Source organism: Modicisalibacter tunisiensis, from assembly GCF_020148005.1.
In the GTDB taxonomy this organism is placed as follows: Bacteria; Pseudomonadota; Gammaproteobacteria; order Pseudomonadales; family Halomonadaceae; genus Modicisalibacter; species Modicisalibacter tunisiensis.
On sequence record NZ_JAGXFD010000001.1, the window covers coordinates 555,012 to 612,682 of the forward strand.

Annotated in this window: 50 protein-coding genes, 1 tRNA gene, 1 pseudogene and 1 other annotated feature (2 of these 53 cut by a window edge); of the genes and pseudogenes, 21 read left to right on the plus strand and 31 right to left on the minus strand. The window is 65.4% G+C overall.

Annotation, left to right across the window (positions count from 1 at the left end):
• Positions 1–128 (minus strand) — a sequence feature (23S ribosomal RNA rRNA prediction is too short); it reaches 160 nt to the left of the window's first position.
• A 113-nt stretch (positions 129–241) separates the two neighbouring features.
• The gene (gene pssA, locus KGQ91_RS02585) at positions 242–1,105 is read right to left on the minus strand and encodes a CDP-diacylglycerol--serine O-phosphatidyltransferase (protein ID WP_163650607.1); all 864 of its coding nucleotides are present in this window, start codon (positions 1,103–1,105) and stop codon (positions 242–244) included.
• Between the two features lie 156 nt (positions 1,106–1,261).
• On the minus strand, positions 1,262–2,278 hold the full coding sequence (ilvC, locus tag KGQ91_RS02590; protein WP_163650606.1) for a ketol-acid reductoisomerase: 1,017 nt from the start codon (positions 2,276–2,278) through the stop codon (positions 1,262–1,264).
• Positions 2,279–2,470: 192 nt separating this feature from the next.
• Between ilvC and ilvY the strand changes: the two genes are divergently transcribed.
• Positions 2,471–3,421 carry an HTH-type transcriptional activator IlvY gene (gene ilvY, locus KGQ91_RS02595; RefSeq protein WP_224416403.1) on the plus strand — a complete coding sequence of 317 codons (951 nt, stop codon included), beginning with the start codon at positions 2,471–2,473 and terminating at the stop codon, positions 3,419–3,421.
• Here ilvY and ilvN read toward each other — a convergent pair.
• From ilvN to rluD, 5 genes are all read right to left on the minus strand, one after another.
• A complete protein-coding gene (gene ilvN / locus KGQ91_RS02600) occupies positions 3,411–3,902 on the minus strand; it encodes an acetolactate synthase small subunit (RefSeq protein ID WP_163650604.1) in 492 nt (163 codons plus the stop codon). The genes ilvY and ilvN overlap by 11 nt on opposite strands.
• On the minus strand, positions 3,902–5,626 hold the full coding sequence (locus tag KGQ91_RS02605; RefSeq protein ID WP_163650603.1) for an acetolactate synthase 3 large subunit: 1,725 nt from the start codon (positions 5,624–5,626) through the stop codon (positions 3,902–3,904). The genes ilvN and KGQ91_RS02605 overlap by 1 nt, the downstream gene beginning before the upstream one ends.
• 439 nt (positions 5,627–6,065) lie before the next feature.
• Positions 6,066–8,651, minus strand: coding sequence for an ATP-dependent chaperone ClpB (gene clpB, locus KGQ91_RS02610; protein ID WP_163650602.1), 2,586 nt, complete (start codon positions 8,649–8,651; stop codon positions 6,066–6,068).
• Positions 8,652–8,804: 153 nt separating this feature from the next.
• Complete coding sequence (pgeF, locus tag KGQ91_RS02615; RefSeq protein WP_224416400.1) at positions 8,805–9,560, minus strand: peptidoglycan editing factor PgeF; 756 nt, start codon at positions 9,558–9,560, stop codon at positions 8,805–8,807.
• Positions 9,557–10,516 (minus strand): 23S rRNA pseudouridine(1911/1915/1917) synthase RluD, encoded by a 960-nt coding sequence (gene rluD / locus KGQ91_RS02620; protein WP_224420179.1) that lies wholly within the window; start codon positions 10,514–10,516, stop codon positions 9,557–9,559. Before rluD ends, pgeF begins: the two co-directional genes overlap by 4 nt.
• Before the next feature lie 158 nt (positions 10,517–10,674).
• Here rluD and KGQ91_RS02625 point away from each other — a divergent pair, with 158 nt between their 5' ends.
• Entirely contained in the window at positions 10,675–11,466 is a 792-nt protein-coding gene (locus KGQ91_RS02625) for an outer membrane protein assembly factor BamD (RefSeq protein WP_224420180.1), read from the plus strand.
• 135 nt (positions 11,467–11,601) lie between these two features.
• On the opposite strand, the gene KGQ91_RS02630 is transcribed toward KGQ91_RS02625, so the two are convergent.
• Positions 11,602–13,233: an NAD+ synthase gene (locus KGQ91_RS02630; RefSeq protein WP_224420181.1), complete on the minus strand. Its 1,632-nt coding sequence runs from the start codon at positions 13,231–13,233 to the stop codon at positions 11,602–11,604.
• A 156-nt stretch (positions 13,234–13,389) separates the two neighbouring features.
• On the opposite strand from KGQ91_RS02630, the gene KGQ91_RS02635 reads away from it, so the two are divergent.
• Positions 13,390–13,650: a PP0621 family protein gene (locus KGQ91_RS02635; protein WP_163650597.1), complete on the plus strand. Its 261-nt coding sequence runs from the start codon at positions 13,390–13,392 to the stop codon at positions 13,648–13,650.
• 12 nt (positions 13,651–13,662) lie between these two features.
• Here KGQ91_RS02635 and thiO read toward each other — a convergent pair whose 3' ends face one another.
• The 5 genes from thiO to pilV (KGQ91_RS02660) form a co-directional block, all read right to left on the minus strand.
• Positions 13,663–14,745 carry a glycine oxidase ThiO gene (thiO, locus tag KGQ91_RS02640; protein WP_224420182.1) on the minus strand — a complete coding sequence of 361 codons (1,083 nt, stop codon included), beginning with the start codon at positions 14,743–14,745 and terminating at the stop codon, positions 13,663–13,665.
• 68 nt (positions 14,746–14,813) lie between these two features.
• Positions 14,814–15,191, minus strand: coding sequence for a type IV pilin protein (locus KGQ91_RS02645; protein ID WP_224420183.1), 378 nt, complete (start codon positions 15,189–15,191; stop codon positions 14,814–14,816).
• A gap of 29 nt (positions 15,192–15,220) precedes the next feature.
• Complete coding sequence (locus tag KGQ91_RS02650; protein ID WP_224420184.1) at positions 15,221–15,793, minus strand: pilus assembly PilX family protein; 573 nt, start codon at positions 15,791–15,793, stop codon at positions 15,221–15,223.
• Positions 15,790–16,545: a PilW family protein gene (locus tag KGQ91_RS02655; protein ID WP_224420185.1), complete on the minus strand. Its 756-nt coding sequence runs from the start codon at positions 16,543–16,545 to the stop codon at positions 15,790–15,792. The genes KGQ91_RS02650 and KGQ91_RS02655 overlap by 4 nt, the downstream gene beginning before the upstream one ends.
• Positions 16,490–16,954 (minus strand): type IV pilus modification protein PilV, encoded by a 465-nt coding sequence (pilV, locus tag KGQ91_RS02660; protein ID WP_224420186.1) that lies wholly within the window; start codon positions 16,952–16,954, stop codon positions 16,490–16,492. Before pilV (KGQ91_RS02660) ends, KGQ91_RS02655 begins: the two co-directional genes overlap by 56 nt.
• Before the next feature lie 74 nt (positions 16,955–17,028).
• Here pilV (KGQ91_RS02660) and KGQ91_RS02665 point away from each other — a divergent pair, with 74 nt between their 5' ends.
• Positions 17,029–17,571: a GspH/FimT family pseudopilin gene (locus KGQ91_RS02665; RefSeq protein WP_224420187.1), complete on the plus strand. Its 543-nt coding sequence runs from the start codon at positions 17,029–17,031 to the stop codon at positions 17,569–17,571.
• 49 nt (positions 17,572–17,620) lie between these two features.
• Here the strand turns inward: KGQ91_RS02665 and KGQ91_RS02670 are convergent, their stop codons facing one another.
• The 16 genes from KGQ91_RS02670 to rplU form a co-directional block, all read right to left on the minus strand.
• Positions 17,621–18,628 (minus strand): pilus assembly PilX family protein, encoded by a 1,008-nt coding sequence (locus KGQ91_RS02670; protein ID WP_224420188.1) that lies wholly within the window; start codon positions 18,626–18,628, stop codon positions 17,621–17,623.
• Positions 18,625–19,203, minus strand: coding sequence for a PilW family protein (locus KGQ91_RS02675; RefSeq protein ID WP_224420189.1), 579 nt, complete (start codon positions 19,201–19,203; stop codon positions 18,625–18,627). The genes KGQ91_RS02670 and KGQ91_RS02675 overlap by 4 nt, the downstream gene beginning before the upstream one ends.
• Positions 19,200–19,664, minus strand: a complete 465-nt coding sequence (gene pilV, locus KGQ91_RS02680; RefSeq protein ID WP_224420190.1) for a type IV pilus modification protein PilV — start codon at positions 19,662–19,664, stop codon at positions 19,200–19,202. The genes KGQ91_RS02675 and pilV (KGQ91_RS02680) overlap by 4 nt, the downstream gene beginning before the upstream one ends.
• Positions 19,661–20,131 carry a GspH/FimT family pseudopilin gene (locus KGQ91_RS02685; RefSeq protein WP_224420191.1) on the minus strand — a complete coding sequence of 157 codons (471 nt, stop codon included), beginning with the start codon at positions 20,129–20,131 and terminating at the stop codon, positions 19,661–19,663. The genes pilV (KGQ91_RS02680) and KGQ91_RS02685 overlap by 4 nt, the downstream gene beginning before the upstream one ends.
• Positions 20,118–20,543 (minus strand): type IV pilin protein, encoded by a 426-nt coding sequence (locus tag KGQ91_RS02690; RefSeq protein WP_318010233.1) that lies wholly within the window; start codon positions 20,541–20,543, stop codon positions 20,118–20,120. The genes KGQ91_RS02685 and KGQ91_RS02690 overlap by 14 nt, the downstream gene beginning before the upstream one ends.
• A gap of 106 nt (positions 20,544–20,649) precedes the next feature.
• Positions 20,650–21,603, minus strand: coding sequence for a 4-hydroxy-3-methylbut-2-enyl diphosphate reductase (ispH, locus tag KGQ91_RS02700; protein WP_224420192.1), 954 nt, complete (start codon positions 21,601–21,603; stop codon positions 20,650–20,652).
• A gap of 55 nt (positions 21,604–21,658) precedes the next feature.
• The gene (gene fkpB / locus KGQ91_RS02705) at positions 21,659–22,108 is read right to left on the minus strand and encodes an FKBP-type peptidyl-prolyl cis-trans isomerase (RefSeq protein WP_163650593.1); all 450 of its coding nucleotides are present in this window, start codon (positions 22,106–22,108) and stop codon (positions 21,659–21,661) included.
• A gap of 25 nt (positions 22,109–22,133) precedes the next feature.
• Positions 22,134–22,643, minus strand: a complete 510-nt coding sequence (lspA, locus tag KGQ91_RS02710) for a signal peptidase II (protein WP_163650592.1) — start codon at positions 22,641–22,643, stop codon at positions 22,134–22,136.
• A gap of 51 nt (positions 22,644–22,694) precedes the next feature.
• Entirely contained in the window at positions 22,695–25,529 is a 2,835-nt protein-coding gene (gene ileS, locus KGQ91_RS02715) for an isoleucine--tRNA ligase (protein ID WP_224420193.1), read from the minus strand.
• Between the two features lie 9 nt (positions 25,530–25,538).
• Positions 25,539–26,588 (minus strand): bifunctional riboflavin kinase/FAD synthetase, encoded by a 1,050-nt coding sequence (gene ribF / locus KGQ91_RS02720; protein ID WP_163650590.1) that lies wholly within the window; start codon positions 26,586–26,588, stop codon positions 25,539–25,541.
• Positions 26,589–26,651: 63 nt separating this feature from the next.
• On the minus strand, positions 26,652–28,304 hold the full coding sequence (gene murJ / locus KGQ91_RS02725) for a murein biosynthesis integral membrane protein MurJ (protein ID WP_163650589.1): 1,653 nt from the start codon (positions 28,302–28,304) through the stop codon (positions 26,652–26,654).
• Between the two features lie 136 nt (positions 28,305–28,440).
• Positions 28,441–28,707 (minus strand): 30S ribosomal protein S20, encoded by a 267-nt coding sequence (rpsT, locus tag KGQ91_RS02730; protein ID WP_163650588.1) that lies wholly within the window; start codon positions 28,705–28,707, stop codon positions 28,441–28,443.
• A 396-nt stretch (positions 28,708–29,103) separates the two neighbouring features.
• Positions 29,104–30,246 (minus strand): glutamate 5-kinase, encoded by a 1,143-nt coding sequence (proB, locus tag KGQ91_RS02735; RefSeq protein WP_163650587.1) that lies wholly within the window; start codon positions 30,244–30,246, stop codon positions 29,104–29,106.
• 57 nt (positions 30,247–30,303) lie between these two features.
• Positions 30,304–31,500 carry an Obg family GTPase CgtA gene (gene cgtA / locus KGQ91_RS02740; RefSeq protein WP_163650586.1) on the minus strand — a complete coding sequence of 399 codons (1,197 nt, stop codon included), beginning with the start codon at positions 31,498–31,500 and terminating at the stop codon, positions 30,304–30,306.
• 98 nt (positions 31,501–31,598) lie between these two features.
• Positions 31,599–31,856: a 50S ribosomal protein L27 gene (gene rpmA / locus KGQ91_RS02745; RefSeq protein WP_163650585.1), complete on the minus strand. Its 258-nt coding sequence runs from the start codon at positions 31,854–31,856 to the stop codon at positions 31,599–31,601.
• Between the two features lie 36 nt (positions 31,857–31,892).
• Positions 31,893–32,204, minus strand: coding sequence for a 50S ribosomal protein L21 (rplU, locus tag KGQ91_RS02750; RefSeq protein WP_163650584.1), 312 nt, complete (start codon positions 32,202–32,204; stop codon positions 31,893–31,895).
• 341 nt (positions 32,205–32,545) lie between these two features.
• Between rplU and ispB the strand changes: the two genes are divergently transcribed.
• The 17 genes from ispB (at position 32,546) to brxL (ending at position 55,669) form a co-directional block, all read left to right on the plus strand.
• Positions 32,546–33,520: an octaprenyl diphosphate synthase gene (ispB, locus tag KGQ91_RS02755; RefSeq protein ID WP_163650583.1), complete on the plus strand. Its 975-nt coding sequence runs from the start codon at positions 32,546–32,548 to the stop codon at positions 33,518–33,520.
• A 68-nt stretch (positions 33,521–33,588) separates the two neighbouring features.
• A tRNA-Pro gene (locus tag KGQ91_RS02760) sits at positions 33,589–33,665 on the plus strand.
• Between the two features lie 693 nt (positions 33,666–34,358).
• Entirely contained in the window at positions 34,359–35,183 is an 825-nt protein-coding gene (locus KGQ91_RS02765; protein ID WP_224416379.1) for a hypothetical protein, read from the plus strand.
• The gene (locus tag KGQ91_RS02770) at positions 35,170–35,721 is read left to right on the plus strand and encodes a BREX protein BrxB domain-containing protein (RefSeq protein ID WP_224416378.1); all 552 of its coding nucleotides are present in this window, start codon (positions 35,170–35,172) and stop codon (positions 35,719–35,721) included. The genes KGQ91_RS02765 and KGQ91_RS02770 overlap by 14 nt, the downstream gene beginning before the upstream one ends.
• A 50-nt stretch (positions 35,722–35,771) precedes the next feature.
• The gene (gene brxC / locus KGQ91_RS02775; protein WP_224416377.1) at positions 35,772–39,206 is read left to right on the plus strand and encodes a BREX system P-loop protein BrxC; all 3,435 of its coding nucleotides are present in this window, start codon (positions 35,772–35,774) and stop codon (positions 39,204–39,206) included.
• Between the two features lie 14 nt (positions 39,207–39,220).
• Entirely contained in the window at positions 39,221–40,534 is a 1,314-nt protein-coding gene (locus KGQ91_RS02780) for an AAA family ATPase (protein ID WP_163650580.1), read from the plus strand.
• Entirely contained in the window at positions 40,531–40,989 is a 459-nt protein-coding gene (locus KGQ91_RS02785) for a hypothetical protein (RefSeq protein WP_163650579.1), read from the plus strand. The genes KGQ91_RS02780 and KGQ91_RS02785 overlap by 4 nt, the downstream gene beginning before the upstream one ends.
• A gap of 96 nt (positions 40,990–41,085) precedes the next feature.
• The gene (locus KGQ91_RS02790) at positions 41,086–42,306 is read left to right on the plus strand and encodes a BREX-1 system adenine-specific DNA-methyltransferase PglX (RefSeq protein WP_224420194.1); all 1,221 of its coding nucleotides are present in this window, start codon (positions 41,086–41,088) and stop codon (positions 42,304–42,306) included.
• Between the two features lie 84 nt (positions 42,307–42,390).
• Positions 42,391–43,383: an IS30 family transposase gene (locus tag KGQ91_RS02795; protein WP_224414865.1), complete on the plus strand. Its 993-nt coding sequence runs from the start codon at positions 42,391–42,393 to the stop codon at positions 43,381–43,383.
• Positions 43,364–44,638: a BREX-1 system adenine-specific DNA-methyltransferase PglX gene (locus tag KGQ91_RS02800; RefSeq protein WP_224420195.1), complete on the plus strand. Its 1,275-nt coding sequence runs from the start codon at positions 43,364–43,366 to the stop codon at positions 44,636–44,638. The genes KGQ91_RS02795 and KGQ91_RS02800 overlap by 20 nt, the downstream gene beginning before the upstream one ends.
• A gap of 18 nt (positions 44,639–44,656) precedes the next feature.
• Positions 44,657–45,807, plus strand: a protein-coding gene (locus tag KGQ91_RS02805) for an IS3 family transposase (RefSeq protein ID WP_224416375.1) whose coding sequence is annotated in 2 segments (ribosomal slippage) — positions 44,657–44,894 and positions 44,894–45,807 — 1,152 coding nt in all. Because the reading frame shifts where the segments join, the coding sequence is not laid out codon by codon here.
• 203 nt (positions 45,808–46,010) lie between these two features.
• Positions 46,011–46,877 carry a hypothetical protein gene (locus KGQ91_RS02810; protein WP_205596301.1) on the plus strand — a complete coding sequence of 289 codons (867 nt, stop codon included), beginning with the start codon at positions 46,011–46,013 and terminating at the stop codon, positions 46,875–46,877.
• 31 nt (positions 46,878–46,908) lie between these two features.
• A complete protein-coding gene (locus KGQ91_RS02815; protein ID WP_163650706.1) occupies positions 46,909–48,015 on the plus strand; it encodes a hypothetical protein in 1,107 nt (368 codons plus the stop codon).
• The gene (locus KGQ91_RS02820; protein WP_163650707.1) at positions 48,008–49,315 is read left to right on the plus strand and encodes a hypothetical protein; all 1,308 of its coding nucleotides are present in this window, start codon (positions 48,008–48,010) and stop codon (positions 49,313–49,315) included. Before KGQ91_RS02815 ends, KGQ91_RS02820 begins: the two co-directional genes overlap by 8 nt.
• A 1-nt stretch (position 49,316) precedes the next feature.
• Entirely contained in the window at positions 49,317–51,191 is a 1,875-nt protein-coding gene (locus KGQ91_RS02825) for an Hsp70 family protein (protein WP_163650708.1), read from the plus strand.
• A 55-nt stretch (positions 51,192–51,246) separates the two neighbouring features.
• On the plus strand, positions 51,247–53,580 hold the full coding sequence (pglZ, locus tag KGQ91_RS02830) for a BREX-1 system phosphatase PglZ type B (protein ID WP_163650709.1): 2,334 nt from the start codon (positions 51,247–51,249) through the stop codon (positions 53,578–53,580).
• 28 nt (positions 53,581–53,608) lie between these two features.
• A complete protein-coding gene (brxL, locus tag KGQ91_RS02835) occupies positions 53,609–55,669 on the plus strand; it encodes a BREX system Lon protease-like protein BrxL (protein WP_163650710.1) in 2,061 nt (686 codons plus the stop codon).
• A 652-nt stretch (positions 55,670–56,321) separates the two neighbouring features.
• Here brxL and KGQ91_RS02840 read toward each other — a convergent pair.
• Positions 56,322–56,510 (minus strand): annotated as a pseudogene (locus KGQ91_RS02840) (transposase); the annotation flags it as partial.
• Between the two features lie 40 nt (positions 56,511–56,550).
• Positions 56,551–57,671: the 3' portion of an IS1380-like element ISPsp9 family transposase gene (locus tag KGQ91_RS02845; RefSeq protein ID WP_263478934.1), read on the minus strand. It continues 253 nt past the right edge of the window; the window shows 1,121 of its 1,374 coding nt (coding positions 254–1,374); the start codon falls outside the window, past its right edge — the gene reads right to left on this strand; it ends in the stop codon at positions 56,551–56,553.

The window sequence follows — 57,671 nt, forward strand, 5'->3', positions numbered from 1 at the left end:
CCACTTGCTTCTCCTCTCCACCGCCGGTGACGTGTCCCGTCGTCGGCAGCGGATGCGTACTTTACGCCCCACCTTCGGCCCTGACAAGCCCTCGGCCGAAAAAATTTTCGAGATCCTCCCAAACGCCCCGTTTCACCTGGCCACTCTCGCTCTCGCGAGACGCCGACAAACCGGGTGTGGATAAACCAGAACGCCCGCCAGAAGGCGGGCGTCGGGGGACATTTCCGGCGAAGAGCCGCACTCAATGCTCGACGTCGGTATTTACCCTGTCGGGAGCCGGCTGCCCCTTGAGCTTGCGCTTGGCGGCCATCAGCGGCCCTGAAGCCACGTAGCAGCCGAACAATGCCAGCAGCATCACCGACGGCTCCAGCGAGATCACCACGAAGATCAGCACGATCGCCAGCAGCGCCACGAAGGGCACCGGGCCCTTGAGGTCAATTTCCTTGAAGCTGTAGTAGCGGATATTGCTGACCATCAGCACGCCGGCGGCCACCACGATGAAGGTCATCAGCAACTTGAAGGCGTAGGCCTCGATCTCGAAGCTGTGGAAGACCCACACGCAACCGGCCACCAGGGCCGCCGCCGACGGGCTCGGCAGGCCGATGAACCACTTCTTGTCGGTGGAACCGAGCTGGACGTTGAAGCGCGCCAGCCGCAGGGCCGCACCGGCCACGTACACGAAGGCGGCGATCCAGCCGATCTTGCCGACATCCTGCAGAATCCACGAGAAGGCCACCACCGCCGGCGCCACGCCGAAGGAGAGCATGTCGGCCAGGCTGTCGTATTCCGCCCCGAAGGCGCTCTGGGTGTTGGTGAGCCGTGCCACACGGCCATCCAGACCGTCGAGCACCATCGACACGAAGATGGCGATGGCCGCCGCGGCGAAGTCGCCGTTGATGGCCGCCACCACGGCGAAGAATCCCGAGAACAGCGCCGAGGTCGTGAACAGGTTGGGCAGCAGGTAGATCCCGCGGCGCCTGACCTTCTTGCCATTCTCGACGGTTTCCTCGACGACATCGGTCTCCCGGGCGAACTCGGAAAACTCGGACTCGGCCGAGGTCGGGGGCGTTGAAGCGTGCGTATCCTGTTGAGGCTCTTGGGTCATAAAGTCTCGTTCCGTTGCCAGCATCCGGCATGAGCGCGCATTCTACACCCTGCCGCCCCTAACGATAGGCTCACTCGCCCGCCCATCGCCACCCGGGAAACGCCAGAGGCGCGGAAATCCGCGCCTCTGGAGATGCTGCCTGTCGTTCGGAAACGCTCAGTTCTTGCTCTTGTCGACCAGCTGGTTGGCGGCGATCCACGGCATCATCGCACGCAGCTTCTCGCCGACCTGCTCGATCGGATGCTCGGCGTTGAGGCGACGGCGGGCATGCATCGACGGGTAGTTGGTGTTGCCTTCCTGGATGAACATCTTGGCGTACTCGCCGCTCTGGATGCGCTTGAGCGCATTGCGCATCGCCGCACGCGACTCGTCGTTGATGACCTCCGGGCCGGTGACGTACTCGCCGTACTCGGCGTTGTTGGAGATCGAGTAATTCATGTTGGCGATGCCGCCCTCGTACATCAGGTCGACGATCAGCTTGAGCTCGTGCAGGCACTCGAAGTAGGCCATTTCCGGGGCATAGCCGGCTTCGGTCAGGGTCTCGAACCCGGCCTTGACCAGCTCGACGGCGCCGCCGCAGAGCACGGTCTGCTCACCGAACAGGTCGGTCTCGGTCTCGTCGCGGAAGGTGGTCTCGATGATGCCGGTACGACCACCGCCGATCGCCGCGGCGTAGGACAGGGCGATTTCCTTGGCCTGGCCGGAGGCGTTCTGCTCGACGGCGATCAGGTCGGGGATGCCGCCGCCACGGGTGAACTCGGAGCGCACGGTGTGACCCGGCGCCTTGGGCGCGATCATGATCACGTCCAGGTCGCTGCGCGGCACGATCTGGTTGTAATGGATGTTGAAGCCGTGGGCGAAGGCCAGCGTCGCGCCCTGCTTGAGGTTGGGCTCGATCTCGTTCTCGTAGATGGCCTTCTGGTTCTCGTCCGGCGCCAGCACCATGACGATGTCGGCCTCGCGGCTGGCGTCGGCCACGCTGGCCACCTTGAGGCCGGCACCCTCGGCCTTGGCCGCGGAGGAGGAGCCCTTGCGCAGGGCGACGGTCACGTCGACGCCGGACTCCTTCAGGTTGTTGGCGTGGGCATGGCCCTGGGAGCCGTAACCGACGATGGCCACCTTCTTGGCCTGAACGAGCGACAGGTCGCAATCTTTGTCGTAGTAAACGCGCATGGGGAAACTCCGTGATATCGAGCGAGTAAAGGATTGCGTCAGCGTTGATGGCCCGCCGTCTAGCGCGGCGTGGTGGACCGGTCGACCGCAGTGCGGGCGCCGCTCCTTGTGTCTGGAGACACGATACGGCAGGCACTGCGTTGCGTAAAACGCTATATTTGCAACATTTCAATTCACCAGGTGCAATACGCCATGGACCTGCGCCCCCTCAGGCACTTCCTCGCCCTGGCCGAGACCCTGCACTTCGGCCGCGCCAGCGACGCCTGCCACGTCAGCCCCTCGACGCTCAGCCGCACCATCGCCCAGCTCGAGGCCAGCCTCGGCGTGTCGCTGTTCGAGCGCGACAACCGTCGCGTGGCACTGACCCGCGAGGGCCGCCTCTTCCAGCAGTACGCCCGTGACACCCTGGAACAGTGGGCCCTGCTGCGCCAGACACTGATGGAGCAGAGCGGCGAACTGACCGGCGAGATCAGCATCTACTGCTCGGTCACCGCCAGCTACAGCTTCCTCTACGAGCTGCTCAGCGAGTTCCGCCTGCGCCACCCGCGCATCGAGCTCAAGCTGCACACTGGCGACCCGGCCGACGCCATCGGCCGGGTCATCGGCGGCGACGAGGACATGGCGATCACCGCCCGTCCCGAGGCGCTGCCCGGGTCGCTGGCCTTCAAGCCCATCGCCACCTCGCCCCTGGTGTTCATCGCCCCCAGCGAGCCCGCCGACTGGGTGCCCTCGCCGGACAGCCCGCCGGCGCAGTGGGCGACGACGCCGATGATCCTCTCCGAGTCGGGGCTGGCCCGGGATCGCACCGATGCCTGGTTTCGCCGCTTCGGCATCAAGCCGCGCATCTACGCCCAGGTCGCCGGCAACGAGGCGATCGTCAGCATGGTCGGGCTGGGCTTCGGCGTCGGCGTGGTGCCGCGGATCGTGCTCGACAACAGCCCACTGGCCGATCGCGTGCGGATCCTCGAGGTCACGCCGCGCCTGGCGCCCTACGACGTCGGCCTGTGCGTGCTCGAGCGCAAGCTGCGCCACCCGCTGATTCACGCGCTCTGGCAGCAGATTCCCGACACCCCGGCAACAAAAAGCCGCCCCCGGAGGGACGGCTCGACGGACCACGGCGCAGGCGATGCACCTAGAGGCTGAGCACCTTGTCGCCCCGGGAGATTCCCGAGACGCCGGTGCGCGCCACTTCCAGCACACCGATCGGGCTCATGGCCTGCAGGAAGGCGTCCAGCTTGGCGGCATCGCCGGTGATCTGCACGGTGTAGACGCTCGGCGTGACGTCGACGATCTGCGCACGGAAGATGTCCACGGTACGCTTGACCTCGTCACGCTGCGCGCCCAGCGCCTTGACCTTGACCAGCATCAGCTCGCGCTCGACGTGATTGCCCTCGGTCAGGTCGACCAGCTTGACCACGTCGATCAGCTTGTTGAGGTGCTTGGTGATCTGCTCGATCACCCGATCGTCGCCCACGGTGGTCACCGTCAGGCGCGACAGGGTGGCATCGTCGGTCGGCGCCACGTTCAGCGACTCGATGTTGAAGTTGCGCTGGGAGAACAGCCCCACCACGCGGGACAGGGCGCCGGGTTCGTTTTCCATCAGGATCGAGATGATATGGCGCATCAGGTCCGCTCCGTCTTCGAAAGCAGCATGTCACGCATGGAGCCCAGGGGCACCTGCATCGGGTAGACGTGCTCGCGCGGGTCGACATAGACATCGAGGAACACCAGCTCGTCCTTGTCGGCGAACGCCCGCTCCAGCGCCGGCAGGAGATCCTCCTCGCGTTCCACGCGAATCGCGGTGAAGCCATAGGCCTCGATCAGCTTGCCGAAGTCGGGCAGCGACTCCATGTAGGAGTGCGCATGGCGCGACTTGTAGTTCAGATCCTGCCACTGGCGGACCATGCCCAGCGACTGGTTGTTGAGGTTGACGATCTTGACGCCGACCCCGTACTGCTTACAGGTCGACAGCTCCTGCATCATCATCTGGAAGCTGCCCTCGCCGGTGATGCAGACCACGTCATCGTCCGGGTAGTTCTGCTTGATGCCCATCGCCGCGGGGAAGCCGAAGCCCATGGTGCCCAGCCCGCCCGAGGTGATGAAACGGTTGGGCTTGTCGAACTTGTAGTACTGCGCGGCGAACATCTGGTGCTGGCCGACATCGGTGGTGACGAACGCCTCGCCGCGGGTGACCTCGCAGATCGCCTCGATCACCTGCTGCGGCTTGAGCGGCTCGCCCGGTGCGGCCGGCTCGTAGAGCTTGCCACGGCGCTCGTCGCGCCAGCCGTCGATGCGTTCCCACCACTCGGTCAGCGCCTCGGGATTGGCCGGCTCGCGCCCCTGGACCAGGCTGATCATCTCGCTGATGACGCTCCCCGCCGGGCCGACGATCGGCACGTCGGCGCGCACGGTCTTGGAGATCGAGCTGGGATCGATGTCGACGTGGACGATCTTGGCCGTGGGGCAGAACTTGGAGGTATTGTTGGTCACCCGGTCATCGAAGCGCGCGCCGATGGCGACGATCAGGTCGGCATGGTGCATGGCCATGTTGGCTTCGTAGGAGCCGTGCATGCCCAGCCAGCCCAGCGACTGGCGGTCGCGCTGCGGATAGGCGCCGATGCCCATCAGGGTGGTGGTGATCGGATAGCCCAGCCGCTGCACCAGATCGGTCAGCGCCTCGCTGGCGTCGCCGGTGACCACGCCGCCGCCGGTGTAGAACACCGGACGCCGAGCCTTGAGCATCAGCTCCACGGCCTTCTTGATCTGGCCGGTGTGCCCGCGGGTGACCGGGTTGTAGGAGCGCAGCTTGACCTTCTTCGGATAGACGTACTCGTAGCGCTCGGTGGGCGCGGTCATGTCCTTGGGAATGTCCACCACCACCGGGCCCGGCCGCCCGGAGGCCGCCAGGTAGTAGGCCTTCTTGAGGACCGTCGGGATCTCGGTCGGGTGCTTGATGATGAAGCTGTGCTTCACGATCGGCCGGGTCACGCCGACGATGTCGGTTTCCTGGAAGGCATCCTCGCCGATCAGATGGCTGGCGACCTGCCCGCACAGCACCACCATGGGAATCGAGTCCATGTAGGCGGTGGCGATGCCGGTGACGGTGTTGGTCGCGCCGGGGCCGGAGGTCACCAGCACGGTGCCGGGCTTGCCGGACGCCCGCGCATAGCCGTCGGCGGCGTGGGTCGCGGCCTGTTCGTGGCGCACAAGGATGTGCTTGACGGCATCCTGACGGAACAGCGCATCGTAGATGTGCAGCGCTGCCCCTCCCGGATAGCCATAGATGTATTCAACGCCCTCATCCTTAAGGAAGCGGGCGATCATGTCGGCGCCGGAAAGCAATTCCACAGTGTATCTCCCCTGGAGGTCTCGAGTGCCTTGTCGCCACCCCGGCAAGGGTCGCGAAAGTCGAGTGCGGCGGTATGCCGCTGCCGGCCCGCGGCCGGCACCTGATGCCAAACCCTGGCGTTCTTCGGCCCGGATGGGGCCTGCACTCTGCACCGCGACGGATCGCCGCGTCGGGGGTTGGGCCAGGCAAGGCGGTTAACCCGTGCCCGGAAGTCCTTACAGGGCGAGTAGAGGCCGAAACGCCTACCCGTCACGCGGCGTTGGGGGATCGCCCGCTGAAGCCACGTCCCTTGCTCAGGAACCGTCAAGATTCCAATAGCCGGATAACCATGTCAACCACGGCGGCCTTTGCGGTGGCGGATTGCCCGGCCCGGAACATGCAAAGGCCCCGCCTTCCCTGGGGAAGACGGGGCCTCGGTGCGACGCGCCGAATGAATGCTTACTTGGCGAAGGCCAGGTGACCATCCTCGGTGGTGACACGAACGGTATCGCCCGGGACGAAATGCCCGGCCAGCAGCTCCTGGGCCAGCGGGTTCTCCAGCCGGCTCTGGATCGCCCGCTTGAGCGGCCGCGCCCCGAACACCGGGTCGAAGCCGACCACCGCCAGCTGGGCCATGGCGTCGTCGGAGACTTCCAGCCCGATGTCGCGTTCGGCGAGCCGGTCACGCAGCCGCTGCAGCTGGATCGCCGCGATCTGCTGGATCTGCTCCTGCCCCAGCGGGTGGAACACCACCACCTCGTCGATGCGGTTGATCAGCTCGGGCCGGAACTGCTGCCCGACCACCTCCATCACGGCGTCCTTCATCCGCGTGTAGGCGTCCTCGCCCTCGCCGGCCAGGCGCTGGATCAGGTCGGAGCCCATGTTGGAGGTCATCACGATCACCGTGTTGCGGAAGTCCACGGTACGCCCCTGGCCATCGGTCAGCCGGCCATCCTCGAGCACCTGCAGGAGGATGTTGAAGACATCCGGGTGGGCCTTCTCGACCTCGTCGAGCAGCAGCACCGAATAGGGCTTGCGGCGCACCGCCTCGGTCAGGTAGCCACCCTCCTCGTAGCCGACATAGCCGGGAGGGGCACCGATCAGCCGCGCCACGGAGTGCTTCTCCATGAACTCGGACATGTCGATGCGCACCATCGCCTCCTCGGTGTCGAAGAGGAAGCTGGCCAGCGACTTGCACAGCTCGGTCTTGCCCACCCCGGTGGGGCCGAGGAACAGGAAGGAACCGTTGGGCCGGTGCGGGTCGGCGAGCCCGGCGCGCGAGCGGCGCACGGCGTCGGCGACCGCCTTGACCGCCTCGTCCTGGCCGATCACCCGCTCGTGCAGCGCGTCCTCCATGCGCAGCAGCTTGTCGCGCTCGCCCTCGAGCATCTTGGCCACCGGGATGCCGGTCCAGCGCGACACCACCTCGGCGATCTCCTCCTCGGTGACGTTGGAGCGCAGCAGCTGGTGGCTCGAGGTATCGCCCTCGGCCTCGCTGGACTCGGCGATCTTCTTCTCCAGCGACGGAATCACCCCGTACTGCAGCTCGGACATGCGGCCCAGGTCACCCTGGCGGCGCGCCGCCTCGAGATCGATGCGCGCCTGCTCCAACTCGGCCTTGAACTGCGCCGCGCCCTGGATGCTGGCCTTCTCGGCCTTCCACACCTCGTCGAGGTCGGCGTACTCGCGCTCCAGCTCGTCGATCTGGGCCTCGAGGTTCTCGAGCCGCTTGCGGGAGGCCTCGTCAGTCTCCTTCTTGAGCGCCTCGCGCTCCATCTTGAGCTGGATCAGCCGGCGGTCGAGACGGTCCATCTCCTCGGGCTTGGAGTCGAGCTCCATGCGGATGCGCGAGGCCGCCTCGTCGATCAGGTCGATCGCCTTGTCGGGCAGCTGACGGTCGGTGATGTAGCGCTGCGAGAGCTTGGCCGCGGCGATGATCGCGCCGTCGGTGATGTCCACCCCGTGGTGGACCTCGTAGCGCTCCTTGAGGCCGCGCAGGATGGCGACGGTGTCCTCCTCGCTGGGCTCGTCGACCAGCACCTTCTGGAAGCGGCGCTCCAGCGCGGCGTCCTTCTCGATGTACTGGCGATACTCGTCGAGGGTGGTGGCGCCCACGCAATGCAGCTCGCCGCGCGCCAGGGCGGGCTTGAGCATGTTGCCGGCGTCCATCGAACCCTCGGCCTTGCCGGCGCCGACCATGGTGTGCAGCTCGTCGATGAACAGGATCACCCGCCCTTCTTCCTTGGCCAGCTCGCTGAGCACCGCCTTGAGGCGCTCCTCGAAATCGCCGCGGAACTTGGCGCCGGCGAGCAGCGCGCCCATGTCCAGCGACAGCACGCGCTTGTCCTTGAGCCCCTCGGGCACCTCGCCATTGACGATGCGCTGGGCCAGGCCTTCGACGATCGCCGTCTTGCCCACCCCGGGCTCGCCGATCAGCACCGGGTTGTTCTTGGTGCGCCGCTGCAGCACCTGGATGGTGCGACGGATCTCATCGTCGCGGCCGATCACCGGGTCGAGCTTGCCCTCGCCGGCGCGTGCGGTGAGATCGAGCGTGTACTTGTCGAGCGCCTCGCGGTTTTCCTCGGCACCGGCGTCGTCCACCGCCTGGCCGCCGCGCAGGCTGTCGATGGCCGCCACCAGTGCCTTCTTGTTCAGCCCGGCCTGGGTCAGCACCTTGGTGATGCGCTGATTCATCTCCAGCGCCGCGAGCAGCACCAGTTCGCTGGCGATGTACTGATCGCCGCGCGCCTGGGCCTCGCGGTCGGCGAGGTTGAACAGCCGCGCCAGATCCTGGCTCATGGTCACGTTGCCGTCGAACTGGCCGACGCTGGGCAGGTTGTCGAGGTATTCGGCCAGGCCGTCGCGCAGCTTGGCGACATCGCCACCGGCCTTCTGCACCAGGCCCTTGATGCCGCTGTCGCCGGCGTCGAGCAGCGCGGCCAGCACATGCCCGGGGTCGAGCTGGTTGTGGCTGCGTCCCACCGCCAGGGACTGGGCCTCGGCCAGGGCGTTCTGCAGCTTGCTGGTCATGCGGTCGATTCGCATCGAAAATCCTCCATTGGGGGCAATGGCGCGGTCGGACGCGCCACGCGGCCCTTGTCCGTGTTGACACTATCAATGGAGGTATGCTGGGCGAGTTTCAAGTCACCGGCATGGCGATGCACGGCGGGCTTGATGCGGATCAAGCCCGGACGGGATTCAGCGCAGCCAGATCACGCTGGCCATGCGACCGGTGACGCCGTCATCGCGGCGGTGGGAGTAGAAGCGCGATTCGCAGGCGGTGCAGAAGTGGCCACCGCTGACCTGCGCGAGCCCCAGGCGCTCGAGGCGCAGCCGGGCGAGCTTGTAGAGGTCCGCCATGTAGTGGCCGAGCCGATAGGGGCTGGGCTCGAAGGCCTCCTCGGCCTCGGCCTGGAACGCCACGAAGGCGTCCCGGACCTCGTGGCCCACCTCGAACTGGGCATTGGAGATGGCCGGCCCCAGCCAGGCCATCAGCTCCGTGGGCGCAATGCCCAGCGCGGCCACGCTGGCTTCCAGCACGCCGCCGGCCAGCCCGCGCCACCCGGCGTGCGCCACGCCGACGCGGGTACCGCGCCGATCGCAGAAGAACACCGGCAGGCAGTCGGCGGTCAGCACCACGCAGGCATGGCCCGCGTCACCGGCGACCGCCGCATCGGCACGCGGTGCTCGCTCGGCATACGCGGGCCGATAATCCTGGACGACATTGGCGCCATGCACCTGGTCGAGCCACAGCAGCGCCCGCGCGTCGCCGATCTCCTCGGCCAGCAGCTCGCGGCAGCGCTGCACGTCCCGCGGGTCGTCGCCGACGTGCAGGGCCGGATTGAAGGCCGCGAACGGCCCGCGGCTGGGCCCGGTCTCGCGGGTGGTGACGAAGGCGCCGACGGTGGCCGGGGCCGGCCAGTCCGGCAACAGCAGGGTCGGACGCTCGCTCATGAACTCTCCTCCTGGTCGGCCCGCAGGCCATCCAGCAACAGCCACAGGTCATCCGGCAGCTCGGCGCGCAGGGTCAGCGTCTCGCCGCTGTCGGGATGCATGAAGGCCAGCTTGCGGGCATGCAGGGCCTGGCGCGGGAAATGGCGCAGCAGCTCCTTGAGCGAATCACTGGCCCCCGCGGGCAGCTTGAGCCGCCCACCATAAAGCGCGTCCCCCACCAGCGGAAAGCGCTGATGGGCCAGGTGCACGCGAATCTGGTGGGTACGTCCGGTTTCCAGCTTGCAGCGCACATGGGTATGCCCGCGGAAGCGCTCCACCACCCGGTAGTGCGTCACCGCCGGCTTGCCGGAGACATGCACCGCCTGGCGCTTGCGGTCCCGCGGGTGGCGGCCGATGGGCGCATCGACCGTGCCCCCGGCGGTCATCACGCCGATCACCACCGCGTCGTATTCCCGCGAGACCGTGCGCGCCTGGAGCTGCTCGACCAGCGCAGTCTGGGCGGCCAGGGTCTTGGCCACCACCATCAGCCCGGTGGTGTCCTTGTCCAGGCGGTGCACGATGCCCGCCCGAGGGATGGCGGCCAACGCCGGCCGATGGTGCAGCAGGGCGTTGAGCAGCGTGCCGTCGGGATTGCCGGCGGCCGGATGCACCACCAGCCCGGCGGGCTTGTTGACCACCAGCACCGAGTCATCCTCGTGGACGATGTCCAGCGCGATGGCCTGGGGCGTCCAGCGCACCTCGTCCTCGAGCACCGTGTCCAGTACCAACCGCTCGCCGCCGACCACCTTGTCCTTCGGCCGGGCCCGGGCGCCATCGACGGTCAGTTCGCCGCGCTTGATCCAGCTCTTGAGCCGCTCGCGGGAGAAGTCGGGCAGCAGCTCGGCGGCGGCCTGGTCCAGGCGCAGGCCGACCATCGTCTCGGGGATACGCGCGTCGCGGTGCAGAGTCTCTGACATAGCTTGCCGAATGCCTGTAGCGGGAGTGGACGTGGGGTTTTCCCGGCAAGGCCTGTCCCCGCCGGTGGCGTGTGCTTTATAGTGTGGTGCTTTGACTGGTGACCGAATTCGACCGATTCTACCACGGCCCCAGACGATTGCCCGAGACGAGGATGACGATGCGTGTTGCTTCCCTGGCCGCCCTGGCCCTGACCGCCACCCTGCTGGCCGGCTGCGCCAGCACCGAGGTTTCCCCCAAGCTGCAGGAACAGGAGCTCTATCAGAAGGCGCAGTCATCGCTCGACACCCATCATTACAACGATGCCGTCAAGCAGCTCGAGGCGCTGGACACCCGCTACCCGTTCGGCCGCTACGCCGAGCAGGCCCAGCTCGAGTTGATCTACGCCTACTACAAGGTCGACAACTGGGAAGCCGCCCGGGCCGCCGCCAGCCGTTTCATCCGTCTGCATCCGGACCATCCGCAGGTCGACTACGCCTACTACCTGCGCGGCCTGGCCGCCTACGAAGCCGGCCGCTTCAGCCTCGAGGGGCTGGAGATGATCGACATCTCCAAGCGTGACCTGGGCGCCTCGCGGGATGCCTACGTCGATTTCAGCGAACTGGCGCGTCGCTTCCCCGACAGCCCCTACGCCGCCGACGCCCGCCAGCGGGTGATCTACCTGCGCAACGTCCTCGCCCGCCACGAACTGCAGATCGCCGACTTCTACCTGCGCAAGGGCGCCTACGTCGCCGCCGTGGAGCGCGGCAAGTGGGTGCTGGAGCACTACCCGCGCACCCCGGCCACCCGCGACGCCCTGGCCACCATGGTGGAGGGCTATCTGGGGCTCGACATGCGCGACCGCGCCCGCGAGGTCCTCAAGACGCTGATCGACAACGACCCGAACAACGACCGGCTCGACGGCACCACCTTCGAACCGAAGTACGTCGACGCCAAGCCGCTGACGCTGTAAGGGCTTCGGGCTTCGGGCTTCGGGCTGCAAGACTAAGCTCCAAAACCCAGAACACCTCCCTGGACCATGCCAGTGGAGGTGTTCTGCGTTTCGTCGCCCGCGGCCCGAGGCCGGACTCTCTATTCGCCGGTCTGCTTATTCGCCGGGCTGCCAGCGATTGACGATCGGGTAGCGCCGGTCGCGGCCGAACCCGCGTGACGTCACCCGCACACCGACCGGCGCCTGACGGCGCTTGTACTCGTTGCGATCGACCAGCTTGACTACCTTGTAGACGGCCTCGCGGTCGAAGCCGGCGTCGATGATCGCCTCGGCACTCATGTCGCCCTCGATGTAGCGCTCGAGAATCGCATCCAGCACGTCGTAGCCGGGCAGCGAGTCGCTGTCCTGCTGATCTGGCGCCAGCTCGGCGGAGGGCGGGCGGGTGATGACCCGCTCGGGGATCACCGGCTCCTGCGCGTTGCGCCACGTCGCGAGGCGATAGACCCAGGTCTTGTAGACATCCTTGAGCGCGTTGTAGCCGCCGACCATGTCGCCGTAGAGCGTGGCGTAGCCCACCGCCATCTCGCTCTTGTTGCCGGTGGTCAGCACCATCAGGCCCTTCTTGTTGGAGATCGCCATCAGCAGCACGCCGCGACAGCGTGACTGCAGATTCTCCTCGGTGGTGTCCTGCGGGGCGCCGGCGAAGCTCTGCGCGAGCGTCTCGTCGGCCGCCTCGACCATCGACACGATCGGCAGCACCTCGTAGTGCACGCCCAGCCGCCGGGCCTGCTCGGCGGCGTCCTCGCGGGAGATGTCGGCGGTGTAGTGATAGGGCATCATCACCGCCTGGACCCGGTCCGGGCCCAGCGCATCCACCGCGATGGCCAGCGACAGCGCCGAGTCGATGCCGCCCGACAGGCCCAGTACCACACCCTTGAAGCCGCTCTTGTTGACGTAGTCGCGCACCCCGGTGACCAGCGCGCAGTAGAGGCTCTCCTCGGCATCGAGCAGCGGCTCGATCTCGCCCGCCTCCGGCCGCCAGCCCTGTGCCTCGCCGAGAAAGCGCACCGGCATCAGGCCGGCCTGCCAGTGCGGGGCACGCACCTGCAGCTCGCCGGCGGCATCGACCACCAGCGAGCCGCCATCGAAGACCAGCTCGTCCTGACCGCCGACCTGGTTGGCGTACACCACCGGGCGCTGCACCTCGCGGGCCCGGTCGGCGAACAGCGACAGCCGCTCGGCCGGCTTGTCGCGGTGATAGGGCGAGGCGTTCAGGGTCACCAGGATGTCGGCGCCGGCATCCCGGGCACGCCGGACCGGCGCGCCGTCCCACAGGTCCTCGCAGATCAGGATCCCCAGGCGAGCCCCGCCATGCTCGATCACCAGCGGCGCATCGCCGGGCGTGAAGTAGCGGTGCTCGTCGAACACCAGGTAGTTGGGCAGCGACTGCTTGGCGTACTCGCCCAGCCACTCGCCGTTGTAGAGCACGCCGGCCAGATTGAAGTAGCCATCCTCGCGTCGGCCGGGATAGCCGATGATCACCATCACGTCGCGGGCGACCTTCTCGGCCATGCGCTCCCGGGCCGCCGCCAGCCGCGTCTCCATCGAGGGACGCAGCAGCAGGTCCTCGGGCGGGTAGCCGGTCAGGAACAGCTCGGGAAAGACCACCACATCCGCCTTGTGCTCGAGGCGGGCCTCGCGCACCGCCTCGATGGCCCGATCGGCGTTACCGGGTATATCGCCCACCAACGGGTCCAGCTGGGCCATTACCAGGGTCAAGTCTTGCATGGCTGGGTCATTCCTCGAATCACGGTCATGGACGGACGGGGCAGGCTGCCCGATAGGCAGGCGCAGTCGCTTCCCTTACACTACCCCATTGACGCCATTGTCCCGCATGGATCGCCGCCTGCAAAGCACCGGCCCATCCGGCGGGGGAGCCACGGGATGAACCTCTTGATCATACGCCTGATCATCTTCGCGGTCCTGTTCTGGGCCGGCCTCAAGCTCTATCGCCTGTACCGCCAGTGGCGGCTCGACCAGGACGACGCCAGCCGGCCGCGCACCATCGACGACGGCCGCATGGTGCGCTGCGCCTACTGCCGGGTGCACCTGCCCGAGTCCGACGCCATCCGCCGCGATGCCCTGTGGTTCTGCAACGAGTCCCACCACGCGCGCTTCCTCGAGGAGCAGCAGCCCAAGGGCTGAGCGACAAGCGGCTCAACCCAGCCGGTAAGGAGCGGGGTCGACGATCGGCTCCCGTCCCAGCAGCTCGTCCACCAGCAGGTGGGTCGACGCCGGCGCCAGCACCAGACCGTTGCGGAAATGGCCGGCGTTGACGTAGAGGTTGGCGAGCCCCGGCACCGCACCGATCATCGGCACCCCGTCCGGCGAGCCGGGACGCAGCCCCGCCCAGTGGTGCTCGACCTCGCAGTCGGCCAGCGCCGGAATGATGCGGATCGCGCTGTCCCGCAGCGAGGCGCGCGCCGACTCGCTGGTCGAGGTATCGAAACCGGCTTCCTCGAGGGTCGAGCCGGCCAGCACCCGCCCGTCGCCCCGCGGGATCACGTAGCGCCCGTCGAGCAGCACCACCCGCTCCACCAACCCCGGCGGCGCCCTGAACAGGATCATCTGCCCCTTCACCGGACGCACCGGCAGCTCGACGCCCGCGCTCGCCAGCAGGCCGGCGCTCCACGCCCCGCCGCAGACGATGACCCGCTCGGCCGACCAGCGCCCCTGCTCGCTGTCCACCCCCGTGACCCGCCCGTCGGCGACGCGCAGCCCGGTGACGGTCACGTCCTCCTCGAGCGTTACCCGCGGCATGGCCGCCAGCCGCGCCCGCAGCGCCTGGCCCAGCCGCGGGTTGCGGATGCTGCCGAGGGTCGGCATCCACAGCGCATCGCCAAAGCCCGGCGCCGCCTGCGGTTCCTTGCGATACAGGAAGTCGGCGTCGACCCGCTCCAGCGGCTTGCCGACCTCGCGCGCCCAGTCCATCGCCCGCGCCTCGTCCTCGACGCCCAGGTACAGCAGCCCCTTCTGGCGATACTCGGGATCGATGCCGGTCTCCTCCAGCAGCCGCAGCGCCAGCTCCGGGTAGAAGCCTTCCGACCAGCGCGACAGCGCCGAGATCGGCCGGGTGTAGCGCCAGGGATAGAGCGGCGAGACGATGCCGCCGCCCGCCCAGGAGGCCTCGCGACCACACCGGCCGCGCTCGAGCAGGGTTACCCCATGGCCGGCATCGGCCAGCTGCAGCGCCGTCATCATGCCGATGACACCGCCGCCGACGATCAGGAATTCATTCACGATGGGACTCTTCGTTTCGTTGGCCAGACCCACAATCTACCATGCGTACCCGTCGCCGGCAGCGCGGCTCACCAGCACGCCGCCCCGCCCTCGGCGTCGCGACGCCCGGCGCTGTCCAGGGTCAGCTCGCCGCAGGCATCCTTGCGCTGCGCTCCCTGCGGCCGTGCCGCCAGCACGAAGCGGCGGTCATCCGCCTGGCGCAGCGAGAAGGCATAGTCGTCGCTCTCGGTCAGTGCCGACGGCAGTGCCTCGACGGCATAGCTGTCCTCGCGGGCGTAGTGGCGTTCCATCCAGTAGGCGAGCCGCATCAGCGTCGTCCGGGCGTCGTCGCGTCGCGCCTCGCGCAGATGCTGCGTGTAGGCCGGCACGGCAATCGCGGCGAGGATGCCGGCGATCGCCACCACGATGACCAGCTCGACCAGGGTGAAGCCTCGGGCTCGACGCATGATGGCGCTCCTTCTCGGGGTAACAGGGATCAGCGACGGGCCGGCCGCCAGGCCTCGCGAACGAGTGGGGAGGAGGCGTCGGTCGAGGCCCCTGCCGTCGCCGCCAGCGGCATGACGACACGGCGCTGAAGCGTGCTTCGCGTGGTCTCGCGCCGTCCCCAGGCATGCGCGACGATCACGAAGGTGGCCCGGCAGGCGGCGTCCGGGTCGGGGCACTCGCTGCGTCGGTAGTCGATGATCAGCCGCGGCGGCTCGGCCAGGTCGGGGAGTGCCGGAGCCCCGCTGGTACCGTAGGCGATGCCGTTCTTCCGCCACCGGGCATCGCGCCAGCTTGCCGGCGACGCCGGCGGCTCATGACAGCGCCCCGCCGGGCAGGCCGGTGCATAACGACCGGGATCGAAAGCCTCATTCTGCAGCAGCCATTCGGCCTCGATCAGCGCCGCCGAGGCGGCCTGGAAGGCCGCCTGGCGATCCAGCTCGCTGTGGGCCATCCGTGCCTGCAGCGACGCACCCTGCAAGGCGCTGACGCCCAGCAGCGACATCGCCATCAGCAGGATCAGGGCGATGAGCAGAGTCATGCCCTGCTGGCCCCGGCCGTTCATGTGCCCGTCTCCGGGGGTACATTGCGCAGGCGCACGGTGGTGGCATAGACGCGCCGCAGGCGCCGATCCGTCGCCGTCACGGCCTTGCCATCGAAGCTGTAGGTCTGCGGCGCATCGAGCAGCCCGGCCTGTCGCGAGACCAGCAGCAGCTCGACGTGCACGCCGGTCACCGCGGCCCAGTCGCCCACCCCGGCGGCGCGGCGCCAGCGCCCTGCCGCGAAGTAGCGCACGGCCATCGCCGCCACATGGTGTTCCAGCGGCTGCGGCGAGTGATCGCCCACCGCACAACGCAGTCCCGGCTCGTCGCCCACCGTGAACCGCGTGACACCCGATGCATCGCGATCGACCCAGCCGCCCAGGCAGTTCTGCAGGGGCGCCCGAGTACTGCCGCGATAGCGCACGCGCAGCCTGTGGTCGTCGCCGGCGACACTGGCCGACGCCGCGAAGCCGTTTCCCGCCGGGAAGGCGTCCGGCGCGGTTCGCGGCGCATACCCGGCCTTGCGCAGCTCGCGATCGATCACGTCCAGCGCGAAGCGGCCGTCCTCCTGCATCCGCGACAGGGACGCCTGCAGCCGGTATATCCCCTGATACTCGATGAACAACCGGGTCATCCCGGCCATCACCAGCAGCCCGATGGCCAGCGCCACCATCAGCTCGACCAGGCTGACGCCCCGCTGCCGACCGCCAATGCCCGTTTCACAGCCGGGTCGACAGACTGACGTGTCGCGACTGCCGTGATTCGTTTCCCGCATCGCCACGCTCCCGCCACTGTACTTCCACCCGGGCGGTGGCCAGCACCGTATCGCCGCTCACCGTCACGCAGCCCTTGCCATCCGGCAGGGTATCCGCCACCGCACGCCGCCAGGCCCGCAACCCCGACGCCCCACCGCCTCCACCCTCGCAGGTGCTGTCGAAGGCCCCCGCCAGGGCGTCCCGGCGGTCGAGACGCAGGCGTTCGAGCATGTTGGCGGCGTGGCGCACGGCCAGCGCTTCCGCCTCGGCGCGCCGCTGGGCATGCAGGGCATGGATCTGCGTGGTCGCCAGCCCCAGCAGGCCGAACGCCAGAATGAAGAGCGTGACCAGCACCTCGATCAGGCTGAAGCCGAGGCTGAGCCTCGCTGGCCCCGACCGCCCTCGGGCCGCATTGCGGATCGCGTTCATCGGCAGACCCTGTTGCGGTTATTGAAATAACTACTTATAAAGAAAAGTACAATATAATGAAAAGTGCAAATTCAATGTGCCGTTCGACACGCCGTCACATGCAGGGCATCACCCTGATCGAGCTGCTGGTGGTGCTGGCGATTCTGGTGGTCTGGGCCGGCATCGGCGGGCCGGCCATGGGACGGCTGCTGCAGACACAGCGGCTGCAGGCGGCCAGCCAGACGCTCTACCAGGCCCTGCATTACGCACGCAGCGAAGCCGTGCGCCGAGGCACGCCGGTGCTGGTGGAAAGTCGTGAGCCACGGGACTGGAATACCGGCTGGCGGATCTACGTGGACCGCAATGGCGATGGCGAGCGCTCGTCCGACGAGCCTATCCTGCGCGTGGAACCTTCACCGCCCGGCGATGTGGATGTTATCGCCAACCGGCCGGTGGCCCGGCAGGTACGCTATGCACCCAACGGCTACTCGATGCGGGCGAGCGGGGCCTTCCAGATCGGCAGCTTCTACCTCTGCCCGCCGGGGCGAAAAGGCGATGCAAGGCGGCTGGTGCTGAGCCGGGGAGGACGATTGCGCATCGAGCGGATCGCTGCCGATGAGGGGAAGTGTGGCGGTTGAAGCGGTAACCGCTCGAGCGTTGTCGCTGCGGCGACAGCAGGCAGCGAAACTAGAATTCCTGCCAGGTTATGCCATTGTCTCCCGTCAGCATGTCGGTCTGATCCGCCCCTGTCAGATCCAAGCCGCCGTTGAAAGTAGCGGAACCACCTACCACGACACTGCCGTTCATGGCAAAGTTTCCGGTACCATTCATCATCAGAGCCCCACCCACCCAGACCAGGCCACCGAGCCGGGTCTTGCTCGCGCCATTGAATACCATGCTTCCCGATGAGACAAAAGAGGCACGAATATCTTGTTTGGTTTTCAGCTTAATTGTTGCCGCGCCGTCCACAACAAAGGTCTTCTCTGAGTCAGAATCAGTAACCGTCAAGTCTCCATCAAATCCTTTTTGGGAATCACAGAATACGTACGAACCTCGGGCAGCACACCCCTGTAAATAGTCGGCACCATTCCCCATATAACGTCTAACAGCATCGATATATTCAAGCTCAGGAACCGGCGTATTGCTTACGCCATAATCACTTCTTTTCTCCCCTTCCACGTTATCCTGTCCATGAATCACCAGGGCCCCACCCGTGAGAATACTGAAATCGGAGAGTTCACTGGGCGGATCGAAGTCGGGCCCGCCGCCCGTGCCGGCCACGATGACCCGATGCCTCGCCAGAACCCCGCCCTCTGCATCGACAGCCTCACCGGCAATGGCGTAACCGGGCTCTCCCTCGAGCCTGCAGGCCGTGTAATAAGCCCGTTGATGGTTTTCTTCACTGCCCCCGGAAAGGGTCGCCTGCGTCCATGCTGAAAGCCTAGGGTCATCGTCCATGATCTCCCGGCAGGCCTGTTCGCCGGCGGATTCATCCAGGCGAGTGATCCGGGACGAAGCCACGGTTTCCGCCGCCATCTTCGCCAGCGCATCCGCACGATAGTTACCGGCCAGTTTTTCGTTGGTCACCCCACCCTGAAGCCCAGTGGTCGCCAGCATCGCGGCCATGACCATCAGGATCAGCACCACGATCAATGCAGCTCCATCCTGCCGATGGGAATAACACCTTGGTTTCATTTGCACTCCTTGGGCTTCCCCCCTTTTCCCCACGGCGGTCCCTGACATATTGACCCATTGCCTCCCGATGACCCGGGAGACCCACCCTGGCTATTGCCATTTTCCTGAGCGGCCTTGATCGCGGCAGCGCGGTTGGTTACCAGAAAAGTGAAGGTCGAGTGATCGGCATCGCCGGCGCCTCCGGGGTCGAGATTCAGAGTCACCTGGTAGGTCGAATCTCCGGCAGACGTCACGCCGAAAGCCCCTGCCTCATCGGCCAAGCCATCGAACATGACCTCCCCGTTGCGCAGCAGCTGCTCGGTATCCGCGTCCACCCGATAGTCAACCGACTCGCCATCGATGCTCAGCGTCAGGGGATCGGTACCCGACACGTCGACACTGTCGGCGCGGCGAATATCCCCCAGCACCCGATTGGCAAAGAAACTCAGGTTCGCCTGACGTTGACTCAACTGACTGATGCGCTCGAACTGCCCCCGCACCAGCTGGAACACCTCGCCGGCACCCAGCAGAATCAGCGAACCGATCAGCAGGGCCACCATCAGCTCCACCAGCCCCAGCCCCGCCTGGCGTATCATGCACCCTCCCCGAGGTTCGGCAGGCGTACCGTGTAATCAAAAGCCTGACGGTTGGATTCGTCGGGGGTAGCACGCCCTTCATCCCAGCTTACAGAGATGTCATAAACGCAATTACCGCCTCCCAGGCTTACAGGGTTTTCACCAATTCCCGGAAGCCACTGTCCCCACTCAGGCGCCCACTTGTCCTTCATTTGCGCTTTCCAGTCCGTGGAGCTTGGATCTGGACACGCGGAATCATCGGCCAAACCTCGCCAGAGCCTTTCCTGCAGGTCCTGAGCAGCCAGCGTGGCAATGGTCCGTTGATAACCCATATGCGTGCTCTGCAGGGCCTTGAGCTGCATGCCCGCCACGCCCAGCAGGCCGATGGCGAGGATCAGCAGCGCCACCAGGGCCTCGATCAGCGAGAAGCCTCTGACATGCCGGCCGGCTTTCTGTGCTATGGCCCCCTGAAAGCCCGTCATTGCGCGCTTATGCCCCCCGACTTCGAAATGGAAAACCCGGCACTGTCCTGTGTCGCTTTATTCGTGACCACGAACTCGCAGGCCCCCGACGGGTCGCCGCAATTGGTGCGTTCGCCCAGCTTGCCGAACGTCACGCTCCCGCCGGACATGGAAAGGCCATTCAGAGAACCAATACGCGTCAACAGAGGATTTTCATCTCCGGCATCCTTTTCCCTGACGAATAGTTGCCAGCTCTGCGAGTCGGTCATCTCGAGCACCATGGAAACCTCCGTATGCCGCGTGATGGCCGCACTGCGCGCATAGCGCACGCCGGCGAGTATCTCGTTGTAGGTGCCCGCCAGGCGGTTGTCGCCCAGCAGCCGATCGAATCCCGGCACCGCGATGACGGCCAGAATGGCGGCGATGGCCAGCACCACGATCAGCTCGAGCAGCGTGAAGCCGCGCTCAATCCCCCTACTGCCAGTCACAGGAGGCACCGTCCGCCATGTCGCTTGTATTCTCCAGGTCGCGCTGGCCGGTCTGGTTCAGCGTCAGGGTGCCGCAACGATCACCGGCCTGCGCCGACCCTGCCTTTGGTGATGCCTCGAGTCGGTACTTGGAAGCCGAGGGCGTGATGATGGTCAGCGTGTAATAGTCGCCCGCCGAAGTGCTGCCGCTTGGGCAACCATCCGCCTGGTAGCTGTAGTGTTCGGTAAAGCACCGCTCCAGCTGATTCGCCGTATCCAGCAGTGCGGTCTTGGCCTCGTTGCGCCGGGCGTCCTGAACGTGGCGGATGTAACTGGGATAGGCCACCGCCGCCAGGATGGCGACGATCACCATGGCGATCATCACTTCCAGCAGAGTGAACCCTCTGGCATTTCGCCGCATGACGTCACTCATCCGTTATCTAGCGTTTCATTATGTATCAATACTGCCAGACTGCCACCCGGCATCCATAAAAAAGTCGGGCCTCGGCCCGACTTTCGACAGCTGGTAATGGTCGCGTTCAGCCGCTGGCGATGACCCGTTCGCGCAGCTCCCGGGGCATCGAGAAGGTGATCGTCTCCTCCTGGCCGACCAGCTCCTCGGGCGCCTCTGCCCCCAGCTCGCGCAGCCGGGCGACGACGCCTTCCACCAGCACCTCGGGGGCACTGGCACCGGCGGTGATGCCCACGGTCTCGACGCCCTCGAGCCAGGTCGGATCAATCTGCCTGGCGTCGTCGATCAGGCGCGCCGTGCTGCCCATGCGCTCGGCCAGCTCGCGCAGGCGGTTGGAGTTGGAGCTGTTGACGCTGCCCACCACCAGCACCAGCTCGGCCGCCTCGGCCAGCTCGCGCACCGCGTCCTGGCGATTCTGGGTGGCGTAACAGATGTCGTCCTTGCGAGGCCCGTCGATGGCGGGAAACTTGTCGCGCAGGGCATCGATCACCCGGGCAGTGTCGTCCATGGACAGCGTGGTCTGGGTGACGAAGGCCAGCTTTTCGGGGTCGCGCACCTCGAGGGCCGCCACGTCCGCCTCGTCCTCGACCAGGTAGATCGCGCCGCCGTACGAGGTGTCGTAGCGGCCCATGGTGCCCTCCACCTCGGGATGGCCGGCATGGCCGATCAGGATGCACTCCTGGCCGCGCCGCGCGTAGCGCAGCACTTCCATGTGCACCTTGGTGACCAGCGGGCAGGTGGCGTCGAAGACCTTGAGCCCGCGGCGCTCGGCCTCCTGCTGCACGGCGCGCGAGACACCGTGGGCGGAGAAGATCACGGTGACGTCGTCGGGCACCTCGTCGAGCTCGTCGACGAAGATGGCGCCCCGCTCGCGCAGGCTTTCCACCACGTAGCGGTTGTGCACCACCTCGTGGCGCACGTAGATGGGCGGGCCGAGCACGTCGAGCGCCCGGTCGACGATGTCGATGGCGCGATCGACGCCGGCACAGAAGCCGCGGGGGTTGGCCAGCTTGATCTGCATGAAGGGCCTCGCTTGATACGCCGCGTATCGTGAAGAAATGGGACAGCGGGGATGGTCAATGAGTCGTGGCGGGACGCACGTCGATCACCTCCACCGCGAAGGTCAGGGTACGCCCCGCCAGCGGATGGTTGAAGTCGACCTCGACGCGCTTCTCGCCGATCTCGGCGATCACCCCCGGCAGCTCGCCGCCGGCCGGGTCGGCGAAGGACATCACCAGCCCTTCCTCCAGCTCGTCGGTGTCCTCGAAGCTGTCGCGAGGGATCGACTGCACGTTCTGCGGGTTGTGCTGGCCGAAACCGTGCTCGGGGGTGATGGTGAAGCGCCCCGACTCGCCGGCGGCCATCCCCTGGATGGGCTGCTCGAAGCCCGGCGGCAGGTTGCCGTCGCCCACCTGGAAGGTGGCCGGCTGCTTGTCTCGGGTGGAATCAACCACCGTGCCGTCCTCGAGTTCGAGGGTGAAGTGCAGGGTGACTTCCATGCCGTCACCGATCCGATAGTCGCTCATGCTCGCAGACTCGCTATGCAGAATGTCACGCCCGGGCGCGCCGGGCGTCACGCAGGGATTCGACGATCAGCCCCAGCGCCCCCAGGGTGATCGCGGTATCGGCCAGGTTGAAGGCGGGGAAGTAGTGGCTTCCCCAGTGGAAGGACAGGAAGTCCACCACGTAGCCGTGCACCAGCCGGTCGTAGAGATTGCCCAGGGCGCCGCCGATGATCAGCGCCAGCGCGGCGGCCAGCCAGGTCTCGCCGCGCTTCAGGCGGGTCAGCCACACGGTCAGGCCCGCGCTGGCCCCGACCGCGATCAGCGCGAACAGCCAGCGCTGCCAGCCGTCGTGGCCGGCCAGGAAGCTGAACGCCGCGCCGGGATTGTGCAGCAGGGTCAGGTTGAACACCGGCAGCACCTCGACCGGCCGGGCGTAGGTCAGCAGCGCACTGGCCAGCAGCTTGCTGCCCAGGTCGAGGATGATCACCAGCGCCGACAGCAGCAGCCAGCGCAACGGTTGCCGCATGGGCACGGCCTCGCCTTCGCGACGCGTCATCGCCTGCTCCTTCACGAGGAAATCCCCCTGGACTCGATTGCCGCGCCCGCCTCAGGCATAGCGGCGAACCTCGCCGGGGCCGTCCGGCAGGTTGCTGATGCAGCGCCCGCACAGGTCCGGATGCTCGGCATGCGTGCCGACGTCCGGGCGATGGTGCCAGCAGCGCTCGCACTTGGCATGCGCGCTGGCCGCCACCGCCACGGCCAGCCCCTCCAGCTCGGTGGCCTCGGCGGCGTCGCCGGCGGCGTCCCGCGAGGCCAGATGCACCTCGCTGGTCAGCAGCACGAAGCGCAGCTCGTCGCCCAGCCGGCCCAGCGTCTCGCGCAGGTCGTCGGCGGCGTAGAGGGTGACCTCGGCGGACAGCCCGCTCTTGATGCGCTTGGCGTTGCGGGCGTCCTCCAGGCACTTGTTGACCGCCTGCTTGACCTGCAGCACCCGCTCCCAGAACTCGCGACCGAACGCGGCGCCGTCGTCGAGGGTCGCCAGGCCGGCGTAGAAGGTCTCGAGCAGCACGCTCTCGCGACGCTCGCCGGGGATGTGCTCGTAGATCTCCTCGCCGGTGAAGCTCAGGATCGGCGCCACCCAGCGCGCGAGCGCCTCGACCACGTGATACAGCGCGGTCTGGCAGCTGCGCCGTGCCAGCGAGTCGGCCTGGGTGGTGTACTGGCGATCCTTGATCACGTCCAGGTAGAAGCCGCCCAGCTCCCGCGAGCAGAAGGTATGCACCTGCTGGTAGACCTCGAGGAAGCGGTACTCGGCGTAGGCCGTCTCGATGCGTGACTGCAGCTGCGCGGCACGGTCGATCACCCACTGGTCCAGCGCCAGCAGATCGTCGAAGGCCACGGCGTCACGCGCCGGGTCGAAGCCGTTGAGGTTGGCGAGCAGGAAGCGCGCGGTGTTGCGGATGCGCCGGTAGGCATCGGCGGTGCGCTTGAGGATCTCGTCGGAGACCGCCATCTCGCCCGAGTAGTCGGTGGAGGCCACCCACAGGCGCAGGATGTCGGCGCCCAGCTTGTCCATCACCTCCTGCGGGGCGATCACGTTGCCCACCGACTTGGACATCTTGCGGCCGTGGGCGTCGACGGTGAAGCCGTGGGTCAGCAGCCCCTTGTAGGGCGGATGGCCGTCGATCGCGCAGCCGGTGAGCAGCGAGGAGTGGAACCAGCCGCGATGCTGGTCGGAACCTTCCAGGTACAGGTCGGCCCGCGGCCCCCGGGCATGGCCGAGGGCGTGGGAGCCGCGCAGCACGTGCCAGTGGGTGGTGCCGGAGTCGAACCACACGTCGAGGGTGTCGGTGGTCTTCTCGTAGTCGGCGGCCTCGTCGCCGAGCAGCTCGGCGGCGTCGAGCCGGAACCAGGCGTCGATGCCCTCGGCCTCGATACGCTGTGCCACGGCCTCCATCAGTTCCAGCGTGCGCGGGTGCAGCTCGCCGGTGGCCTTGTGCAGGAAGAACGGGATCGGCACGCCCCAGTTGCGCTGGCGCGAGATGCACCAGTCGGGCCGGTTGGCGATCATGCTGTGCAGCCGTGCCTTGCCCCAGGCCGGAATGAACTGGGTGGCCTCGATGCCTTCCAGGGCTCGCTCGCGCAGGGTCTTGCCGTCCTCGCCGCGAATGTCCATGCCCACGAACCACTGCGCGGTGGCGCGGTAGATCACCGGCGTCTTGTGGCGCCAGCAGTGCATGTAGCTGTGGGTGATCTTCTCGTGGGCGAGCAGCGCCCCGACTTCCTCCAGCTTGGCGACGATCTGCGGGTTGGCCTTCCAGATCAACTGGCCGCCGAAGAACGGCAGATCGTCGGCGTAGACGCCGTCACTCTGCACCGGGTTGCGGATCTCGTCGAACTCCATGCCGTAGGCACGGCAGGTGACGAAGTCGTCCTCGCCGTAGGCCGGCGCCGAGTGGACGATGCCGGTCCCCGCGTCGGTGGCCACGTAGTCGCCCAGGTACACCGGCGACAGGCGATCGTAGAACGGATGACGGAAACGCAGGTTCTCGAGGCGCGCCCCGGTGGTGGTGGCCAGCGTCTCGCCGCTCAGCCCGAAGCGCTCGAGGCTGCTGTCGACCAGGTCCTCGGCGAGCACCAGCAGCCGCTCGCCGGTATCGACCAGCGCGTAGTCCACCTCGGGGTGCACGTTGAGCGCCTGGTTGGCGGGGATGGTCCAGGGCGTGGTGGTCCAGATCACCACCGCCGCCGGCTTGCTCAGGGCGTCGAGACCGAAGGCCTCGGCCAGCGCCGCGGGGTCATCGGCGGCGAAGGCCACGTCGATGGCGTCGGACTTCTTGTCGGCGTACTCGACCTCGGCCTCGGCCAGCGCCGAGCCGCAGTCGAAACACCAGTTGACCGGTTTCAGGCCCTTGAACACGTAGCCGTGGCGGACCATCTCGGCCAGCGCGCGTACCTCGCCCGCCTCGTTGGCGAAATCCATGGTGCGGTACGGATGCGCCCAGTCGCCCACCACGCCCAGGCGCACGAAGTCCTTGCGCTGGCCGTCGATCTGCTCGGCGGCGTACTCGCGGCACAGCGCGCGCGCCTCGTCCGGCGGCAGGTGCTTGCCGTGCAGCGTCTCGATCTTGTGCTCGATGGGCAGCCCGTGGCAGTCCCAGCCCGGCACGTAGGGCGCGTCGAAACCGGCCAGCCCCTTGGCCTTGATGATGATGTCCTTGAGGATCTTGTTGACGGCATGCCCGATGTGAATGCTGCCGTTGGCATACGGAGGGCCATCGTGCAGCACGAAGGACTGGCGATCCCGCCCCGCCTCGCGCAGGCGCTGGTAGAGATCGAGCTCCTGCCAGCGCTGGAGGCGCGCCGGTTCCCGCTTGGGCAGATTGCCGCGCATCGGGAAGTCGGTTTCTGGCAGGTTGAGAGTGTGCTTGTAGTCGCTCATAGCCTTGGGTCAGCCGTCATCGTTGTCGGCGGACGCATCCGCCGGGAAATCGGAAGTCGTGGAACCCGGCGCCAGCGGCGCCGAGGCCAGCTCGGAGAGACACGCCCCGCCGTCATGCCCCGAGGCGACGGCGTGTTGACGAAAGTAGGCCCGCGCGCGCGCCTGGTCGAGGGTGATCTGGTGCTTGAGCGCCTCGAGGCCGTCGAAGGTCAGCTCGCCGCGCAGCCGGGCGCAGGGCAGCACCTCGATCACCTGGCCGTAGAGGTCCTCGTCGACATCGAACAGATGCACCTCCAGCACCGGGCGCGAGGCCCCGACCGTGGGCCGCCAGCCGACGTTCGCCACCCCCGGCAGGCAGCGCCCGTCGGCGAGCCGGGTCAGCACCGCATAGACCCCGCGCAGGGCCAGCGGCCCGGGCAGCAGCGGCACGTTGGCGGTGGGCACGCCGATGGTGCGCCCCAGCTGGCGATCGGCGACGACCCGGCCGATGAAGCGATAGGGCCGCCCCAGCAGCCGTGCGGCCTGGTAGAAGTTGCCGCTGGCCAGCAGCGTGCGGATGCGGGTGCTGGAGACCCGCTCGTCGTCGAGCAGGAAGGTCCGGGTGTGCTCGACCCCGAAGCCTTCCTGCTCGCCGATCTCGCGCAGCAGGGCGAAGTCCCCGCGCCGATCGCAGCCGAAGCGGAAGTCGTCGCCCACCACCAGATGGCGCACGCCCAGCCCCTCGAGCAGCACGCGATCGACAAAGGCCCGGGCGGTCAGGCTGCGCAGCGCCTCGTTGAAGGGCAGGCAGACGATGCGCTCGGCGCCGTGCTCGGCGAGCAGGCGCACCTTGTCGCGCAGCCGGGTCAGCCGCGGCGGCGCCTGGTCGCCGGCGAAGTACTCGCGTGGCTGCGGCTCGAAGATCACCACGGTCACCGGCAGCGCCAGCGCCCGCGCCCGGTCGCGCAGCTGGTCGAGGATCGCCTGATGACCGCGATGCACGCCATCGAAGTTGCCGATGGTCGCCACGCATCCCCGGTGATGCGCTTTCAGATTGTGCAGACCGCGGATCAGTTGCATACGTCGCTCGGGCATCATCAAATCGTCGATTATAACGAAGGGGATGGGGCTTGACAGCCGCCATCACCCCTGCAGGCGAAAGTCACGCAGGCGCACCCCGGTCGCCCACAGCCAGGCAAAGTAGGTCGCGGCCCCGCCGACCACCAGGGCCGCGAGCCAGGCCGCGCGGCGCCAGACACTCCAGTCGAGCCACACATGCCAGTCCGGCGACAGCCACCACAGCCCGCCCACCATCAGGGCGCAACCGCCCGTCAGCTGCAAGGCATAGCGCCCCCAGCCGGGCTGGAAGACCAGCACGCCGCGCCGGCGCAACCCCCGGGCCAGCAACCCGGCATTGACGAAGGCCGACGCCGAGGTGGCCAGCGCCAGCCCGGCATGCGCCAGCGGCAGGATCAGCGCCAGGTTGAAGGCCATGTTGGCGACCATGGCGACGATGCCGATCTTCACCGGCGTGGCAGTGTCCTGGCGGGCGAAGTAGCCCGGCGCCAGGACCTTGATCAGCATGAAGGCCACCAGCCCCAGCGCATAGGCGCGCAGGCTCCTCGACGCCATGACGATGTCGTGGTCGGTCATCGCCCCGTAGTGGAACAGGCTGACCAGCAGCGGCTCGGCGAGCACCACCAGCGCCAGCGCCGCCGGCAGGCCCAGCAGCAGCACGGCGCGCAGCGACCAGTCGAGCATCTTCGCGAAATGCTCGCGGGACTGCTCGGCATGGCGCTTGGACAGCGCCGGCAGGATCACCGTGCCGATCGCCACACCGAACACCCCCAGCGGCAGCTCCACCAGGCGATCCGAATAGTAGAGCCACGACACGCTCCCCGAGGCGAGCAGCGAGGCCAGCACGGTATCCAGCAGCAGATTGACCTGCGACACCGAGACCCCGAACAGGGCCGGCGCCATCAGCCACAGGACGCGCCGCACGCCGGGATGGCGAAAGCGCGGCCAGGGCCGCGGCAGCAGCCCCTGACGCGCCAGGAACGGCACCTGAAAGGCCAGCTGGGCCGCCCCGGCGATCAGCACCCCCCAGGCCAGGGCCATCGACGGCACCGCCATCCACGGGGTCAGCCACACCGCGGCGCCGATCAGCACCAGGTTGAGCAGCACCGGGGTGAAGGCCGGTACGGCGAAGCGATTCCAGGTATTGAGCACGCTGCCGGAAAACGCCGTCAGCGAGATCAGCAGCAGGTAGGGAAACGTCAGCCGCAGCATGTCGGCGGTCAGCGCCAGCTTCTCGGGATCGCGGCCGAAGCCCGGCGCGAACAGCCAGGCCAGCCAGGGCGCGGCCAGCATCGCCAGGGCGGTGAGCAGGGCCAGGACCAGCGTCAGGCTCCCCGAGACCGCATCGAGCAGTTCGCGCACCTCCTCGCGGGTACGCTGCGTGGCGTACTCGGAGAGCACCGGCACGAAGGCCTGGTTGAAGGCCCCCTCGGCGAACAGCCGGCGCATGAAGTTGGGGATCTTGAACGCCACGAAGAAGGCATCGGCGCCGCTGCCGGCCCCGAACAGCGCGGCGATGGTCACGTCGCGCACCAGCCCCATCACCCGCGAGATCATGGTCATCACGCTGACCACCAGCCCCGAGCGCAGCAGCCCCCCGCGACGCGATGCCGCCCTGCCCGGGGCCGACTCGGGGCCGCCGTCACCCGCGGCGGGCGAGACGCCGGTGACGTCATCGGCGGTCACGCGGCGACCGGACTGGGCTTGCTGCTCGGCCATCACGCCTCCTTGCTGACCCTCACGCCACCGGCGGCACGCACGCGGGTGGCACGCACAAAAAAACCGGCCGTAGCCGGTTTTTCGAGAACCCGTGACCGTCGGGCGCGCCGACGGTCATCGGCTCAGCGACACCGGCTCAGGCCGCCAGCGCCTTGATCCGCTTGTTGAGACGGCTCTTGATGCGGGCCGCCTTCTTCTTGGACAGCGCGTCCTTGTCGGCGATGCGGTCGATGACCGGCTGCGCCGCCTTGAACGCGTCCATGGCCTGGGCGTGATCGCCGGTCTGGATCGCCTTGATCACACGCTTGACGTAGGTCCGCACCATGCTGCGCTGGCTGGCGTTGTGCTTGCGACGCTGTTCCGCCTGGCGCGCGCGCTTCTGGGCTTGCTTGGTATTCGCCACCGTAATCTCCTTGGAGAATCGCTAAATTCGGTAGATAAGTCTTTGACCGGCTTCGACTCTTCGGATCCGCCGAAGCGGTTTGGCCGCTCAACAACCACGGGCCATGTCTGAGAGGATGCGGCATTCTAGCACGGCGCCCCGGGGCTTGCCACAGCCCGCGCGGTGCCTGAGTCGAGTCCCGCGGCACACTTCCGGCCGGCGGGGCTATCCGAAAAGTCGGCGGGCGAGGGCCAGCCAGGCCGTGGGAGCGACTTCAGTCGCGATGAAGCCGCCACCGGGCCGCCGTTGTCGGGGATGAATCCCCTCCCACAGACTACTCCGGCAGGCCGGCCAGCCTGGCTTGCTCCGACTGGCCGGAGGGAGCGCCCGTGAACACCTGATGGGGGGGGTATACCGCTACAGCACCACCAGGTTGTCGCGATGGATCAGCTCCGGGGCTTCCATGTAGCCGAGGATCGCCTCGATCTGGTGGCTCGGCTGGCCGAGCAGGCGCGCCGCCGCATCGCTGCCGTAGTTGACCAGCCCCTTGGCCACCCGCTCGCCCTGCTCGTCGACACAGACCACCATGTCGCCGCGCACGAAATGCCCCTCGACGGCCCGCACGCCCACCGGCAGCAGGCTCGAGCCGCGATCGCGCAGCACGCTCACCGCGCCGGCATCCAGGGTCAGGGTGCCGCGCACCTTCAACTGCCCGGCGAGCCAGCGCTTGCGCGCGGCCAGCGGCGCGTGCTCGGGCCGCAGCAGCGTGCCCAGCCGCTCGCCGTCGATCAGCCGGGTCAGCACGTCCGCCTGGCGGCCGCCGGCGATCGCCGTCACCGCCCCGGAGCGCGCCGCCAGCCGGGCCGCGCGGATCTTGGTGGTCATGCCGCCACGCCCCAGCACGCCGCCGCCGCCGGCCATCGCCGCCAGCCGCGGGTCGTCGGCGCGCCCCTCGGGAATCAGCGCGGCCTGCGGGTTGTGGCGCGGGTCGGCGTCGTAGAGCCCTTCCTGGTCGGTGAGGATGACCAGGGCATCGGCCTCGAGCAGGTTGGCCACCAGTGCGCCCAGGGTGTCGTTGTCGCCGAAGCGGATCTCGTCGGTGACCACGGTGTCGTTCTCGTTGACCACCGGGATCACCCGCAGGTCGACCAGGGTGCGCAGCGCGGAGCGCGCGTTGAGGTAGCGCTTGCGGTTGGACAGGTCGTCGTGGGTCAGCAGCACCTGGGCGCTGCGCAGCTCGTGACGGGCGAAGTGGCCCTGATAGCACTGCGCCAGGCCGGTCTGGCCCACCGCCGCGGCGGCCTGCAGCTCGTGGACCGCCGAGGGACGCACGCTCCAGCCGAGCTGCGCCATGCCCGCCGCCACCGCGCCGGAGGAGACCAGCACCACCTCGATGCCGCGTGCATGCAGCGCGGCGATCTGGTCGACCCAGCCGCCGATGGCCGGCTCGTCGAGGCCGCGACCGTCATCGGTCAGCAGCGCGCTGCCGATCTTCACCACCACGCGCCGCGCGCCGGTCAGCGCCTCGCGTCCCGGCGCCCGCTCGTCGTTGCTCTGCATCCTCTCCTCGACTCCACTGCTGTCCCGGCCCGGGGCGCCCGACAGGCACCCGTCGCCTCAGGGGGCGTACTCGACCTCGACATCGTAATCGTCGTCGTCGAAGTCGTCATCGTCGTCCACGTCCTCGCGGGCCGGCTTGCGCTTGCGGCTCAACCGCGACTCGGCGCGCGCCACCGCCTCGGCCTCCATGCGTGCGCGCATCTCGCGCTCGCGCTCAGCGACCACCTCGTCCTCGGTCTCGAGGATGCGCTGGTCGGTCAGCCAGCGGTGCACCGCCTCCACCAGCGGCCGCGTCCCCTCGGCGGCGATCGCCGAGATGCGGAACACCGGTCCTTCCCAGGCCAGCGCCGCGACGATCGCCTCGGCGCGTGCCTCGCGCTCGTCCTCGGGCAGCAGGTCGAGCTTGTTGAGCACCAGCCAGCGCGGCCGCTCGGCCAGGGCCGGCGAGAACTGCTCGAGCTCGCGGGCGATGGCCCGGGCCGACTCGACCGGGTCGGACTCGTCGAACGGCGCCACATCGACCACGTGCAGCAGCAGCCGCGTGCGGGTCAGGTGCTTGAGAAAGCGCAGCCCCAGCCCGGCGCCGTCGGAGGCGCCCTCGATCAGCCCCGGCACGTCGGCCATCACGAAGTGCTCATGGGTGCCCAGCTTGACCACCCCGAGGTTGGGCACCAGCGTGGTGAACGGGTAGTTGGCGACCTTGGGCTTGGCGGCCGACACGGCGCGGATCAGCGTCGACTTGCCGGCATTGGGCATGCCCAGCAGGCCGACATCGGCCATCACCTTCATTTCCAGACGCAGGTTGCGCCGCTCGCCCGGCGTGCCCGGCGTGGTCTTGCGCGGCGCGCGATTGGTCGAGGACTTGAAGTGGATATTGCCCAGCCCGCGACGCCCGCCCTGGGCGACCAGCACAACCTGACCGGACTCGGTGACATCGGCGATCACCTCGAGGGTATCCTCGTCGATCACCGTGGTGCCCACCGGCACCTTGACGTGCAGGTCGTCGCCGGCCTTGCCGCTCATCTGGCGGCCCTGCCCCGGCTGACCGTTGGGGGCCTTGTAGAAGCGCTGATACTTGAAATCGATCAGGGTGTTCAGCGCGTCGTCGCCGATCAGGTAGACACTGCCGCCGTGGCCGCCGTCGCCGCCGTCCGGCCCGCCCTTGGGCACGAACTTCTCGCGGCGGAAGCTCAGGCAGCCCTTGCCGCCGTTGCCGGCCTCCACGATGATCGATGCTTCGTCGACGAATTGCATTGGACACTCTCCCGACGGCACAGGCCGTCATGATACAAGAAGGCCCCGCCATGGCGGGGCCGGATGGCGAGGCCTTCCTGCGTCGATTCGCGACGGTCTCAGGCGGAGACGACGCTCACGAACTTGCGGTTCTTCGGACCCTTGGTCTCGAACTTGACCACGCCTTCGTCCAGGGCGAACAAGGTGTGGTCCTTGCCGATGCCGACGCCGGTACCGGCGTGGAACCGGGTGCCGCGCTGACGCACGATGATGTTGCCCGGCGCGACGGCCTGGCCACCGAACAGCTTGACACCCAGACGCTTGGATTCGGAGTCGCGGCCGTTGCGCGTACTACCGGCTGCCTTCTTGTGAGCCATTGCAAATACCTCGCTCGTTCGGGGGAGTACTGCCGCTTACGCGGAGATCCCGGTGATCTTGACTTCCGTGAACCACTGACGGTGGCCCTGACGACGCATGGAGTGCTTGCGACGACGGAACTTGAGGATGTTGACCTTCTCGCCACGACCGTGGGACACGACTTCGGCGGTCACCTTGGCACCGTCGACCAGCGGCGCGCCGACCTTGACGTCGTCGCCGTCGGCGACCAGCAGCACCTGGTCGAAATCGAGGCTGTCGCCGGTGGCCACTTCAAGCTTCTCGAGCTTCAGGGTCTGGCCTTCCTGGACGCGGTACTGCTTACCGCCACTCTTGATAACAGCGTACATGTTGCTCTCCAGACACTCATCGGGGGATGGGCTCTTCATCGACCTGCGGCGAGTGGCGCCCCTTCCGGCAGCCATCTGACAGGGAGCATGATGAGTAGGGTCGCGGATTATAACCGTCGCCGACCACGGCGGCAAGAGGCTCGATCGGGCGCCACGCCGCACGGCGCCTCGCCTTGACGCCCCCCACCCCCCCCTCATAGCATAGCGACAAGCCTAGGCCGGCCCCGGGTTCGACTGCCGCACGCTTGCCGGGCGCTCAGAGCCTCGTCCGTTTCACGACGACGCCCTCGGCCAGCGCCCGGCGCTTGCCGGGCCCCAACTCCAGGACCACAGCCCACGACATGCAACCCAACGCATCGCCCATTCATGCCGCGGTGGCCGAGGATTTCGCCGCCGTCGATCGCACGGTCCTCGACCAGCTGCACTCGCGGGTACCGCTCGTCGAGACCATCGGCCAGTACATCATCGACAGCGGCGGCAAGCGCCTGCGCCCGCTGCTGGTACTCCTGTCCGCACGCGCGCTGGACTACGCCGGCGACGCCCACATCCGCCTGGCCACGCTGATCGAGTTCATGCACACCTCGACGCTGCTCCACGACGACGTGGTCGACGAGTCGAGCCTGCGACGCGGCCGCACCACCGCCAACGAGAACTGGGGCAACGCCCCCTCGGTGCTGGTCGGCGACTTCCTCTACTCGCGCTCGTTCCAGATGATGGTCGAGATCGGCTCGATGCGGGTCATGCAGATCCTCTCCGCGGCCACCTGTACCATCGCCGAAGGCGAAGTCCTGCAGCTGACCAACGTCGGCAATCCCGACGTCGACGAGGCCGCCTACTTCGAGACCATCACCGGCAAGACGGCGATGCTCTTCGAGGCCGCCTCCCACAGCGGCGCCGTGCTCGCCGGCGCCACGCCGGAGCAGGAGGAGGCCCTGCGCCTCTACGGCCGCCATCTGGGCCTGGCCTTCCAGCTCATCGACGACCTGCTCGACTACCAGGGCGACGCCGGCACCATGGGCAAGAACGTCGGCGACGATCTCGCCGAGGGCAAGCCGACCCTGCCGCTGATCCACGCCATGCGCGAGGGCAACGCCGAACAGGCCGCGCTGATCCGCAAGGCGATCCGCAAGGGCGGGCTCGATTCGCTCGACGAGGTGCTGGCGATCATCGACGAGACCGGCGCGCTGGACTACACCCGCCAGCGCGCCGAGGACATGGCCGCCAGGGCGCTGGCCCAGCTCGAGGCACTGCCCGCCAGCCGCTATCGCGACACCCTCGCGACCCTGGCGCACCTGGCCGTCGAACGCAAAGCCTGAATCAGGGGGTTGCCAAGTGCGCCGCGATGCGTATAATGCAGCCCCGTTGAGGCACACGCCCAGCGACACGGAGTATAGCTCAGCTTGGTAGAGCGCTGCCTTCGGGAGGCAGAGGTCGTAGGTTCGAATCCTGCTACTCCGACCAAGAATACGAGCAAAAACGGCCACTTAGCTCATCGGAGCGGTGGCCGTTTTTCGTTGCCGAGCATTCAGGTAGCAAATAGGTAGCAAGCGGCGAAGCCTGTCTTCTGACCAGATCACCCTATACGGCACGATTCTGTAGCCTCACGACAGTGCTCAAGCAGCAGGCACTGCACCTGGGCACCGTCCGCCCTCCGCTCGAATGACGCACCCTCTTTCCTTGGCGGCGTGATGGACCCACCGTTCACCATCGTCCCAGCCTACACGCCAAGGAGCGCTATGGCGGTTAAGGGCACGCTTCCACTTGGGGTGCTCCAGCTGCATGCCCGCAGGCACAGCAGGTTGGCCACGCCCTTTGGCCGCCGCTCGCTCATCTAAGCCCCTGATAAACTGGGCACCTTGTAGCCGGGCGGCAGCCTGATCGTCTTCTCCCGAAGATCACGGAGAAATCCTTTCCCCTTGTTGCTGGGGCAGTTTTTCGTGAGACTTCAGGCTCTGCCAGCACATCTACAGACAGCTTTATTCCGTTACAATCGCACGAGCAAGGTTCCAATTACCCTCACCTGACTCATCGGAGCACTGCATATGAAGGAGAAGTGGCTTCATGCCCACGAAGTCGGTACCTCCTTCGGCAGAAATAGCCGCGAGGTGAGCCCCAGGGCCCGCAACGGCAATACCAGCGAGGGCAGCAAGTCCGATGCGTGATCAAGCGACACTCAAGCGCCTGGGATTCATGACCCAGCAGGGCAGCACTCACACGGCTCGCACCCTCATGCTCAGCGAGCTCAGCACCCTGTTCGACCATGTCGCCGAAGAGGCCGGCAAGGAGGAGTACCTGGACGCCATCCGCGATGCCAACTGCCTCTCCAAGCGCTCCGGCCGCACCCGTCAGCTGACGGCCAGCCATCTGGCCTACCTCTATGGCCTCGACTCTGCCAACCCGATTCACGCCGGCCTGCGCTACTTCTGGTCACGGGATGAGGCCGCACGCCCTCAGCTCGCTCTGCTGGCGGCAGCAGCCCGTGACTCCCTGCTCAGAGACCTCGCCCCCGCCATTCTCGCCAATCCGCTGGGTACATCGATAACCCGCGAATCGGTCGAGGAAGCCATCGAGCAGCGTTGGCCGGGCCGCTTCAGTCCGGCGACACGGAAATCCGTCGCCCAGAACATCAACAGCAGCCTGGTGCAGGTCGGCTACCTGCTTGGCCGTATAAAGAAGGTACGCGCCCGCCTGGAGCCTACGACAGGCACTGTCGCCTACGCCCTTTATCTTGCATGGTTGCAGGGCGGCCGAGGCGAACTGCTGCTGCAGAGCCCCTGGTGCAAGCTGCTCGACGCCAGCCAAGACCGCCTGCTGGAGTTGGCGGCACAGGCTTCGGCCAAGGGCTGGATAGTGATGCGCCGGGTCGACAACGTGATCGATATCGACTTCCCTGCCCTGGTTCCGGTGGTCACCCAGGCCCTGACGCCCACCGAACCCACGGCTGCCTCTCAGCAGGAGAACCTCCATGAGCAAGGTTAAGCGCCTGATCGACTCCTACGGCCGCTTTATCGCCCTGCCCTGGCGCGACGACGCCGCGGCGGCCCAACGTGTCGTCTTCTGCGTCTACCCGGAAACCGAGGAACTTCGCCTGCGTGCCAACCTGGGGGAATTCGAGCTGGTGACACGCCAGAACGACCATGAGTGGTTGGCGTTCGACCTGACCGATACCTTCGCCCTGTGGATGGCTGAGCAGAAATATGCCAAAGGGTACTTCAGGTCTCCGGCCAAGCTGGCTACGGTGATCCATCGCTATCTGGACTGGCTGGAGGCCCGCTTCACCGCGGAGCTATCCGCCCAGGGTGTTGGCGACAACCACGTCGTCACCTTGTATGGCGTCGGCAGCCTGTTTGGCCTGCTGAAGGTCAAGGAGGTGGTGGACCGCCTGGCCCCCCGCGTCAGCGGTCGCTTGGCCGTGCTGTTCCCGGGCAGCTTCGAGAACAACAACTACCGGCTGCTGGACGGCTATGACGGCTGGAACTACCTGGCCACGCCCATCACCGCCGATGGGGCCCGCTGAACCAGCACCACGCAAGAATTCATACTTCGCTACCGCAGGGGAAAGGACGCATGCGCAACCGCGATATCTACGCCAAGGACCCATCCCAGCAGCGCCTGGTCAACGAGGGCGTCGCCTACGTCAACGACGACAGAAGCGACCGGGCCCAGAAGGTACTGCGCTACGAGCTGGAGACCTTCGTCTGCGACGGCCAGTACGCCAGAGGCATGCAGGATATTCTGGATACCTACCTGCGCAATCTGAGCGGCGGTGCCTCCCAGCAGCCCGGCGTGTGGATCAGCGGCTTCTTCGGTTCGGGCAAATCCCACATGGCTAAGATGCTGCGCAACCTGTGGGAAGACGTCACCCTCGACGATGGTGCCACCGCCCGCGGCCTCGTCCACCTGCCCCAGGAGATCCAGGACCTGTTCAAGGAACTCTCCACCCAGGGCAAACGCCATGGTGGCCTGTTCGCCGCCTCCGGCACTTTGGGAGCGAGTTCACGCGACAAGAGCGTGCGCCTGGCATTGCTCTCGGTGATCTTCCGCGCGGCCGGCTTGCCGCAGCAGTACCCTGTCGCCCGCTTCGTGATGTGGCTGCGTGACGAGGGCATCCTTGAGCAGGTACGCGACGACGTCGTCAGCCGCGGTGACGACTGGCAGGAGGAGCTCGATAACTTCTACGTCGCCGAGTCACTGCACGAGGCCCTGGTCCAGGCCAAGCCGAGGATATTTAGCAGCGTGGAGTCCTGCGCCGAGACCCTCAGCCACCTCTACCCTCACGTCAACGACATCAGCAGCGACGAGATGCTCAAGGCCATCCGCCAGGCGCTGAGCCAGGACGGCAAGATGCCGCTCACCCTGGTGGTACTGGATGAGGTGCAGCAGTACATCGGCACCGACGGGCAGCGTTCCATCGACGTGCAGGAAGCGGTGGAAGCCTGCTGCAAGGAGATCGGCAGCCGCCTGATGTTCATCGGCACCGGCCAGACCGCCATTACCGGCACCAGCAACCTGGCACGCCTGCAGGGCCGTTTCACCACTCGCATCGAGCTCTCTGATGCCGACGTCGACGCCGTTATCCGCCAGGTGGTGCTGGCCAAGAAGCCCGAGGCCAAGGCGCCGGTCGCCGAGGTGATGGAGGGCAATCTCGGCGAGATCTCCCGCCACCTGGCCGAGACTTCCATTGCTCACCGCCAGGAGGATACCCGCCACTTCGCTCAGGACTACCCCATCCTGCCGGTGCGTCGTCGCTTCTGGGACGCCGCCCTGCGTGTGCTCGACCAGACCGGTACCGACAGCCAGCTGCGCAACCAGCTCAGCATGATCCACAAGGCGATCCAGACCAACCTGGACGCCCCGCTGGGCAACATCATCCCCGGCGACTACCTCTACTTTGACGCCACCGACAAGCTGTTGCAGTTCCGTGCACTGCCGCGCAAGCTCCACGACGCCACCCAGCAGTGGCGTAACGGCAGTGAAGACGAGCAGCTGATGGCGCGAGCCTGTGCCGTGGTGTTCCTGATCAACAAGGTCGCCAGCACCAACACCGAGCTCGGCCTGCATCCTACCCTGGCCAACATCGCCGACCTGCTGGTCGATGACCTCAAGGCCGGCAGCAGCTCGCTGCGCAGTCGCCTGCCGGATCTTCTCGATGAGTGCGAGTTCATCATCAAGGTGGGCGACGAGTATCGGATCCAGACCGAGGAGAGCGCCGCCTGGAACGACGCCTTCCTCGCCCACAAGAGCACCCTGGGCAACGCCACCCACCAGATCGAGACCGAGCGCGACGACCTGATCCGCCAGCACTTCGCCAAGCAGGTCGGTAACCTCACGGTGAACCACGGCGAGTCCAAGGTGCCGCGCCCGCTCTCGCCGGTCTTCGACATGACGCTGCCCAAGGATGCCGCCGAGAGGCTCTATGTCTGGGTGCGCAACGGCTGGTCGGATGACATCAGCCAGGTGCGTGCCGATGCCCGCCAGGCGGGGTCGGAATCCCCCACCCTGTTCGTGTTCATCCCCAAGCGCTCCGCTGACGAGCTACGCAACCAGCTGATCGAGTTCAAGGCCGCCAGCGCGACCCTGGAGACCCGCGGTACGCCCGGCACCCCTGAAGGGGAAGAGGCGCGAGCCGCCATGCAGACTACCCGCGATGCCGCCCAGCGGCGCATTCGCGAACTGCTCGACGAGGCCTTCAACGGCGCCCAGGTATTCCAAGGCGGCGGTAACGAGATCGTCGGTGCCACCCTGCGTGAGGCCATTCAGGAAGGCGCCGAGAACGCCCTGGCCCGCCTGCATCCCAAGTTCCATCAGGCCGACCACGCCGGTTGGGAGAAGGTCTATTCCAAGGCCAAGCAGGGCGCTCCCGATGCCCTCAAGGCCGTGGGCTACGATGGCGAGCCCCAGAGTCATCCGGTATGCAAGGCTGTTCTGAGTTTCCTCGGCGGCGGCAAGAAGGGTAGCGAGATACGCGACCATTTCGAGCACGGTGATTACGGCTGGTCCCAGGACGCCATCGATGGCGCCGTGCAGGTGCTACTGGTCGCCGGACAGATCCGCACCACCGATGGCACCTCTCCCCAGGAGTTGGACCGTCGCGCCATCGGCAAGACCGAGTTCCGCGTGGAGGCCACGACCATCTCCGCGGGGGAGCGCATCAAGATCCGCAAGGTGATGCAGAAGCTCGGCGTGCAGGCCAAGTCTGGCGAGGAGTCCGCCAAGGCGCCGGATTTCGCCGACAAGCTCCGAACCCTGGCCGAACAGGCAGGTGGCGAACCGCCGGCTCCGGAGGCTCCCCGTCTGGATGCCCTGGAAGCCGTGCGTACCAGCAGCGGTAACGACCAGCTCAAGGCCATCGTCAGCAACCAGGGCGAGCTGCTTACCGCCATCGATGAGTGGAAGGCCACCGCCGAGAAGATCCAGCAGCGCCGACCCGCCTGGGGCACACTCAAGCGCCTGGCCGACCACGCCAGGAGCCTGCCCGACGCCGAGCCGTTGCTGGCCCAGGTCAGCCAGATCCGCGAGCACCGCTCGCTGCTGGACGACCCGGATCCCGTCCAGCCCCTGCTGGCCAACCTCACCCAGCAGTTCCGTGACACCTTCAACGACCTGCAGCAGCGCTATGCGGACGAGCATGCCGCCGGAATGCAGCGCCTGGAGGCGGATGACAACTGGCAGCAGCTCTCGCCGGACCAACGCCACGACCTGCTCGCCGCCAAGCGCCTGACGGCTCACGACGCCCCCGAGATCACCCTCGGCGGCACCGACCAGGTCCTGGAAACCCTGAACCATGTGCGTCCCGACGCCCTGGCCGACCGCATCGCCGCGCTATCCAGTCGCTTTGATGAGGTGCTGGTCAAGGCAGCCGAGGAGATGGAGCCCGAGGTGCAGTTCGTCAACCTGCCGCGCCGCACCCTCAAGAGTGAGGCCGATATCGATGCCTGGCTGGAGGACGTTCGTCGTGAGCTGCTCGAGGCCCTGCAGGACGGGCCGGTGATCACCCAGTAACCGAGGGCCATGCCATGCTGACCTCCATTCAGCTGACCAATTTCAAGAGCTACCGGCAGGCCAGGCTGGACCTGGCACCGCTGACCTTCCTGATCGGCCCCAACGCCTCGGGCAAGAGCAACGCCCTGGAGGGCATTCGATTGCTCAACTGGCTGGCCAAGGGGAAACGCCTGGACGATATCGAGCGCGATATCCAGGGCGGCGATACCGTGGTGCGTGGTCAGGCCCGTGATCTGTTCCGAATGGACGGCGAGCCCTTCACGCTGGAGGCGCACCTGGCCGATGCACCCGAGGGTTGGGGCGACTTCTCCATCACCATCGACCAGCTCAGCGACCAGCTGGTGGTGGCGGGCGAGCAGATCACCCATCCTGACCAGAAGGTGCCCCTCTACCGGGTGGACAGCGAGCCCAACGAGCACAGCGATGAGATCAGCATCGCCTATAACAACTTTCGGCGTGGGCGCACCAAGCCGCATATACCCTGTTCCAACCGTCAGGCAGTGTTCTATCAGCTGGAGACGCCCGGCCGCTTTCAGCAATCCCACACCGAGGCCCAGGAGCTGATTCCCGAGGTGACCCGCGCGCTGCGCGAGACGCTGCGGAATATCGTCTTCCTCGACCCGCGCCCGGCGCAGATGCGCGACTACGAGTACGCCGGCGACAAGCACCTCAAGGAGGATGGCAGCAATCTCTCCGCGGTGCTCTACCAACTTTGTCAGATCCCGAGCAGTAAGCAGGCACTGCTCGATTTTATCCGCTCGCTTCCGGAACAGGACATCACCGATATCCAGTTTATCGAGACGCCCCGCCAGGACGTCATGGTCAGCCTGGAAGAGACCTTCGGCGAACAGCAGCGCTTCATGGATGCTCCGCTCCTCTCCGACGGGACCCTGCGGGTGCTGGCCGTGGGCGCGGCACTGCTCTCGGCGCCCGAGGGTGCGCTGCTGATCATCGAGGAGGTCGACAACGGCGTGCATCCCAGCCGGGCCGATGTGCTGGTCAAGCAGATTCGCGATGTGGCCAGCCAACGGCAGCTGCGCGTGCTGATGACCTCCCACAACCCGGCCCTGCTGGATGCCTTGCCCGATGCGGCCCTGGCTCATGTGCTGTGCTGCTACCGAGACCCGCATCAGGGCGACAGCCGACTGGTAAGGCTGGGCGACATGGAGCGCTATAGCGAGCTGGTGGCCCAGGGGCCGCTGGGCCAGCTGATGACTCGCAAGGTGCTGGAGCGCTTCCTCAAGGACGACACCTCGCCGGAACAGCGCCGCGACGCGGCCCTGGCCTGGCTGGAGGAGCTCAAGCAGGACACGGAGTCTCAGGGATGAGCGCCATCTGTCTCGTTGATACCTCAGTATTCGTGGAGATCCTCAGGGTCCCCGGGATGGACAGTCAATACGTTGAGGTCGTCGCGGAGCTGGAAGACCGGCTCACCCGCCAGGAGTCCCTGTTTCTGCCCATGGCGACGATACTGGAAACCGGCAACCATATCGGCCAGCACGGCGACGGCCGTGAGCGCCGGGCCTGTGCCCAACGCTTCGTGCAGCAGGTCGGAGTGGCATTGAAAGGAGAGAGCCCCTTCAAGCCCATCAACTTCCTGGAAGCCGAGCAGCTGCAGGCCTGGCTGGCGGAGTTTCCCGACCACGCCGGCCGGGGCAGTGGACTGGGTGATCTCTCCATCATCCACGACTGGCAACGGCTCTGTGAGCAGAACCCGCAGCGCCGCGTCACGATCTGGTCGTTGGATCAGCATCTTGCCGGCTACGACCGACCGGCGCCGTAATGCACACGGCTGAGCATTAACCGCCGATCAATGCGCACAGCAATGCTCACATGCAATAGAACACGCATTCGCAGGGATACCGTGGAAGGAAGCAACATGGATAGCAGCATGCAGCCACTCGACAAGACACTCCGCAACCAACTCGACCGCACCGTGCGCAAGGCGCGACCTGTCGCCGAACAGGCCGCCGAGGCTGCCCTGGAGCAGCTCGGCGTCGGCGAGGAGACCCCGCCCAGCTACCTGAGTGACAACCAGCGCGCCCTGCGCCGCCGGCTTCGCGCCCATGCCCGCAGCCTGGGCGACCCCCTCAAGGAGGGCGCCCAGGCGGTCACCCGGCTGATCGGCGAGATCGCCTACGAGCACTGGCACCGCATGCTGTTCGCCCGCTTCCTGGCCGAGAACGAGCTGTTGATGTACGACGGCGTAGCCGTCACTCTGGAGGAGTGCGAGGAGCTGGCGGAAGAGGAAGCTGAACAAGGCGAGCGCACCAGCGGCTGGGCCCTGGCCGCTCGGCTGGCCAGCACCATGCTGCCCCAGGTGTTCCGCGTCGACAGCCCGGTGTTCGAGCTCACCCTGGCCGCCGAGTATCAGCGCGAACTGGAAGAACTGCTGGCCGGCCTGCCGGTGCAGGTCTTCCACGCCAGCGACAGCCTGGGCTGGGTGTACCAGTTCTGGCAGACCGACAACAAGGAGCGCATCAACCGCTCCGAGGTGAAAATCGGCGCCGACGAGCTGCCCGCCGTCACCCAGCTGTTCACCGAGCCCTACATGGTCAGCTTCCTACTGGATAACAGCCTGGGCGCCTGGTGGGCCGCTCGTCGCCTGTCGGAAGCCGATCTGGCCAGCGCCGAGAGCGAGCAGGCGCTGCGTGACAAGGCCAGCCTGCCCGGCGTGCCGCTGGAGTACCTGCGCTTCGTCAAGGACGAGGAGACCGGCCAATGGACGCCTGCCGCCGGCACCTTCGATGCCTGGCCGGAAAGCCTTGCCGAACTCAAGACCCTGGACCCCTGCTGCGGCAGCGGCCACTTCCTGGTCGCCGCCCTGCTGATGCTGGTGCCTATGCGCATGGAGCTGGAGGGCTTGAACGCCAGCGACGCCGTGGATGCGGTGCTGCGCGACAATCTGCACGGCCTGGAGATCGACCAGCGCTGCGTGGAGCTGGCTGCTTTCGCCCTGGCCCTCACCGCTTGGCGGTACCCCGGCACTGGTGGCTATCGCAAGTTGCCGGAGCTGCACCTAGCTTGCTCCGGCCTTCCAATAAATGCGAAAAAAAGCGAATGGCTAGCACTAGCTGAGGATCCTGGATTCATAGAATAACCGCAGCACTTTGGACCGCACGGTGGAGGGAGGAGGGCCAGCGCCGGTACCCTCCCTGCTTTACCGACCAAAGTGAAGCAGAGCATGGGATACCGACAGCTGACCCAGACCCAACGATACCAGATCCACGCCCGCTATGACTTGGGCATCAGCCAGCGCCAGATCGGCAGGGAACTGAGCATCCACAGCAGCACAATCAGCCGTGAGCTGCGCCGCAACGCCACTGCCAGCGGCTACGACCCCGAACAGGCCCAGGCCCGTAGTGATCACCGGCGGCGCACCGCCTGGAAGTGGACGAAGCGCTTGCCCAGCATGATCACCGCCGTTGCCGACCGGCTGCGTGAGGAGTGGAGCCCGGAGCAGATCAGCGGCTTCATGGCGCCCTTGGTCGGCATAGGCGTGAGTCACCAATGGATCTACTCCTTGATCTGGGATGACAAGGCCCGTGGTGGTGATCTCTGGCAATACCTCCGTCAGCCCAAGCGTCGCAGCAAGCACCGTGCCCAGGCCAAGAGCGCAGGGCTCGGCAAGATCCCCAACCGCGTGGGAATCGAACACCGTCCAACGGCGGTCAATGACCGGCGCTTCATCGGCCACTGGGAGGGCGACACCGTGATCCAGGGCCACAAACAATCGGGCTTAGTCACGCTGGTTGAGCGCCGCAGCGGCTATCTGCTGGCGGCGCGGCTGCCGAAAATTTCAGCGAAGCTGACGAAAGCCGCCATGATCCGCCTGCTGAAGCCTCGCCGGGGCGCTGTCCAGACCATCACGCTGGACAATGGCTCGGAATTCGCCGACCACGAAGCCGTGGCCAAGGCAGTGACAGCAGCGACGTACTTCTGTGATGCCTACTGCTCCGGTCAGCGGGGGACCAATGAGAACACGAATGGCCTGATACGGCAGTACTTCCCCAAGGGAACGGACTTCCGTCAGGTCACCGATGCCGAGCTGCGCAGGGTGGTCAGAAAACTGAATGACCGTCCACGAAAACGGCTCGGCTATCTGACACCGGCACAGGTGTTCCTGGGAGAATACTCAGGAGCCCTGGATACCGCAGGTGCTGCGCTTATTGATTGAATTCAGGGATAATACTAATTTACGTATAGCACTAGACGATCTCTATTCACAATTTAAAGAGGCTCCTGTTCTAGGTAGTCTGATCCAGCCTGAAAAAAGCTTGAGTAGTGAATCGTTGTTTGAAATAAAATGGAAAGATATTGAACCGCTCTTATCAAGAGCTCTCGCAGAAGAAGAAACCGAGACCACAGAAGTAAGGGTTATTGCAAAAGGTATTGCTAAAGCTGCTTCCATCTTATTCAATCAATACCATTTCTTACCAACCAACGTCCCTTATTTGTCGCAAGGAAAACAATCGCCTATATTATCCAGTTTCTGCAAAAACAGCTTCTACGACGCTCGCCACGACTTGGCAAATGTTTTCCTTGAGCGGATGCATGATCTTTTAAGAGACAACGGTGTTGCTCAAGTAGTAATGCCTCAAAACTGGCTTTATCTAAAGCGTTATCAAAACCATAGAATTGGCTTATTGAGAAAATGGAAATGGAACCTCACTGCACGACTTGGAGAGGGAGGTTTTGATAGCGCATCTGCTGCAGGAGCATTCGTAGCACTCTACACTTTTACAAATAATGAATCTTCAGGAAGCAATATAATAAAGTTCATTGACTGTTCCACGATATCAGGAGCCGAATATAAAGCGAGAGGACTAAAAAATCTCGAAATAAAAAAGATCGAACAAAAAACGCAATTCTCAAATCCCGGCGCAGCAGTAACCTTTGAAAACCAAGGTGACATTCCATTACTTTCTAAGTATTGCAGCGCTCTATCCGGAATTTCCACTGGGGAGCTAAACCGATTTACTAAGAAACATTGGGAGGTTTTTCGATTTGGGGGGGAATGGGAGCTTTCTCAGACAAGCTCGATTCAAACTTGTCATTTCACAGGGCTTACGAATGCTGTTCTTTGGCAAAAAGGAGCGGGTGAGCTCTACGATTTAGTACAAAGCGTTAAGCACCTTAATCATGCTGCCCAAAACTGGCAGAGAGGCAAACCCAACTGGGGGAAGCCAGGCATAAGCATAAGCAAAATGCGCGAACTAAAAGCAAGTATATACTCTGAGAGGATATACGACGAAAACTGCTGTGCAATTATCCCAGCCGATCCTAGCATAATGCCCGCGCTTTGGGAGTTCTGCAGAAGCCCTGAGTACAATCATGAGGTTAGAAAAATAAACCAGAGCATCTTGGTTCAAACCAAATATATGATAATGAATCGCCCCGGGTTTCGTAGACACCTCCAGACCTTATACTGAAGGCACCAAGGAGGTCCCATGAGCCGCCAGCGATATACCGAAGAATTCAAGATCGAAGCCGTCAAGCAGGTGACGGAGCGCGGTCATCCCGTCACGGAGGTGGCCGCCCGGCTGGGGGTATCCGGCTACAGCCTCTATCAGTGGATGAAGCGCTACGCCAAGCCGGCGGAGCAGCGTCAGCAGGGCGCGGACCTCCAGGCGGAGAACCGGCGCTTGAAGGCCGAGCTGAAGCGTGTATCAGAAGAGCGGGATATATTAAAAAAGGCCACCGCGTACTTCGCCAGAGAGTCCGACTGAGGTACGCGTTTATCCATGACCATGCGGACCAATATCCGGTGCGGCGCCTGTGCCGCATCATGGCAGTGCACCCCAGCGGCTACTATGCCTGGCGCCGTAATGCCCTGTCTGAACGAGCGCAAGACGACCAGCGTCTGCTGGGGTTGATCAAGCATGCCTGGCTCGAGAGCGGCGGCGTTTACGGCTATCGCAAGATTCACCAGGATCTAAGAGAGGCCGGCGAAACCTGCGGCAAGCATCGCGTAGCCAGGCTGATGCGCCGGGAAGGGTTGCGCTCCCAAACCGGTTATCGGCCACGCCCTGGCGGCTATGGCGGCAAGCCGGCCGTGGTGACGCCCAATCGTCTGGATCGCCGATTCGACGTGACAGCACCCAATGTCGCCTGGGTCACCGACATCACCTACATCCGCACCCACGAAGGCTGGCTCTACCTGTCGGTGGTCATCGACTTGTTCTCGCGTCAGGTCGTGGGTTGGTCGATGAAACCACGCATGACCACCGATCTGGCCCTGGATGCCTTGCTGGCAGCCGTCTGGCGACGGAAGCCCCAAGGGGTTGTCATGGTGCATTCGGACCAGGGCAGCCAGTTCAGCAGTGCGGACTGGCAGAGCTTTCTGAAGGCCAATCACCTGGAGGGCAGCATGAGCCGTCGAGGAAACTGCCATGACAACGCCGTTGCCGAAAGCTTCTTCCAGCTGCTCAAGCGAGAACGCATCAAGCGCCGGATCTATTCGACTCGGGAAGCCGCCAGGAGCGATGTGTTCGACTATATCGAGATGTTCTACAACCCAAGGCGCCGTCACAGCACGAGCGATAACTTGTCACCCGTCGAGTACGAACGGCGTTATACCCAGAGCCTGACGGGTGTCTAGAATACCTGGGGCGATTCATAAATATTCCTTTTGATATCGATAAATGGGAAAAAGCTGCTGCTGAAAAATACCCTCATGGCCTCCCTAAGCCCTACTCTGATGATCCCACACAATGGATCTTCCACGGCCACCCCTGCGGCTCGGTAACCTGGGACGAGGAAGCCAAATGGACCGCCCATGGCCCGCTGCGCACCGACGATACCGTGCTGCAGGTCGCCATGGCCCGGCTGTTGGGCTACCGCTGGCCGGCGGAGCGGGACCCGGAGATGGAGCTGGCCGAGGAGCAGCGCGAGTGGGTCAAGCGCTGCGAGGCGCTACTCGGCCATGCAGATCGCGACGGCATCGTCTGCCTGCCTGCTGTGCGCGGCGAGCGGCGCGCCGTGGATCGCCTGGAGGCGCTGCTGGCCGACGCCTACGGCGACCAGTGGTCCGCCACCACCCGCGGCAAGCTGCTGGAGAGCGTCGATCACGCCGGCAAGGACCTGGAGAGCTGGCTGCGCGACAAGTTCTTCGCTCAGCACTGCAAGCTGTTCCAGAACCGCCCCTTCATCTGGCACATCTGGGACGGCCTCAAGGACGGCTTCTCGGCGCTGGTGAACTACCACAAGCTCGACTTCAAGGCCCTGGAAACCCTCACCTACACCTACCTGGGCGACTGGATCACCCAGCAGAAGAAGCAGATCAGCGAGGGTATCGACGGCGCCGAAGCCCGCCTCGCCGCCGCCGAGGCGCTGCAGAAGAGCCTGGAGCTGATTCTCGAAGGCGAAGAGCCCTACGATATCTTCGTACGCTGGAAGCCCCTGGAAGAGCAGCCCATCGGCTGGCACCCCGACCTCAACGACGGCGTCCGCCTCAACATCCGCCCCTTCCTGTCCGTCCCCGACGTCAAGAAGAAGGGGGCCGGCGTGCTCGTCCACAAGCCCAACATCCACTGGAAGAAGGATCGGGGCAAGGACGTCGAATCCGCTCCCTGGTACCAGCTCGGCCCCCAGCTGGGCGGTGCCAAGGGCGACCGGATCAACGACTACCACCTCACGCTGGCGGCGAAGAAGGCAGCGAGAAAACCATAAAAATGTGCAGTAACGCGCAGGGAGACTAACGATGGCCAAGATCACCGATGCTGTGGACCCCGGCAACGCCGGGGGCAGCGTGCTGATCCCCGAGATTCCTACGATGCCCAACCGCCCCGTCACCTTCCAATGTGACAAGTGCGGCGAGGTCTTCGCGGACCGCGAGGCACGGCGACAGCACGTCTTTGACCAGCACCCTTTCAAGCGCCCACAGTTGCTGGTGGGCAGTCGCATGGTCAAGGAGCGGGGCGAAGTGGTGGCCAGTCCGTTCCCTCCAGCGGACTGGGTGGTCCAGCAGGCAGAGCGGATCGAGATCGACCACCAGGAGGTGGCCAGTCGGCAGGCATGCCGCCAACTCAGCAAGATCACCTCGGGTTTTCACGAGGTTACCCTGACCAGCGCCGACTACTCGGTGAACTACCATATCGAATTCGATATCCCCAAGGAGGCGCAACTAGCCACGGTGGAGCGGGCCTTCAACAACCTGATCGTCAACCAGCCGTTGGAAAGTGACCGTATCGCCCAGTTCATCACCGTAGCCAAAGAGGAGGACGGTGCCAGGTACTACCTGGAAGGCGTCAGCGACTTCCTCTACGGCGTGCTGGCCAAGGATCAGCGTGGCGGCACGAGTCTGAACCGAGATGACTACACGACCAAGTTCCACGCCGCCCGCGAGGCACTCCGCTTCCTCAACCGCCCGCTGGCCAACCTGATAAAGGCGCTGGTCAACTTCAACCACAACGCCTTCAGCGAAGCTGAAATACTCGCCCCCGGTGGTCAGGTCGCGATTGCCTGCCGGATGTTGAACGGCCTACGCTGCGGCAAACACTGCCCACCCCCTAAGATCAGGGCCGCTTCCGGACACAACCTGCCGGTGGACACCCTCACTGCCGAAATCATGCGCTTCTGCAGCCTGCCGTTGACAGAACAGTGGGAGCGACTGCCTCAATTGGCGCACCTGGTCAGCAAGCGCCTGACCACCGACCATGATCGGGTCAAGATCCAGGCACTGGCCATGAATACCTGCTGGGAGGCCGGCGATCATGAGCAGGCAGCCGGCTGGGCCAAAAAGCTGCGCCACAGCCCTCTATTCGAGGCCCTGGCCACCCGTATCATCGAGGACGTAGAGCATGAGTGACTCCCCAAGGGACGATAAAAAATTCGTCCCGATCTTCAACAAAACCACAGGTGCCGCTTCACAAGGCGAGGCCCAAGCTGGCAAAGCCCTTAACACCAATAAGCGGTCAGATACTAAGGCTCCGACACCTGCTGAGAACCCAGCGGTGTCTCGGGCACATCAAGATATTCGGCAAGGAGGGCAAAGTCACGCTAGCGACTCTGAGAGGAGTAGCGAGTCAGGTACCAGGTCCACCCAGGAACTGGATAAGAAGTCGGATACTTCCACTCAGTCGAAGAGCAGCAAGAACATTACATGCGTCTCCGATATTATCAAGCGTTTCTATGCCTCCTCGGGTACACCGAAGAGGATCACCGAGCCGGCGCTGAGAAAGCTGGAGGAGCGCACGCTCTCAGCCGCCCAGCGTTCGGAGCTTCTCGACCTCGCCCAGCGTGAAGACGCCGCGCTTGCCCGTACCGTCAACCTGGCCTTCGCCGCTTTTGAGATCTACAGCAACCACACCATCAGGGATCTGCTGCTGAAGTTCGCCATCGACGCTGGCCGGGAAACTTTCGATCTCGCCATGGAACCTGTGGATGACTGGCTCCCGCTCAGCGACGAGGACCGCAAGCCCGCCAAGGAGCTCTTCAGGCGCTATGTCAGCCGAGTGCAGCAGGTGGAAGGCAATAAGAAGGTGCCGGCCAAGGAGAAGAAGGAGCGTCTGACCAAGCTACGCAACCTGCTGTTCCTGAGCCTGATCTGGCAGGCCAACCAGGGGTGGGCCGGAGAAGAAGAGATCCTGCGCTTCCTGAGAGCAGAGGGCGTTTTCACCACTAGCACACACTACCCTACCCAGGCCAGGGAGGCGCTACTGAAGTCGGCCTATACCCAGGCGAGTGCCGACTTCTCCCCGCTGGGCTGGCTGTCGCGCCAGATCGAGAATACCAAGATCCGCCAGGCCAGCGACCTGGAACGACTGGAGAGAGACGTCAAGCGCCTCACCGCCGAGCGTGACCAGATACACCAGGAACATACAAGCCTACGTCACGAGCATGACGCCCTGATGGCCAGGGTCGAAGAGCTTGAGCAGGCGCTACACCAAGAGAAGGAGAGCGCGCAGACCACCAGCGTACATCTGGAAGATGACAAGCACCGACTGCGCGCCCAGGTCACCAAGGCGCTGAAGAACGAGGTACCACGCCTGGAGGAAGCGCTGATTGCACTTAGGCTTGACCCTCCCAAGCTGCACATCGTTTCCCACTACGTTGAAGATGCTCTCGACAATATTAAGAAGGTTCTACATAGAACAGAAGGAGAGTGATATGGAAGTCTTCGGCTTCGACTTCGGCACCACCAACAGCCTGATTACCCAAGTAGTCGGCGGTAAAGCAATCGTATTGGGCCAAGGAACAGACAATGAACCCTATCCCTCGGTAGTTTGCTACGAGGGCGATAGTGTTATCTGCGGCAGCGAGGCCAAGAAGCGCCTCATGACCCACGAGATTGGCGTGATCGGCAACGTGGTGCGCTCACCCAAGATGCTCCTGAACCGGGAATATGTTCACGTCGACGGCATCCCGCGGCGTCCCCGCGATATGGTGGCGGATGTCGTCAAGCACGTGGTGTCGAGCACCGAGAAAGACCCGCGCTACCAGCATGGCCAGGGTATCGGCCGGGCCGTCGTCACGATTCCCGTCGATATGGACGGCAGGCAGCGCCGCGAGCTTCGCGAGGCCTTCCATCAGGCCGGCCTGGTTATCGAGCAGTTCGTCCATGAGCCCATGGCAGCACTCTACGGCTACCTGCGCACCAAGGAAGACCCGGAAAGCGAGATTCGCCGCCTGGAAGGGCAATACCTACTGGTAGTCGACTGGGGCGGCGGCACCCTCGACCTGACCTTGTGCCAGGTGCAGAACGGCATGCTCGTGCAAGTTCGTAATGATGGTACTGACGACCTGGGTGGCGATGTGATGGATGAGGCGATTCGCCGTGAGGTCGAGAAGCGCGCCGTCGAAGCGGCAGGGCTCGGCGCCGAGGAGGCAGACGTCAACTCGGATGCCAGGCTTCGACTGCTGGCTCGTGCCGAAGAGGCTAAGATCAAACTCTCGACTCGTGAGCAAGAACCAATATTCATTCATGACTATTTCCGTAATGAGCATCGAGATCCAAATATCGATGTTCTGCTGACTCGTAGCGAGCTTGAGGAGATTATCGGCCAGAAGGTCCGTCAGGGAATTAGGCGCGCTAAGACCCTGATCGAGGCTGCCGACCTGACCACCTCGGATATCTCGCTCTGCCTGGCTACCGGCGGCATCGTCAACATGCCGGCGGTCAAGTCCGGCCTCTATGAGATGTTTGGTGCCACGCGGGTGGAGATCTCCGATCGTGGCTTCTCCATCATCTCGGAGGGAGCCGCATGGATCGCCCATGACCGTGCCCGCCTGCGCCTGGCCAAGAACATCGAGGTCCATGTGGCACGTAACGCCTACTTCCCGGTCATTGGTGCAGGCTACGAGATGCCGACTGCCGGGGATGTCAGCGAGGCTGAGAGGTTGACGCTCTATTGCACCGATCCGCGAGACGGCGTCGGCAAGGTCAGCCTGCTCGCCCCCACCCGCCATGGGCGCCAGGTGCAGCCAAACGACTCTCGCCAGCCCCTGGCGTCACTAAACGTCAAGGTTGAGCCTACGATGGCCAAGCTCTTCGAGCGGATCATGCTCGACCTGGAGGTAGACGATAACCTGATCCTACACGCCACGGCGAAGTCGGCCATCAAGGGTGACAGCGACTACCGGCCCATTCACGAGCTGGAATTCGGCCTGGACATCATGCAGGGCATCACAGGCCGTTCGATGAATGGACCCCAAGAACAGACCGGTGGCGCCGAGGGAGCATCAAAAAAGCCTGAGGGTCGCAGCAGTCAGAGCGATCAGCCGGTAGGCGGTATCCTGCTGCGACCCAATGTAGCTAGGCAGGAGGACATCTCACTGGTACCCGGCGAGGCATTGATGCAGAAGGAGATGGGCCGGCCAGGCGGGCACTTCCATCGAGCCAATGAACTTACCGACCTGCAACGGGATGAAAGGGCCTCCTACGCGCCCTGCAGTTACTGCGGGAGGCGCGCTGGGGATCCGAAATGCCGGTGTCTATCCGAACAGCGCGGAAAAGGCCTTGGCAGCTTCCGGGTGAGCCGCTGATTTCCGGTAAGCTATTGCGCTTAAAGCCATTTGCAGTGAGGAGATACGCCATCTCATGGCTATCATGGAACAGCTCGTTAGAGCCATCCGCAGCGCCGCCGCCTACAACCCAGATGTACAGGCGGCTCCTACCTGCATCTTGTGGCCGGACCGCGAGCGGCTATGGGAGCCGGTGATCACGCAGATCCAGGCCGAGCTGCCGGAGCTTCTGGTGCTGGGCGACTACGCCCCCGAGCAGCGCCGCGGCCCGGCGATCTGGCTACGCTGTGCCATCGCCGGCACCGTGGAAGGCATCAAGCTGGACGATGAGACACCTCCTATCCTTTACCTGCCCAGCGTAGGACGCCAGGATCTACGTGCCGTCAGCGAGTGCCCGGAAGCCCTGAAGCCCCTGGCAGAGCTGCAGTACCGCGGCACGCTCTGGTCCCAGGTCAACGCCAAGGACTGGACGCCGCGGGCGTTCCTCTCCTCACAGCAGGGTGGGCTGGGCCTGGCCGTGGCCGGTGACGCTGCCACACGCCAGGCACTGCTGGCCGCCCTGCCTCGATTGCTCCGAGAGCCGCTCGCGGACTTGCAAGACCGTCACCTCGACGCCGAGGCCTTCAATACCCTGCTCACCGGCGGCGACCCGGTGCGCGACCTGCTGGACTGGCTCAACCAGCCCGAAGCAATGAAAGCTAGCCGGCCTGACCATGAGTGGCAGGCCTTCTGTCAGGTATGTAACTCCCGCTACGGCATAAACCCTGAGAAACAGAGCGTGCTGGATGCCCTGGAGCGCTTCACCCAGCGCCAGGGCAACTGGAAAACGGTCTGGGCGCGATTTACGGAGGCCCCGAACCGCTATCCGGAGCTCATCGAACACCTGGCTCAGCTTACGCCACCGGATCTCGGCCTGTTTCCCGAGCCTGACGACATGGCTGTATGGCCGCAGCTTAACCGTCAGGAGGAGGAGCGGCTCTATCACGACCTGTGCGCACTCGGCAGCCTGCCGGCCCATGAAGCCCGCGAACGACTGGAAACACTGGAGAGCGAACATGGTGTGCGCCGCGATTGGGTGTGGGCGGAGCTGGGCGAAAGCCCGCTGACCATGGCCCTGGCACCGCTTGCCGAGCTGGCCAGGGTGACGCGACGCAGCCTGGCGGGTGGGCACGCCGAGGATATGCGCCAGGCGTATCTCAGCGAAGGCTGGAAGGCCGATGATGCCCTGCTCAGGGCGCTGGAGGAGATCACCGGCCAGCGCGAGCAGGAGGCAGTCTTTACCGCGGCCCGTACGGTGTATCTGCGCTGGGCCGACGAGGCGGCCCGCCACCTCCAGAAGGTGTGGCAACCGGGTGTCGATGGCCTGAAGCGCGGCGAGGCATCCCCCCATACTCAGCTAGGCGAGTGCGTGCTGTTCGTGGATGGCCTGCGCCTGGACTGTGGCAAGCGCCTGACTCAGCGCCTTGTCGCCCAGGGGCTGGATGTCACCGAGCACAGTACCTGGGCGGCGCTGCCCAGCGTGACCGGCACCGGCAAGTACGCGGTGGCGCCGATCCTCGGCAGCGATGGCATCCACGAGGAGCCTGACGGCTACCAGTTCACGCCCATCACCCGACATCTGTTCCAGAAGCTGCTGCGCGAGAATGGCTGGCAGGTGCTGGAGCGCCGCCAGGTGGAACAACTGCACAAGGAGACCCTGGATACCTCCAAGCCGGCCTGGTGCGAGTTCGGCGATATCGATCACGCTGGTCATGAGCGCGGCTGGAAGCTGGCCCAGCATGTGGATGACATGCTTGCCGAGGTTGCAGAGCGCATCCAAGCGCTGTTGGCCCAGGGCTGGTCGCAGGTCCGCGTGGTGACCGATCACGGCTGGCTGCTTTTGCCAGGAGAGCTACCCAAGACCGAGCTGCCGGCCAGCCTAGTGGAGACCAAGTGGGGGCGCTGTGCCGCGCTCAAGCCGGGAGCCCATACAGACGCAGCACGCTTCCCCTGGTACTGGAACGAACAGGTACACTTCGCCCTGGCGGAGAGCATTCACTGCTTCAAGGCGGGTGAGACCTACACCCATGGCGGTCTCAGCCTGCAGGAGTGTCTGACGCCGGAGCTGGTGGTCACCGGCAGCGCCGGCCCCAAGCCCTCGGTGCTGATCGATGGCCTGGTGTGGAAGGGACTGCGCTGTACCCTGGTGGTGGAAAGCGACAGCGAGGGGCTGACCCTGGATGTGCGTCGCCATGCCGGCGACCCGACCAGCAGCCTGGTGCTCTCGCCCAAGCCGTTCAAGGCCGGCGGCAAGGCCTCGGTGGTGGTCGAAGATGACGACCTAGAAGGCGATACCGCCTACGCCGTGGTGCTGGATGACAAGGGCCAGGTGATCGCTCAGCGCTCCGCCACCATCGGCGGCAGTGCATAGCCCTTAATGACTGACACAGGGAGACGTCATGGAACTCGATGATCTGGATCGCAAGGCGGCTGAGCTGCTGGATGGCTACCTGGTGCGCAAGGATCTGGTGCGCACCTTCGCCCGCCAGTTCCCGGTACCCACCTACGTGGTGGAGTTCCTGCTTGGGCGCTACTGTGCCAGCACCGATCCAGAGGAGATCGAGGAGGGTCTGGAGGTGGTGCAGCGGCAGCTCAAGTCGCGCACCATCAAGGCCGGTGAGGAGGAGCTGTTCAAGGCCCGCGCCCGCGAGAAGGGCGAGATCAAGATCATCGACCTGATCCAGGCGCGTCTGGATACCAAGAACGACACCTACATGGCCAGCCTGCCCAGCCTGCGCCTGAACGACGTGCGGATCCCGGATGATCTAGTCAGCGAGCACGAGCGCATGCTCACCGGCGGCTTCTACGCCGAGCTGACCCTGGAATACGACGCCAGCATCGCCCAGGAACAGGGCGGGCGCCCCTTCGGCATCCGCGCCCTGCGCGAGATCCAACTCTCCAAGCGCGACGTGCTCGACGAGCTGGCCCAGGCTCGACAGCACTTCACCACCGAGGAGTGGAAAGCCTTCCTGCTGCGCTCCACCGGCATCGAGCCGGCGGGCCTTACCGAACGCCAGAAGGACGCCATGCTGCTGCGCATGGTGCCCTTCGTGGAGCGCAACTATAACGTCGTCGAGCTCGGCCCCCGCGGCACCGGCAAAAGCCACCTGTTCCAGCAAGTCTCGCCCTACGCCCACCTGATCTCCGGCGGCAAGGCCACCGTGGCCAAGATGTTCGTCAACAACGCCAACGGCCAGCGCGGCCTGGTGTGCCAATACGACGTGGTCTGCTTCGACGAGGTCTCCGGCATCTCGTTCGACAACAAGGACGGCGTCAACATCATGAAGGGGTATATGGAGAGCGGCGAGTTCTCCCGCGGCAAGGAGAGCATCCGCGCCGACGGCTCCATCGTGCTGGTGGGCAACTTCGATGTGGACGTGGAATACCAGCAGCGCATCGGCCACCTGTTCGGCCCTCTGCCCGAGGAGATGCGCCACGATACCGCCTTCATGGATCGCATCCACGCCTTCCTGCCCGGGTGGGACGTGCCCAAGGTCAGCAAGGAGCTGCTCACCGATCACTTCGGCCTAGTCAGCGATTTTCTCTCGGAGTGCTGGAGCCAGCTGCGCAGCCAGAGCCGCGTTTCACAGTGGCAGGGGCGCGTCTTCTTCGGCGGCGCCCTCTCCGGTCGCGACACCAACGCCGTCAACAAGACCGCCAGCGGCCTGCTGAAGCTGCTCTACCCCGGCGATGACCTCACGCCCAGCGACGACGATTTGGAGTGGGCGGTTCATATCGGCATGGAGGCGCGCCGGCGGGTCAAGGAGCAGCAGAAGCGCATCGGTGCCGCGGAGTTCCGCAACACTCACTTCAGCTACACCATGGGCGAAGACGGCGTGGAGAAGTTCGTCGCGACTCCGGAGCTGCAGAGCGACAACAGTATTGGTAACGATCCCCTAGAGCCCGGCCAGGTCTGGACCATCAGCCCTGGCGGCCAGGCCAGCAACGGCCAGGAGGAGCACCCGGGTCTGTTCCGCATCGAGGTCAACGAAGGCCCCGGCTCGGGGGTGAAGATCCTCAACAAGCCGGTGCCCCCGGCCTTCCGTGAGAGCATCGGCTACGCCGAGCAGAACCTCTACACGCGCGCCGGGCAGCTAGTCGGCGACAAGGATCCGCGTCAGCACGAGTTCACCATTCAGCTGCGCGCCTTCGATGCCGCTAAGTCTGGCACCAAGTTGGGGGTCGCCGCGCTGATCGCCATGAGCTCATCCTTACTCAAGCGCAGCCTGCGTGGCGGCCTGATCGTGGTGGGTGAGATCAACCTCGGCGGCTCCATCGAGCCGATTCACAACCCGGTCACCATGGTGGAAATTGCCGTGGAGAAAGGCGCCACGGCGATCCTGATGCCAGTCACCTGCCGCAAGCTGCTGTTCGACCTCTCCGACGAGATGGCCACCAAGGTGGACATCCAGTTCTACCTGGACGCCCGGGATGCGCTGCTGAAGGCGCTGGGAGAGTAAGCAGGTTGAATCTGCAAAATACCCACAGTCGGTATTTCGGATAATTTGGGAGACAATTGGCCGGACTCTCCATTTCGTTAATCTGGAGTTGACCTTCTGAATCGCAGCGCCCTCAGCCGTAGCGACCGCCTCCGCGCGGCCTCGACACAGCAGCGGTTGCGCCAGGTCGTGGAGATCCTCCAGCATATCAAGCCGTGGGCGGGATCGCTCAGTGGCGCCTGGCTCTGGTATCGCACCTACCCGCTCGCGCCGCTGGGTGACCTGACGGCGGAGGAGCTGGTCCGCCGAGGCCGGGCCGATGATGTCCGAACCTATCTTTCCCACATTGCCGAGGGAGGCTATGCGTGAGCCGGCGGGAGCCGGGGTTTCTAACAGCATGTCTGGCGGGACGGTCTGACGCACGGGAATGGCAACCAGAGAAACCTGTCTCGCTGAAGAAGGGCGGTCTCAATGACCAAGTGCAACACGTGACCCATCAGCCCGCCTCATTCACGAGGGTGCTGATTGAGCGGTCTGAAGGTACTGACTGGTGGCATCGCTTATCAGGATCGGCTTCTTCAGTGCGAATGGCCGTTGAGTAATGCCAAAACGCTGAAATTTTCCCGCTTTCTTATAGCTCTTTGGAATCAATTGCGACCGTCCAAGCAGCCGTGATCGCCGCCTGGAGGTCCGCGTCCTGCTGACGCTGCTCCGCCGGCTTGGCGTAGCGCTTCATCCACTGATAGAGACTGTAGCCGGATACCCCCAGCCGGGCGGCCACCTCCGTGACGGGATGACCGCGCTCCGTCACCTGCTTGACGGCTTCGATCTTGAATTCTTCGGTATATCGCTGGCGGCTCATGGGACCTCCTTGGTGCCTTCAGTATAAGGTCTGGAGGTGTCTACGAAACCCGGGGCGATTCACCCTTCAGCAGCGTCGGCCACCACTTGTCGGCGGCGGCACCCAGATGAACGGTGATTCGCCGAGCGTGCAGCCTCAGCGTGGCGGCGACCTTCAGCACCTGCTCGCGCATCCGGCTGAGGCTCCAGCCTTGCCGGGTCTGCCGCTCCAGCAGGCAGCGCAGGCCATGCAGGACCTGGTAGGCGTAGAGGCTGAGCAGCAGGCTCACCTCGTTGCGTGCCATCACGTCCTGAACGGTGGAGGCGCCGCGATCGGTCGACGAGAGGTGCACGTCGAGCGCCGACTTCACCTCGCCCATGTGCGCCTCGGCGCTGCCGCGCTTGCGGTAGAGCGCCAGGACCTTCTCCGGCGGCCAGTCGAACTTGCCGAGGTTGGTGACCAGGAAGAAGGCATGCAGCAGCAGGTCATCGGGGCGTTCCTGCACCACCAGCACCACGCGACGCGGTGCCGACCAAGAGCCCGCTTGATACTCCAGGTCATGGCACCACTCGCGAGGCTGCTCGGGTGGCCGGCCGGGTGGCCGCTTCAGGTGCGGTGCCGCCAGCTTCTGCAGACCGGTGTGACTGCGCAGCCGGCCCAGGTACTCGATGTCACACTCTTCCAGGGCCGCCAGCGTCGCGTTGTCGGTGAAACCGGCGTCGATGCGCACGCGAACCTGAGCCCCGGTGCTCTCGTTGAGTCGCCGCACCAGATGCGGGATCCAGGTGTCGGCGTTCTCGGCCGGGCCGGCGTTGCCCTCGCGCAGCAGGCCGCCCACCATGTCACCGGTCTCGGCCAGCGAGGCGACCAGCGGCGAGTAGATGCGGGCCCCGTAAAGGCCATGATAGGCCGACCCGCCCTGGTGGCCATGCACCTCGATCGGCAGGCCGTCGATGTCCAGCGTCAGCTGTTTGGGACGTTCACCGTTCTGCAGCGAGGTCAGGCGCCAGACCACCAGCCGCAACAGGCCTTCGTGCACGGCATCGATATTGTCGTTACGACCGAGGCAGCTCAGCAGCCGCGACAGCGTGGCTTGAGACGGCCGGTCCTGGACCAGGGGCGTCATGCCGCGCGCATCGCTGCAGGCCAACTGCCAAAGCGGGTCACGGCGCAGCGTGTCGG

Bases quoted from the DNA above. Each gene is read 5' to 3' on its own strand.
- pssA (WP_163650607.1), bottom strand. From the start codon at position 1,105: ATGACCCAAGAGCCTCAACAGGATACGCACGCTTCAACGCCCCCGACC.
- ilvC (WP_163650606.1), bottom strand. From the start codon at position 2,278: ATGCGCGTTTACTACGACAAAGATTGCGACCTGTCGCTCGTTCAGGCC.
- ilvY (WP_224416403.1), top strand. From the start codon at position 2,471: ATGGACCTGCGCCCCCTCAGGCACTTCCTCGCCCTGGCCGAGACCCTG.
- ilvN (WP_163650604.1), bottom strand. From the start codon at position 3,902: ATGCGCCATATCATCTCGATCCTGATGGAAAACGAACCCGGCGCCCTG.
- clpB (WP_163650602.1), bottom strand. From the start codon at position 8,651: ATGCGAATCGACCGCATGACCAGCAAGCTGCAGAACGCCCTGGCCGAG.
- pgeF (WP_224416400.1), bottom strand. From the start codon at position 9,560: ATGAGCGAGCGTCCGACCCTGCTGTTGCCGGACTGGCCGGCCCCGGCC.
- rluD (WP_224420179.1), bottom strand. From the start codon at position 10,516: ATGTCAGAGACTCTGCACCGCGACGCGCGTATCCCCGAGACGATGGTC.
- KGQ91_RS02625 (WP_224420180.1), top strand. From the start codon at position 10,675: ATGCGTGTTGCTTCCCTGGCCGCCCTGGCCCTGACCGCCACCCTGCTG.
- KGQ91_RS02630 (WP_224420181.1), bottom strand. From the start codon at position 13,233: ATGCAAGACTTGACCCTGGTAATGGCCCAGCTGGACCCGTTGGTGGGC.
- KGQ91_RS02635 (WP_163650597.1), top strand. From the start codon at position 13,390: ATGAACCTCTTGATCATACGCCTGATCATCTTCGCGGTCCTGTTCTGG.
- KGQ91_RS02645 (WP_224420183.1), bottom strand. From the start codon at position 15,191: ATGCGTCGAGCCCGAGGCTTCACCCTGGTCGAGCTGGTCATCGTGGTG.
- KGQ91_RS02650 (WP_224420184.1), bottom strand. From the start codon at position 15,793: ATGAACGGCCGGGGCCAGCAGGGCATGACTCTGCTCATCGCCCTGATC.
- KGQ91_RS02655 (WP_224420185.1), bottom strand. From the start codon at position 16,545: ATGCGGGAAACGAATCACGGCAGTCGCGACACGTCAGTCTGTCGACCC.
- pilV (WP_224420186.1), bottom strand. From the start codon at position 16,954: ATGAACGCGATCCGCAATGCGGCCCGAGGGCGGTCGGGGCCAGCGAGG.
- KGQ91_RS02665 (WP_224420187.1), top strand. From the start codon at position 17,029: ATGTGCCGTTCGACACGCCGTCACATGCAGGGCATCACCCTGATCGAG.
- KGQ91_RS02670 (WP_224420188.1), bottom strand. From the start codon at position 18,628: ATGAAACCAAGGTGTTATTCCCATCGGCAGGATGGAGCTGCATTGATC.
- KGQ91_RS02675 (WP_224420189.1), bottom strand. From the start codon at position 19,203: ATGATACGCCAGGCGGGGCTGGGGCTGGTGGAGCTGATGGTGGCCCTG.
- pilV (WP_224420190.1), bottom strand. From the start codon at position 19,664: ATGACGGGCTTTCAGGGGGCCATAGCACAGAAAGCCGGCCGGCATGTC.
- KGQ91_RS02690 (WP_318010233.1), bottom strand. From the start codon at position 20,543: ATGAGTGACGTCATGCGGCGAAATGCCAGAGGGTTCACTCTGCTGGAA.
- ispH (WP_224420192.1), bottom strand. From the start codon at position 21,603: ATGCAGATCAAGCTGGCCAACCCCCGCGGCTTCTGTGCCGGCGTCGAT.
- fkpB (WP_163650593.1), bottom strand. From the start codon at position 22,108: ATGAGCGACTATCGGATCGGTGACGGCATGGAAGTCACCCTGCACTTC.
- lspA (WP_163650592.1), bottom strand. From the start codon at position 22,643: ATGACGCGTCGCGAAGGCGAGGCCGTGCCCATGCGGCAACCGTTGCGC.
- ileS (WP_224420193.1), bottom strand. From the start codon at position 25,529: ATGAGCGACTACAAGCACACTCTCAACCTGCCAGAAACCGACTTCCCG.
- ribF (WP_163650590.1), bottom strand. From the start codon at position 26,588: ATGCAACTGATCCGCGGTCTGCACAATCTGAAAGCGCATCACCGGGGA.
- murJ (WP_163650589.1), bottom strand. From the start codon at position 28,304: ATGGCCGAGCAGCAAGCCCAGTCCGGTCGCCGCGTGACCGCCGATGAC.
- proB (WP_163650587.1), bottom strand. From the start codon at position 30,246: ATGCAGAGCAACGACGAGCGGGCGCCGGGACGCGAGGCGCTGACCGGC.
- cgtA (WP_163650586.1), bottom strand. From the start codon at position 31,500: ATGCAATTCGTCGACGAAGCATCGATCATCGTGGAGGCCGGCAACGGC.
- rpmA (WP_163650585.1), bottom strand. From the start codon at position 31,856: ATGGCTCACAAGAAGGCAGCCGGTAGTACGCGCAACGGCCGCGACTCC.
- rplU (WP_163650584.1), bottom strand. From the start codon at position 32,204: ATGTACGCTGTTATCAAGAGTGGCGGTAAGCAGTACCGCGTCCAGGAA.
- ispB (WP_163650583.1), top strand. From the start codon at position 32,546: ATGCAACCCAACGCATCGCCCATTCATGCCGCGGTGGCCGAGGATTTC.
- KGQ91_RS02765 (WP_224416379.1), top strand. From the start codon at position 34,359: ATGCGTGATCAAGCGACACTCAAGCGCCTGGGATTCATGACCCAGCAG.
- KGQ91_RS02770 (WP_224416378.1), top strand. From the start codon at position 35,170: ATGAGCAAGGTTAAGCGCCTGATCGACTCCTACGGCCGCTTTATCGCC.
- brxC (WP_224416377.1), top strand. From the start codon at position 35,772: ATGCGCAACCGCGATATCTACGCCAAGGACCCATCCCAGCAGCGCCTG.
- KGQ91_RS02780 (WP_163650580.1), top strand. From the start codon at position 39,221: ATGCTGACCTCCATTCAGCTGACCAATTTCAAGAGCTACCGGCAGGCC.
- KGQ91_RS02785 (WP_163650579.1), top strand. From the start codon at position 40,531: ATGAGCGCCATCTGTCTCGTTGATACCTCAGTATTCGTGGAGATCCTC.
- KGQ91_RS02790 (WP_224420194.1), top strand. From the start codon at position 41,086: ATGGATAGCAGCATGCAGCCACTCGACAAGACACTCCGCAACCAACTC.
- KGQ91_RS02795 (WP_224414865.1), top strand. From the start codon at position 42,391: ATGGGATACCGACAGCTGACCCAGACCCAACGATACCAGATCCACGCC.
- KGQ91_RS02815 (WP_163650706.1), top strand. From the start codon at position 46,909: ATGGCCAAGATCACCGATGCTGTGGACCCCGGCAACGCCGGGGGCAGC.
- KGQ91_RS02820 (WP_163650707.1), top strand. From the start codon at position 48,008: ATGAGTGACTCCCCAAGGGACGATAAAAAATTCGTCCCGATCTTCAAC.
- KGQ91_RS02825 (WP_163650708.1), top strand. From the start codon at position 49,317: ATGGAAGTCTTCGGCTTCGACTTCGGCACCACCAACAGCCTGATTACC.
- pglZ (WP_163650709.1), top strand. From the start codon at position 51,247: ATGGCTATCATGGAACAGCTCGTTAGAGCCATCCGCAGCGCCGCCGCC.
- brxL (WP_163650710.1), top strand. From the start codon at position 53,609: ATGGAACTCGATGATCTGGATCGCAAGGCGGCTGAGCTGCTGGATGGC.